This window comes from Sphaerisporangium perillae, assembly GCF_023276435.1.
GTDB lineage: Bacteria > Actinomycetota > Actinomycetes > Streptosporangiales > Streptosporangiaceae > Sphaerisporangium > Sphaerisporangium perillae.
Genome location: NZ_JALLPO010000003.1, coordinates 57,672 through 115,342, shown reverse-complemented (window position 1 = coordinate 115,342; position 57,671 = coordinate 57,672). Strand labels below are relative to the sequence as shown.

The window sequence follows — 57,671 nt, the reverse complement described above, 5'->3', positions numbered from 1 at the left end:
CTCCCGCTGATCGTCAGGGGGTAGCCGCCCGGAGCCACTCCCGCAGGGGTGGACACGGTCAGCTGCGAGCCGCCCGACCCCGGGATGCTCGGGAGCGTCCACGAAGCGGTCGCACCGGCGGGAAGACCGGCGACCGACAGCGCGACCGCGCCGGTGAAGCCGTTCATCGCTCCCACCGTGGCGGTGTAGGCGGCGCTGCCGCCCACGCGCGCGGTCCTCGACGAAGGCGTGACGGCCAGCGTGAAGTCGGGCGCGGAGGCGAGCCACTGGTAGGCGGCCAGGGCGTCCAACCTGCCGTACCCGTGGTCGTTGTCGAAACCCGGGGCGCCGAGATCCACCGCGCTGTTCTGCAGCGCGGCCGCCTGCCGGTCGGCGTCCAGGTCAGGGTAGGCGCTGAGGAGCAGCGCGAGTGCGCCCGCCGCGTGCGGTGCGGACAGCGAGGTGCCGGAGGCGACCGTGTAGAGCCCGTAAAGGTCCGTGGTCGTGATGTTGACGCCGGGCGCGGTCAGCCGCGGGGCGGCCGCCCCCGCGCAGGGAGAGGGCCCGCGGCCGCTCGACGGGTCGAGCACGCCGGCGTTGTCGGTGGCGCCCACGGCGAACGCCTCCGCGTTGTTGGCGGGAGCGTATACCGATCCCGCCGTCGGCCCGGAGTTCCCCGCGGCGAACACCGGCAGGATCCCCGCCGCGCGCAGGTTCCTCAGGTCGAGCTGGAAGTCGAGGGCGCACCCGCCCGCGGAGCCGGTCCAAGAGTTGTTCACGACGTCGGGCGCGTCCGCGGTGTCAGGGTTGCCGTCCGGGTCCATCAGCCACTGTATGGCGAGGTGGATGCCGCCGGCGGTGGCGGTCCCCCTATCGTTGAAGATCTTCGCAGCGATCCACTTCGCGTCCGGAGCGATGCCGATGGCGGTGCCGCCCGCGTCGCCGCCGACCATGACCCCCATGGTCGCGGTGCCGTGGCCGCTCACGTCGATGGGAGTGCTCGGGTGCTCGCCGTTCGGGTCGTACCAGCTGTTGGCGCCCCCCCGGTAGCGTCCCGCGAGGTCGGGATGGGTGGCGTCGACGCCGGTGTCCAGCGTGGCCACGACCACTCCCTGGCCCCGGTGGCCGAGGTCCCACAGCGCCGGAGCGCCGAGGAGCGCCACGTTCGGCTCCGCGGGACCGGTGGATGCCAGTAGCGCGGGCGCCTGGATCTTCAGGTCGGGCCGGATCTCCCGCACCTCGGGTCGCGCGGCGAGCTCCGACAGCACCGACGGGGTCGCGGTCACCGCGATCCCGTTGAAGATCCACAGCGACCGCACGGCGGAGACCAGTCCCTGGGACCGCCGCGCCCGCAGCAGCCCGAGCAGATCCCGCTGCCCGGCATCGGCCCTCGCCCGCAGCGCCCGCTCCAGGGCGGCCCTGCGCCGGTGCCGTCCCGGCTCCTGGATCCCGCCCGGGTCCACCTGGTCCCTGAGCACCACGATGGCCTGGGTCATCGGATCCGGTACGGCTGTCGCCGTGGTGGCGGGCATCGCCGCCGCCAGGGAGATCACAGTGATCAAGATTGCGCGTTTCATCCGACACTCCACGTCATGGGCACTTCCAGACGCGCCCCCGCGCGATACACGACAACGGTCAGCCGCGCGGGACCGGACAGCTCCAGCGAACCGGTGCCGAAGTAGCGGCCGGGCTCGAGCCGCCTCAGCACGATCCCGCCCTTGGGCAGCTCGAGCGTGACGCCGTCGATCGGGGCGGGCGCCGGCCTGCGCGAGCTGGCGGCGGTCACCGTGAAGCCGTTCACGCCGGCCCGGTTGGGCGTGACCGAGAGCCCGATGACCAGGTCGGCCACGTTCGCGCTGCGACTGCGCGCCACCGCCGGCCCCACGGCCGCCGGGCGGGCCGGGCTCGTCTCGGCGAGCACCCCCGCGGCGAGGAGCAGTACGGCTCCCGCCCCCGCCTCGGCCACCAGCAGCCGGCCCGATGGGCGGGAGCGGAGGGCGTTGGCCAGCCCCAAGGCGGCGACCACGGCCACGATCCCGCCCTTGACCAGCAGCGTCCTGCCGTACGGCGAGGTGAGCAGAGCGTCGGCCGACCCGATCTGGCTCGCGGCGTGGAACAGGCCCGTCAGCCCGACCAGGACCGCCCCGGTCAGGGCCAGGCGGGCGAACGGGGCCCGGTAGGCGCGCACCAGCGCCAGGCCGTGTCCCGCCCGCGCCGCCAGCAGGACACCGAGCGCCGCCACCGAGCCCAGCCAAAGACATGCGGTGAGGATGTGCACCGCGTCGGCGGCGATCGTCAGGCCGCCGAGGGCCGCGGCATGACCACCCCACGCCTCGGCCGACACCGCGACGATCACCGCCGCCACCGTCACCGGCGCGATCACCCGGCGCACGGACATCGAGCGGCGCAGGACGAGCGCGCACACCGCGAGGAGCGCGAGCGCCACCGTCCTGACGAACCAGAGCCGCCCCCACTGGGTGGCCAGCGGCTTGCCGGCGAGTTCGGCCAGATCGGCGGCCACCCCCAGCGCGGCGCAGGCCGCGGCGAGCGTGAGCAGCCGGTGCCTGGCCGCGGCCCACCAGTCAGGCGGCACCGGCGGCACGGTCCGGCGCAGGACGAGACCGGCCACCGCCAGGCCACCGACGAGCCCGGCGAGCAGGCACAGCCGCACCCACCGCAGGACCACGTCGAACGGCTCCGGGCCGGAAACGCGCGCGGGGACGGTCACAGCGGAGGGCACGGACCCGATGGTGAAGACCACGACGCCGTCGGTCGTGTGCCCGTCGTCCTCCGCGAGGACCCGCCAGGCGATGCCGTACGCGCCGACGGCGAGGCGGGGCAACTCGACGGTGAGGCGGTCTCCCCGGGCGGTGGCCCGGGCGCCCCCGAGGACGCGGCCGGAGGCGTCCACGAGCCGGGCCGAGCTGAACCGTGCCGCGATGTGCTCACTGAACGTCAGGACGGCCGCCCGCGGCGCCCCGGCGAGGGCCGATCCGTTCACCGGATCGGACTCGAGGAGCACGGCGTGCGCCGCGGCCGGCGGGGCCCACAGGACCACGGCGACGAGGGCGAGCAGGCCGCAGATGATCCTAGGAGACCTGGACATGTTCCACCTGCGCGTCGCCCAGCAGCACCGTTACCTCGCTTCCCCGGCGCACCCAGTTGCCGGGATTCTCGAAGACCAGGTAGTAGGTGACGGCGGGCTTGTACGTGCCGGTGTGCGCGTGGCCCATGTACAGGTCCTTGACGACCACTCCGGATGCCTCGTCGATGAGGACCGGCGGGGTGGCGGCCTCGTGGACGGCCTGGGCCTTGTCCGGGTCCAGCACCTGGTAACGCAGGTCGACCAGGCCCCCGGCGCCGCTCACCGAGACCCGGACGAGCCGGATCCCCGCCCGGTTGGGGAGCTCGTCCGCGGCGACCACCGGGCGGTCGAGGACCGGCTTCGCCTGGGCGGGGGCCGTGGACGCCGGGCCGGACGGTGACCAGAGGAGGCTCCCGACCAGCCCCACGGCCAGGAGGACGGCGAGCAGCCCCAGCCTGCGGGCACGCCGGGTCGCCCACGCCAGTACCTCGCCGGCACCGGGTTCGCTCACGGGACCTCGATGAAGGTCAGCATGGTCTTGTGGAGTTGGCGGTTGTAGACGGGGAACCTGGTGCCCGTGGCGGGGATGGTCACCAAGGCGTCCTCCGTCCCCCCGGCGGGGATGGTTTCGGCGGTGGCGTCGAACGGGTTCGCCAGAGGGTGGGCGTCCCGGGCGAGTACCCGCTCGTACGCGCCGAGCAGCCGCATCGAGGTGTTGTCGAAGCCCGCGTTCAGGTAGCGCAGCAGCACCTTGGTCCCCGGCGCCACCCCGTGGACGAGATCGGTGTCCGGGTAGGCCTTGCCGTTGATCAGCCAGAACTTCGGCGCGTAGTGGTAGAGATCGGCGGTGGCCGGTGAGGCGTTGAACGCCGGGTCGATCGCGGAGAGCACCAGCAGCGCCTCACGGTCGTAGGCGGTGGTGGCCGAGCCGTACGCCTGCCCCGCCGTGGGAGGGCGCACGATGAGCGCGCCGTAGAGCCCCATCGGGACCTGCCGCTCGGTCCCCTGGTAGAGGTAGGTGCCGGGCGCGGAGGCGGTGAACGTCGCGGTCGCGGCGCCGCCCGCCGGAGCGCTGATTCCCGCGCCCTGGCCGAGGGAGAGCCCGGGCACCTCCAGCGAGACCGGGGTGGTCAGGGTGTTGTGCACCGCGATGGAGACGGTGTCGCCCTGGTCCACCGACAGCACGGGTCCCGGCACGGACGGCGTCACGCCCGCGCACGAGCCGCCGGAGCCGGCCAGGGCGAACCCCCAGATGTTCGCGGTGACCGGGCCGGGGAGCGTGAGCGTGCCCGCTGAGGCGCACAGGTCGATCGAGACGTCCGCCGCGCTCGCGGGCGAGGCCGGAAGGGTCAGGCCCACCGCGATCAGGATCAGCACCATGGTTCTGCGCATTGTCGTCCTCACGGCGCGTCGTAGGTCAGCTTGAGCAGGTTGCCCTGCGTGACGAAGTTGGTGGTCGTGCCGGTCGTCAGCACGCGCACGCGCACCTTGCCCGCGTTGGCGCCCGTCCCGATGTAGTCGGACTGCGGTGACGGAGGCGTCCGGGTCGACGTGACGTCCGAGGTGCCGACGCCGGTCGCGGCGCCCATCTGAACCCACGTGCTGGTCGACCACTTCCAGATCCACAGCGTGGTGGGCAGGGCTGCGATCGAGTTGCGGCCGGTGTAGGTGACGGCGAGGCCCGTCGAACCGCGGGGCACCCCGGTGAAGCCGCCGTACCAGTCGGCCGTCCTGGTACCGGAGACCGTGGAGTTGACCTTGTAGTAGGCCGTGTCGGCCGCGGCCAGGGCGGTGGCGGTTCCCGAGTTGAGCGTGCCGGCCAGGATCGAGGCGGTGCCGGCGACGGCCGTGCAGCCACCGGGCGGGTCCACCCGCAGGAGGGTCGCCATGCCGCCGAAGCCCGCGTCGTAGTTGGTGAACTCGTTGAGCGCGTGGCTGTGCCAGGGGAAGTACCACTCGCCGCAGATGTTCTGCGAGACGGTGCCTACGGGCAGGGTGCCCTTCGACCCGAGGTAGGCGCTGCCGCTGGACCAGGTGTTGCCGTCCTTGAAGGTCAGGTTCCGGTAGTCCGGCGAGGCCACCGAAGCGGGGAACGGATTGCTCCCGGGGTTCCACGAATCCTGGTCGGTCCAGGAGAACAGGTAGTCCTGCGTCTGGCCCGAGCCGATCGTCTCGGCGAAATGCTCGCTCGAGGCGTCGCCGCCGCCCGGGGTGCGGAGCGGTCTGCCGTCCTGGGCGACCTCCTTGATGTGGTTCCCGTGCGGATGGAAGGGGTGGTTGACCGTCCCCACGTTCGCCATGCGGATGAGCGCGGGCAGCGGGTTGCCGGTGGCGTTGTACGGCTTGACGCGGATGAGCGACCCGTACGGCTGCGCGGGCAGCCACGACACCCCGTTGTCCTGGAGGGTGTCGGGGAACTGGCGCCCGTTGATCGCGAAGTAGCGGTTGCGCAGCTGGTCGAAGTGGTAGGGGGCGCCCGTCTCCACGGCGTGGTGGAGGTCCGGGTCGATGTCGCTGAGCAGGACGAGGTACTCCCGCTGCGGGTCGAAACGGGTCGCCGCGTCGTACGCGTAGTCCGGGTGCCCGGCCGGCCGCACGATCAGCGCTCCGTAGAGGCCCATCTCGACTTGCTTTTCGGGGTCGGTTCCGCTCTCGTACACGTACGTCCCTGGTTGCGACGCCGTGAAGGTGTAAGTGGCGTCACCGCCCGCGGGTGCCTCCTTGGCGAGCAGCCCGGAGCTTCCCGAGCCGCCGACTCCCGTCTGGCCGGGGAAGACGATCGAGACGGGCTCGGTGAGGTCGTTGTGCAGGTGGACCGTCACGCTGTCACCCTCGTTGACGCAGAGCACCGGGCCCGGGCTCTGGAATTCCCCGCCGGCCAGGGCGTAGCTCCACATCAGGACGCTGTTGCCGTCCGGGGTCTCGATGTACCCCGGCGTCGCGGTCAGGTCGAAGGTCGTGCCGTTGGTGCAGACGATTCCCTGGCGGGGGACCGCCGGCGCCTGTGCCCGCGCACTCGGCGCGAAGGCGACCAGCAGCGCGGCCGCCGCGAGGAGTGCCTTACGCATAGGTTTCCCCCACGGAGGTCTGGGCCGGTAGCGGCGAACCCTGGTACACCCTGACCTCCGTCGCCATGCCGCCGAGTCCCGGCGAGCCGCGGTTGGACAGGCGCCGGAAGTCCCGGTTCTTGAACAGGTAGGTGTTGTACGAGCCGCGCGCGTCGGTCGTCACCGGCGCGGAGGGGTTGAACGGCGGCGCGGTGAACAGGACGTCGCGCGCCTCGCCGGGGCCGATGTAGAGCGTGTTGGTGACGTACGGGAAGCTGTGCGGCGTGGCGTCCTCCCCGACGACCTTCATCGGGATGCCCGGCAGCTGCATCGCGTGCTGGAGGTATCCGAGGTTGGCCAGCCGCAGCAGCACCCGGTCACCCGGGTTCGCCTGGATCAGCGACGACACCGGCTGGTAGGGCAGCGAGGGGTCATTATTGGGCAGGATCGTCTGCGGGTAGACCCGGCCGTTCAGCGTGAAGTACTGCGGGTCGTAGTCGGTGAAGATGAACTCCTGGATCTGCTCGTCCGCGTCGTGCTCCCGTTCCTCGATCTCGTTGAGCAGGATCGCGAAGTGCCGGTCGTAGGCGGTGGAGCCGTCCCCGTCGTTGTAGGCGTAGGTCGTGGTCCGGTGCAGCGGGTCCAGCGCCGAGCCGCCGTCCTGGGCGGGACGCACGAAGACGATGCTCGTCATGCCCATCTGCACGTGCTCGACGTCCTCGAAGTGGCAGTGGTACATGTACGTGCCCGGGTTGTGCGGCCGGAAGAAGTAGGTGAACTGGCGCTCGATCGGCACGCCGATCGAGGCCTCGGGCACGCCGTCGAACAGCGCGGACGGCGTCCGGAAGCCGTGCCAGTGGATGGTGTGGGCGTCGACGAGGTCCGGCCGGCCGACCAGCCCGAGATTGGTCAGCGTGATGTACACGTCGTTGTCCTGCTTGACGTCGAGGATCGGCGCCACGTGCTGCGCCTTGCCCTTGTAGTTCGCGACCAGGTCACCGACGGACGCCGCCAGGGGGACCGTGGCGAACCCGAAGATGTAGAGCGGGCCCCTGCCGGGAAGGGTGATGTGCCCGTCGGTGCCGGCGAGGCCGATCCTGGCCTCGGGGTTGGCGGCGGCCTCCGCCGAGCCCTGCAGGGCCCGCCCTCCGATCAGCAGGCCGCCGGCCAGGGCTCCCGCTTTGAGGAGGTCCCTCCGTTTCATGCTCATTGCACCTCGTCCGCACCGAGATCGAAGGGAAGGGGGATGGGCAGGATCGGGCGCGTCTGGCCGTCGAAGTCGACGGTGGGCGCCGGGATGCTGCTCGGGGTCTGGAGGGCCGGGTAGTTGGAGTACGTGGGTCCCTTGTTGATGGCGGGCGAACCGGCCGCGAGGTGGTAGTTCCCGCTGAGTCCGACCGGCGGGACCTCCCCGGTGATCGTCACGCTCGCCATCTGCGGGTCCAGCCGCGAGCCCGCGACCGCCAGTTCCAGCGTGTAGGGCAGTATGAACTGCGGGTCCTGGCCGATGATGTTGCCCTGACCGCCCGGAAGCGGGTGATCGGCCCCGTCCGAGCCGCGGATGCTCGCGGCCGTCAGCAGCGTGTAGCGCGGCGTGAAGGTGTCGGCTCCGCTCGTGGTGCCGTGTACCTCGAAGTCCAGGTAGCCATGCGAGACGAGCGCCGCGCCGGGTCCTTGGTGGCTGAGGGTGTACGCCTGGTTCTGCCAGAAGATGTTGTCGAACAGCGCCGCCGGGTTGGAGAACTTCGCCGACCCCGCGGGCAGGGTCGCCTGGAAGAGCGGGTCGTTCGCCTCGGCGGCGAGGCCCGCGGCGTGCGGCGTCGTGTCGCAGGTCTCGCAGGAGGCCGTCGTCACGTTGTTGGCGACCGTGTTGCCGACGACCGCCACGTTGGCGGAGTCGTCCAGCATGAGGCCACCGCCGAGGTCGGCCGCCCCGTTGTCCACGATCATGTTGTTGCGGACGTTGACGCGTGCGGTGTGGGCGTTCTCGACGAAGAGGCCGCCGCCGTCGTCACCGGAGTAGTTGGACTGGATCAGGTTGCGGTCGATGTCGACGTTGCCCGAGCCGTCGCCGAGCGGGGTGCTCCCGTCGGGCAGTGGCCGGGGGAGCTCCTGGGCGATGCTGATGGCGGCCCCCGAGGTGACCGAGTCGTTGTAGTAGATCTGGTTGTCGTGGATGGAGCCGCCGGGTGACAGGCCCCAGTGGGAGATGCCGGCGCCGTACTCGAACGAGAAGTTCCCGCAGATGACGCTGGAGGCCACCTCGTAGTTGTTCGAGCCGCGGAAGATGCCGACACCGCCCGAGCGGGTCCGGCCGCCGCTGCCCATGATCCGGTCGTTCGCGATCCGCACGCCGGTGTTGTGGCCGTCGAGGTACGGCTGGCCGACCGCGATGGCGCCGGCGAACTCACCGCCGTCGCTCTCCAGGATGTCGTTGGTGATCTGCAGGTTGGCGGCGTAGGCGTGGAGCTGGATGCCTCCGGCGCCCTGGCCGTGGCCGTTGGTGATGCCGATGCCGTCGATGCGGGCCGCTCCGAGCCCGCTGGGGAAGGCGGTGGTGGTCTTGGCGGCCACCGTGATGACCGCTCCTTGCAGGAGCGGGTGCGTGGCGTCCACCCCGGCCAGCGAACCGGCAGCGGTGAGCGCGGCGGTCCAGGCCGCCTGGTTGTCGCGGAAGAAGCGGCCGTCGATGGTCGTGCCCTGGACGTTGAACCTGGGATCGTCGACCGCGCGTTGCTGCGCCTCGCTGGAGCCGACCAGGCCGCCCGGGCCGAGGCCCTGGAGGACGAGCGGCTTCCACAGCAGGACGTTCTCGTGGTAGACGCCCTTCTGCAGGACGAGCAGGCTTCCGGCGGCGGCCGCGTTCACGGCGTTCTGGATGGCGTTCGGGGTGGTCGGCGCCGCGACGTTCACGATGGCCGGCTGGTAGTTCACGCCGCCCGAGTTGCCCCGCACGTGCAGGGTCAGGCCGTTGGGCGTGGAGACACCGGCCGAGGTGCGGATGGTCAGCTGTTTGGGCCCCGGCCTGATCTGGGTGGACAGGATCCCGACCACCGGGACCCTGATCACGATCTGGCGGTCGCCCCAGCTGACGATGCCGCCGTTGGAGGTCGTCAGGATGCGCGTCTGGCCCGCCGCCGGATCACCGAGGACGACGGAGCCCGCGGCGGCGCCGAAGAAGTCGCCGTCGATGGTGATCTGCCGCGCCGTCGCGGAGTCGCCCGCGGTGACGTACGGCTTGGAGACCTGCAGCAGCTCAGGGGTGTTGACCGGCAGTTCGCAGCCCGTCCCGGCGATCGGGATCACCGGCGTGTCGAGCTGGTTGGTCTGTCCCGGCCATACGTCCCAGGCGAAGCGCTCGGTGAGGTAGTGGGGGTTGTAGGTGGGGTTCGGGTGGGCCTTGTCACCGGGATCGTTGATCACTACGACGTACATGCCGGGACAGGGTCCCTGGGGGATCGGGCAGTTGAACGTCTCGGTCGAGGGCAGCAGCGCCTCGTAGCCGCCGTACTCGCTCGTGAGGACCGTGGTGATCAGGCGCCCGGTGTAGTCGCGGATCCCGATCGGGATCTTGCCGAGGACGCGCGGCTCGCCGTACCAGAGGGACTTGGGGTCGCGGTCGAAGTAGACGTCGTCGGGGACCAGCCCGACGATGCGCCCCGGCTCCGCGACGTCCGGTCCGTTCTTGAAGTTGGTCATCATGAAGAAGTCGGCGTTGGCGTTCTGCTTGTTCTGCAGCACGACCAGGCGCTTGTCGCACAGCGGCTTCGACGGGCTCGGGCTGACCCCGAAGTAGGGGCTGCGCGAGGTCAGCGTCGACTGGTCGATGACGTGCGCGTCGCCGGTGCACGCGGGCGGCGGGAGCGCGGGGTTGTACTGGGCGCCGAGGTCGACGTTGACGTCCTCCTCGCGCACAGGACGGTACAGGCAGCCGTTGCCACCGGGTCCGCTCACGTATTTCTGCCCGGCGGGGTTGCACGGACGGGAGTCGTCCTGGGCGGTGGGCATGACCACATGCGTGATGTACGTGCCGGCCACCAGCGGAACGGGGGCGCTTCCGTTGCCGCAGACCGTGTCGCCGCCGGCGTCGAAGTGGCCGAAGCCCCCGGCCGACGCCGGGCACTGGTCGGCGAAGGCGTAGCCGCCGTCGAAGGCGGCGTCCTTCGTCTCGTTGCCGGTCGCGGGCACCTCGACGCACTTGGGGCCGATCAGCGGATGGAGCTGGGCGCTGATGTCGTCGCCGTTCTGGTCGAGGACGTCGCAGTCGGCGGAAGGCTCCCAGTGATCGGTGACGTACTCGTTGAGCACGACGTCGTCCGCGGTGTTGGGCAGCCCGTCGGCGCCGAGCCCCTCCAGCCGGACGGTCACGCCGGGGATTCCAGGCTCGTAGTTCTCGTGGAACTGCATGCGCGCGTCGAACTCGTTGCGCGTCGTGGCGTAGTAGGCGACGCCGACGATCTGGCCCGGCTCGTTGTTGGCGTAGGGGTACTTGCCCCAGTCGACCTCGCTGCGGTGCCCCTCGATGACGAGTTGGTTGGTGAGGAGCCCGCCGCCGGCGTCGGTGGGCACGCGCGTCACCTGCGTGTGGTCGTACTCGCTGTGGACGGACGCTCCTGTGGTGCCGAATCTGGCGAAGCCGGTCTCGCCGATGAACCACTTGCCGAGCATGCCGCCCTCCGAGGTCGGGTACTCGTACCGTCCCTGCGCGTCGGTGAAGGTCGCCTCCTTGATCGAGCCGTCGCGCCAGCGCTGGTCGAGGTCGGTGTTGGGGATGGTGGGCTCGCACGTGGCCTCGTCGTTGACGTCGGCGCAGTCCCGGATGCCGTTCGCCTTGCTGCCCGCGGGCAGGGCCGTGCCGTTCTGCGCGACGCCGGTGTCCTGGTAGACGTGCCCGGACAGCCAGCCGAACCAGCGGGAGACGCCCACATCGCCGAGACCCACGCTCTGCCCGGCGGCCACGTCGACGGGCAGGAAGCGGATGATGTAGCTGAGCTGCTCATCCCAGATCGACATCATGTACGAACCGGCCGGCACGTCGGGAATGCTGAAGCCGCCCTCGGCGTCGCCCTGGCCGACGTAGACGGTGTTGTCGTTGGCGCTGCTGGTCAGGGCCACGTAGGGGTTCTCGACCGGCTCGGCCGTGGAGAGCACATCGAACGGCGGCCACGCCTTCCAGTTCTTGGCGGTGCCGCTGATCGACCCGGTGCCCGGAGTGGCGAAGTTCGTGGCCGTGCAGACGAACCCGAACTGGTAGCCGGTGCGACGGTCCGGCGGCACCCACAGCGCCTCGCCCGGATTGCCGGTCCCGTCGCTGCCCTCCTCCACACCGGCCTGCAGGCCCAGACCGCCGGTGATCGTCGTGGTCTGCGTCCACCTGCCCGACCCGTCCGGGCCACAGGTGTCCGGTGGCGTGACATAGACCCAGTAGGTGGCGGGGGAGAGGTCGTCGACCTGGACGAAACCGTCGGAGGCCGTCCGGCAGTCCCCGCCGCACAGCGGCTCGTTGTGGTAGTCGACCGAGACCTGCGAGCCGGTCTGCTCCTTCAGGGTGACCTGGAAGCCCTCGAGCCCGGCCTCGCCGGCGTCCGGCGCGCCGTTGGCCCACTGGTCGTCGTTGAAGACGAAGACGCGGATCTTGCCGAGCGGCAGCGGATGGGCCGCGCTGGCCTCGGACAGGTCGATGCGGACCGTTCCCGCGTCGCGCGGCAGCGTGACGTGCTTGCCCCACATCTTGTGGTCGGCGGACCTGATCGAGATCAGGTAGCGCCCGTCCGGGAGGGTGAGCGTCGGCCTGGTCTGGTCGCCCTCGGCGACGATGGGACTGTTGCTCTCGGTGGCCGCGAGCCCGGTGCGCAGAGCCGGATCGGGGTTGTCGGGCAACCGCGTGTTGTCCACGTTGACCAGGTACTGGAACGCCGGCAGCGTGGCGCCGGTGGCGAGGTCGTGCGCCTCGATGGTGATCGAGGCGGCCTGCGCCGCGGCGGGCTGCACGCTGAGCGCTGGGAGCATCCCTGCGACGACGGCGGCGACCGCGGCCCACACGGCCGGACCTGACCTACGGCGACGCGTCCTTCGATCTCCACTCATGCCCGGATCATGGGACCGTTCCGACCAGGGCGGCCACGCTTCATGACGAGACTGTCATCTGGCTGTCATGCGCGCCGGTTCCCGCACCGGAGCCGAGCGCGACGTCAGGGTGGCAGCGGCCGTGCAGAAGAGGTCTTGCCCGCCGTCATGGATGGGATGGCCGGGTGGTCCTGGACGTTCAGGCGGTCATGGACCTGGCCGAGATCGAGCGACCGCCCATCTGATCACGGGAGGTGATCGGGATCCGGAGCGACACGGTGGTTCCCACGCCGATCCGGCTCGTCACCAGCAGGTCGCCGTCCCATGCCTCGACCACCGCGCGGGCGATCGCCAGCCCGAGGCCGGTGCCGGTCGCGGTGTGGCGTAGCGGCTCCGTCGCCGAGGTGAGGGCGGCGGCCTGCTCGTCGGTCATGCCGATCCCGGTGTCGGTCACCTCGACCACCCAGGAGTCAGGCCAGGTGAATCCGGACACGGTGATGTGATCTCCCGGCCGGGTGAACTTGATCGCGTTCTCCAGCAGGCAGTCGAGCGCCGCCTCCAGCCGCTCCTCGTTGATCGGCATCAGGCCCACGGTGGACGTCACCGACCACACCCGGTTCGCGCTCGGCTCCCAGCGGCGGAGGATGCGGACCAGCTCGGCGTCCACGTCCCTGACGTGCCTGCGGTAGGCCACGTCCGCCTGCATCAGCTTGACCAGCCGCTCGCTGATTCGGGTGAGCTTGTCCAGTTCCTCCAGAACGATCGTCAGATCGGCCGTGGCCGACTCGTCCGAGACGTTCCTGACCATCTCCACGTAGCCTCGCGCGACCGTGATCGGCGTGCGCAGCTCGTGCGAAGCCAGCCTGACGAACAGCTGCTGCCGCTCGGCCCTGCGCCGCTCCGCCGCCGCGAGCCTCGCCACCTCGGCGAGCGCGACCTGCCTGCGACGCACGTGCCAGATCATGACCCCGAAGAGCGCCGACATGAGCGGGACCTCCGAAGTCTCCGCCCATCCGGTCTCGCCCAGCATCGCGTGATGTGCGAAGACGTATCCCGTGCTCACCGTTACGGCGACCAGCGTGACGATCATGCTCCACGCCCGCCAGACGGTGAAGCCGTAGATCAGCGCGAGGCCGATCCACACCAGGTGGAAGGGGATCGTCTCCCCACCCGGCAGCGCGTACATCAGCGCGATGTTGACCACCGCGCTCGCCGCCCAGCCCCCGATGAGGAGCTTGCTAGTCCTCAGCGAATCGATAGCCGACATGACGCACCGTTTCCACTCGATTAGGACGGTCGAGTTTGGATCGGAGCCGCCGTACGCAAACGTCGACGACGTTGCTGCCAGGGTCGAAGATCATTCCCCATACGTCCGCGAGCAGTTCGGCCCGGCTGCACGCCTGGCCGGCCCGGCGCATGAGGTGCTGCAGGAGGAGGAACTCCCGGAACGAGAGCTCGATCTGACGCCCGTCGACCAAGGCCCGATGGAACCGGAGGTCGAGCCGGACTGTTCCCGACCCGAGCCATCGCTTGGCCGCGCCGGGGGCCTGCCCCCGCAATCGCGTGTGGACCCTGGCGACCAGTTCGGCGACGGCGAACGGCTTCCCCAGGAAGTCCGCCGCGCCCGCCTCCAGGCACGCCACCCGCACACCTACCTCGGACATGGCCGACAACACGAGCACCCGCTGCTCCGGCCGGGCATCGACGAGCCTTTCGAGCAGCTCGGTACCGTCGATCCCCGGCAGCATGAGATCCAGCACCACGAGATCGAAGTCCCGGGAGAGCGCCGCGCCGAGCCCTTCGTCCCCGGTGGCCGCCGTGTCGACGGCGTGGCCGTGGTCACGCAGGGCGCGCGCGACCAGCCGAGCGATTCCCTCGTCATCCTCGACGACCAACACCCGTCCCACCAGGACCCCCTTTGCTGGAGCAAGAGCATCACAAAGGAAATGGCTATGCAACACGGGGCGCATGACCTGCACGATCGCAAAAATGACGAATTCGTCATGTCACAACTGAATCACTAGTCACTGTGTCCTTCCCGCACGTCGGTAGCCTCCTGACGCTATTTAGCCCCCATTTTGAACTAATGAGAGTTTGCGGCAGGTGGGGCCGCGACTCGGAGGACGTCGATGAGCTTGCGCCGCCGCTTCGCCGGCATCACCCCTGTGTCAAAAGCCGGCAGAAGACTGTTTGTCACTGCTGTGGTCGCGATAACGGTCACCGCGGGGCTCTCCCCGACCAGCGTGGCCACCGCGGCCATACCGACCGTCCCGATCAGCGCGGCTCTGGAGGCCAAGGCCGCGCAGGCCCCCGTCCGGGTGATCGTGGCGATCAAGAAGAACAGGCAGCAGGCGGTTCTGCGCGCGGCCGACAAACCCGCTGCGGCCACGGTGGACCATCTCGCCTCGATCAAGGTGCCGATGCCGCTCCTGGACTTGTCGGTCAACAAGGCGGCGCTGGACGCCCTGAAAAGGTCGCCGGACGTTAAGTGGATCATCGAGGACCGGCGGAACAAGCCGTCCCTCGCGTCGAGCACCAAGGTGATCGGCGCCGACAAGGCACACGCCGCCGGGCGGACCGGCGCGGGACAGGCTGTGGCCATCCTGGACACCGGTGTGGACACCGACCATCCGTTCCTCAAGGACCGGATCGTGGCGCAGGCGTGTTTCTCCACCCCGCTTTCCATCCTGGACGAGCAGCCCCTCTGCCCCAACGACCTCCCGGTGCAGACCGGTCCCGGCGCCGCGGACGTCGTGAACGACAACTGCGTCGTCGGCGGCCAGAACCTCTGCGCGCACGGCACCCACGTGGCCGGCATCGCGGCGGGCAAGAACGTGGCCGGCGCCCCCGGCGACGGGGTGGCCCCGGACGCCGCCATCGTCGCCGTGCAGGTGTTCACCCGCGGCAACACCCCCGACTTCTGCGGTGGTCAGCCCGGCTCCTGCGTCTACGCCTACGACTGGGACATCCTGACCGGTCTCAGCTACGTGCAGAGCCTCGCCACCGCCCAGCACCTGCCGATCGCCGCCGCCAACCTGAGCCTCGGCATTCCCGGCACCTTCATCGACACGCCGTGCGACCAGATCCTGGACGAGAACGGCGATCCCATGGTGAGCCCGTACAAGACCGTCATCGACGGCCTCCGCACGGCGGGCGTCGCCACCGTGGTCGCCGCGGGGAACGACGGCTCCGAGAGCGGCGTCAACTGGCCCGGCTGCACCTCGTCGGCGGTCACCGTCGGCGCCACCGCCGACGACGACACCGTGGCCGGCTTCTCCAACCGCGGCAAGCTGCTCGACCTGTTCGCGCCGGGCGTCGACATCGACTCCTCGGTGCCGGACGACGCCTACGCCGCCTTCAGCGGCACCTCGATGGCCACCCCGCACGTCGCGGGCGCCTTCGCGGTCCTCAAGGCGGCCTATCCCGGCGCGTCGGTCGCCACCCTGGAGAGCAAGCTCAAGAGCACCGGCAAGAAGATCACCTATCCGAGCGACGGCGCCGAGGTGACGACGCCGCGGATCGATCTCTTCGCGGCACTTCCTCCCGCTCCCACTCCCACCCCGTCTGCCACCCCGTCTGCCACGCCGTCGTCCTCGCCCTCCACCACGGCGTCCCCGGCCCCGACTCCCAAGGTCACGCAGGCTCCCATCCGGACGTACGTGCCCACGCCCAGCCCGAACTGGGGGAACGCCCCGACCTACACCGCCCCGTCCTGCGGGCGCGGCCATGCGACGATCGCCTACACCGTCGGCCAGTGGGCCGCGGAACTCAAGGCGGGCAAGGGCAGGCTCTCCGACGCCAGACTCGCCTGCTATCTCGAGATCGCCGCGGACGGCAGCAGGGTCTTCAACGAGAAGGTGGACATCTCCACGATCAAGAAGGCCTACGCGCTGCTCGCCGGCAAGCACTCCGACCTCGACAAGCAGCTCCTGGCGGCGTGGCTGAACTACGCCAACGGCGCCTACAACGCCGCCGGCAAGGTCACCAAGAAGATCACCTTCGCGACGGCGATCAAGATCGTAGAGAACGACCGGCTCCGCGGCGGTGTCCCCTCGGCGAAGCTCGCCAAGGACGCCTCCTTCCTCAAGCGGTACGTCAACAACGGCAAGCGGAGAGGCAGCGGCGACAAGCGGTAGTGGTCGTACAGGCGGCGGGTGGGCGCGCGGGGAACCGGTCGCCCGCCGCCGCACCGCCGCCGCCGCACCGCCGCCGCCGCCCGGCGGAGCGATCGACGTGCTACCAGGCCCGGGGCGAAGGCGCCCGCGACCTCGACGGATGGTGCGCTACGCCTGCCCGTGGTCGGGGGTGCTGGATTTCCGGCCTCCGGCGACGAGGCGGTCGCTCTTGACGGCGGAGGTGGAGGGGGCGTCGGCCAGGGTCTCCTCGGCGCCCTCGACCGGCTTGGTGGTACGGCGGGGCCGGGCCTTGCGCGGCGCGGTGACCTCCGTGGCGTCGCCGGAACCCGCTCGCTTCTCGGGGAAGGTCACCGGCCCCTTGGCCGTGCCGCCGCCGGTGCCCGCGCCGCCGGAGTCCTGTGGCGCGGGGGTCTCCGCGGGAGCGGTCGAGCCCGTGGTCTCGCGCCAGGAGGAGATCACGTCGTCGGCTTCGGCGTCGGCGGCCATGTCGTCGGCCGCCTCCGCCTCGCGACGGCGGATCACGACGAGGTGGTCGATGGACAGGCGCCCGGCTCCGACGACCGCCAGGAGCACCGACGCGGCCCCGAGGGCGACGATGAGGTTGATGTCGCCCCCGGTCAGCGGGAGGCCGGTGTCCCCGCTCACCAGCACGAACACGGCGAGCGCCTCGGCGAAGAGGATGAGCCCGCAGGCGGGGACGGCCAGGCCGGCGACCAGGAGCGCCCCTCCGATGAGCTCGATGAGCATCGTCGAGGCGGCCCAGATGCCGGGCGCGGGAGCGTCCATCTTGGCGAACTGCTCACTGGTGGCCGTCAGCCCGAACTCCAGCTTGTGCCAGCCGTTGGCGAAGAAGATGCCGCCGACGCCAAGCCGGGCGGCCAGCGAAGCGAGATCCTGGAAGGTTCGTCTCACAGTGCCATTCTCCCGGGGTCGGTCCGTGTTGCACAGACAATTGCCCTATATCGCTCCCGCCATGCGCGAGCAGGCAGGGGGTAGACAACTGTCGCATCGTTGATCAGTGAATCTCGGCTTTCCTTGGGTGCGTCATGATCGCATGAAGCTGCCCGAGTGGGCGGTGGGCGATGGTGTGTGCTACCGGGACCGCGTGAGGGTGGGCGGTTGCGGGCGGTATGTCGGTCCCGGTCGTCCAGACGTCGTCCGGTAGGTGGCTCGTCGCCGTGCCCGGGGTACCCAGGGCTGGGCTTCGTCGTCGATGAGCTGCCGGCGTTGAGTCCTGTGGCTTGGTCATCGACCGGGACCGCAACGCCGCGATCAACCTCGCACAGCTGGTCAAGCGGCACGTCGCCGGGAGTGGCCCGGAGACGTGAAACGGACGCCGAGCCGACCATAAGACCCCGCCCAGCGGGGCGGGTGGCTGTGAAACGTCTACCCTGCATCACCCCACCAGGGGCGTATAAGACAGGGACCTTCCCCCGCAACGGGCGAATCACCGAAACCCACTGACGTCTCGGTGAACGGAGACGCGTTCGCGTTCGGGCACGCGGTCCCTGGCGGGGCGGCGGCGGGGTAGCAGGGTGAGGGCGGCGAGCGCGGTGAGGCCGAGGAGCGTGACGCTCACCAGCACCGTGGAGTGCAGGGCCGTGATGAACGCGGCCCGCGCGGCGTACATGAGCGAGGCGCCCGCCGGCCCGCCGACCTCCCGGGCGACGTGCGCGGCCGAGGCCAGCGACTCCCTCGCCTGGCCCATGGCCGGGGGCGCGACTCCGGGCACGGCGGCCACGGACGGGGCGTACACGATCGTGGTGATGGTGCCGAGGACGGCCACCCCGAGACCGGCGCCCAGCTCGTAGGCCGTCTCCTCGATCGCCGCGGCCCCGCCGGCGCGCGACTCGGGCGCGGAGGCCATGATCGTGTCGGAGGCCGCCAGCAGCGCGACCTCCACGCCGAAGCCGATGCCGGCGAAGCACAGGCAGAGCATCAGGGGATGCTGCTCGGTGCCCCAGGCGAGGGTCGGCGCCAGGGACAGCCCCGCCAGGGCGAGCCCGCCGGCCATGGTGGCGCGCAGGCCGAAACGCCGCAGCAGGTGTGCCGCGCAGAGGCCGCCCGCGATGGCCGCGATCATGAGGGGCAGCATGCGGGCCCCGGCGCGCAGGGGGCTGTCGCCGAGCACGAGCTGGAGGTACTGCGCCAGCATCAGCTCCAGGCCGACCAGCGCGAAGACCGAGAGCAGCACGCACAGGACGCCGACGGCGAAGCCGCGCTGGGCGAACAGGCCGATGTCGAGGAACGGGCGGGGGAGCCTGCGCTGGCGCGCGGTGAACCACACCAGCAGCCCGGCGCCCGCCAGCATGAACGCCAGCGCGGGGCGGTGGCCCACCGTCGCGCCGTGCCCGGCCTCCTTCAGGCCGAAGGCGAGGAACAGGATGCCGAGCGTGGACAGCACGGCGCTGAGCGCGTCCCACCGGTGGCCGCGGTCGCCGTGCGACTCCGGCAGGAGGCGTACGGCCAGCGGCAACGCCACGACGAGCAGCGGGACGTTGATCAGGAAGACCGCGCCCCACCAGAAGTGCTCGACGAGGACGCCGCCGACCAGCGGGCCGACGGCGGCGCCTCCGGCGGCGACCGCGCTCCAGACGCCGAGGGCGATGGCGCGCTCGCGGCGGTCGGTGAACACCTGGCGGATGATCGAGAGGGTGGCGGGCATGATCATGGCGCCACCGACGCCCAGCAGCGCCCGCGAGAGGATCAGGGCGAGGGGAGAGCCCGCGAAGGCCGCGGACAGCGAGGCGATCCCGAAGACGACGTAGCCCGCGAGGACGAACCGCCGCCTGCCGTACCTGTCGCCCAGGGTGCCGAAGGTGATCAGCAGCGGCGCGACGACCAGCGAGTAGCTGTCGATGATCCACAGCAGCTGGACCGCGGAGGGTTCCAGGGCGGCGGTGAGCGCGGGCACGGCGATGTGCAGGACCGTGGCGTCCACCGCGATCAGCAGCAGGCTGAAGCAGAGCAGCGCGAGCACCGACCATCGGTTGGCCGGATGGTCTATGGTCGTGCCTCGGATGCGGCCGCTTGGCCGGGTGCCCAAAACGGTCATTGGCTACCCAAAGGGATTACGCCCGCTGAACATGCGTGGCAGCTTAGGCCATCTCCGATGATTGTTCAGCAGGTTGGGACAACCGTCGCGACTCGTCCGATTCGACCGGTGCTGTGCGGGTGCGCGCGCCCGCGTGCGGCGGGCCGGTCCGCGATCTCCAGGGGCCGATGGGGTTGATGATCAACCTGGGGCGGCCCCGACCTCTCTAGAGAGCTATAGGTATATGTCCGACATCTAGGCAACCGGTGATCCGCAACGGACCATGACGGCGTGGGGAACGCCAGCGAGTCCGATCCCTCTCCGGTGCCATCCCCGCGAGACCGCTCCGATCCTCGCGCCTGGTGTGTGGTCGCCGTGGCCCGGCTGGCGCGCGATCTCCCCGAGGGAGCGCTGGAGGCCGCCGGCGAGGCGGTCGCGCGCGACCCGGATGGCGAATGGGGGCATCGGCTGGCGAGTCTCGCCCTCGAACGCCTCGGCCGCGACTCCGAGGCGGTCGTCGCGGCTCAGGACGCCGTCCGGCTCGCACCCGGCTCCTGGGCCGCGCGGCTCAGGCTCGGCTCCATGCTCCGCCGGCTTCCCGGGCGGTGGCGGGACGCCTGGAACGAGGCGCGGCAGGCCGTGCGATTCGCTCCCGAGCAACCCGACCCGCACGTCCTCATCGGCGACCTCGCCCTGGTGCGCGGCGATCACCGCCAGGCCGCGAGCGCCTACCGGGCCGCGCTGCGCAGGGACGAGGAGCACCCCGGCGCGCGCATCAACCTCGGCCTCGCCTACCTGCGCTGGCAGCGGCCCCGCGACCACCACGATCCGGCGTGGACGGTGGACCCGCGCGAGACCGGCCGCGCCCGCCGCGCCCTCACGGTGTGGTCCCGGCAGGTGCGGATGCTCCTGGCGGTCGCCCTCGTGGCCGTCGCCGTGCTGGCCTTCTGGTACGGCCTGCGCGACGAGGCGCGGATCGGCGGCGCCGCCGTGCTCGTCCTGGTCGCGGCGGTCACCGTACGGCAGTGCCGCAGGATCGCGGTGTGGAAGTACGTGCCCGGCATGCTCGCCCGGGACCTGTGGCTCAGCGTGGCCGTGTCGGTGGCCCTGCTCGTGGTCGCGGCGTACGCGGCGGCGCTGCTCACCCTGCCGGCCTGGTCGCTCGCCGACGAGGTCGTCCCCCTGGTGTCCGCGGGCGCCGCGCCCGCGCTGGTCCGCTGGGACGACATCCTCGGCGGGTTCTGGGCAGGGCTGCTCGGGCTGGTGTTGTTCAACGGCGTGGCCGTGGGCATCCTGCGCGCCTTCGCCGAGGCGTGGCAGGGCAGGCCCGTACGGGCACTGGCCGAGTTCACCGCCGTCGCGCCCGAGCGCGTCGGGCGGCGCGACACCGACGTCACCCTGTGGATCGTGGCCGCCCGCCTGTGGTTCCTGACGGCGGCGCTCGTCGTGCTCCCCCTGGTGGCGGCCGAGCCGCGCGCCGCGCTGGCGGGCGTGTGCGTCCCGGTCGCGATGCTGTACGTGTGGTGGCGGGGCGGTCTGCGGTCGCGGCTGGGGGAGATCTTGCGCGGAGACTGGGGGCTGGCGGTGGCGCTCGCCGCCCTCATGCTGTCCTCGGCCGCCCTGGTGGTGACGGGAGCCGTGCCCACGCTGGGCCTTTCGCCGCGGATCGGCGAGCGGGCGTGGTGGACGGTCGCCGGCACGCTCGCCGTCGTGCTCCTGGCGTTCGCGGTACGGGGGGCCAGGGCGTGGTGGCGGGGATCGGCCGGGCCCTGGCGGGCCTCGCTGGTGCTGTGCGAGGGCTGCGGCCCCCGGCTGCCGGGAGAGGTCGGCCCCTCGGTCGGGCTCGGCGCCGAGGTGCGGCGGGCGTTCACCTACTCCAGGGGCGTCGTGCTGTCCTACACCGACGCGGGCGGCCCCCGCACGCTCGCCGTCGGCGCCGTCACCTCCGTCAGCCGGTCGGGGGAACTGCGCCTGAACGCCGCCGAGGAGGCGTGGGCCGCGGCCGAGCGCGACCCGCGGGTGGCGGTCTTCGTGGCCGACCCGCTCGAGCGGCGCTTCTGGGCCGAGATCCGGGGCATCGCCCTCGCCGACCCGGTGGAGAACGTGCTCCGGGTGACGCCCAAGCACGTCCTCGTCGGGGAGTATCCCGGCCGCCATGAGGCCAGGGCCTCCCCCCGCAGGCCCTGACCTGTACGGCGGGTGGCCAGGACGCCGCGAGGTTTCCCGGGAAGGCCCGGGGGTACGGTCCCGGCTGAACCGCAATGTGGACATAACGCGATATATGGGACATAAGCCCCATCGCACTTTCGGGGGGTACCGATGACCACACCGGGAACCAAGAGGGCCGCGGACGTCATGCACCCGGGCGCCGAGTGCATAGGCGAGCATGACAGCCTGCGCAAAGCCGCGCAGATGATGCGCGACCTCTCGGTGGGCGCCCTGCCCATCTGTGGAGAGGACGACCGGCTCAAGGGCATCATCACCGACCGGGACATCGTCGTGAAGTGCGTCGCCGAAGGCAAGGACCTGGACCGGACGACGGCCGGCGAGCTGGCCCACGGGCTGGTGTGGGTGTCCGCCGACAGCAGCGTCGAAGAAGCGCTGGCGAAGATGGAGGAGCACCAGATCAAGCGCCTGCCCGTGATCGAGAATCATCGCATCGTCGGCATGATCAGCGAGGCCGACCTCGCCAAGGAACTGCCCGACAACAAGCTCGCCGAGTTCGTCCACCGCATCTACGCGGGAGCCTGATCGCCGCACGCACCCCGGCGGGCCTCGACGGCCGCGCCACGTGCCCGGACACCGTCACGCGCCTCCGCCGGCGCGTCGTGGGACACGACCGCGACGCGCCCCCGGGGGCGCGTCGTCATGCGACCGGCGTGTCCCCGCGGCGCGCTGGGAAGGGCACGAGGCCGGGGACGCGCGCTCGGGGCCCCGGTGCGGTATAACCGGGAGGCGACCGGGGAGGCAAAATGCGGGACTCCGACAGGGCCCGGCCGGCGGGGCGCGCCGCGGCCCGTGATGCGTTCGAGCACGTCCGGCTACGTTACTTCCAGCTTTCCCGTGCCACCAGACGGGTCATGTTCGCCGCCGTCCTCATCGGCGCCCTCGTGCTCGCCGTCGTCCTCGGCTGGTCGCTCTTCTCGACGTTCGTCACCACTCTGTTACTCCTGGGCTACGCCGAGCTGACGCTCCGCTACCCCCGCGCCGCCGCGACCGTGCTGGTCGTGGTGGCGTGGTGTTCCCTGCTGGTCGTCGCGGTCGAATACCTGCGGCCGCACTCCATGCTGCCCACCCTGCTCGTCGTGCTCGGTGTCGTGACCGGCGTGGCGGCCCACCTGATCAGGTGGGTGACGCCGTGGGTCACCACCATGGCCGCCCTCGGCTCGGCCGCCATGGTGGCGCTGGCCGTGGCCACGTTCTCCGCGGACGTCGCCGCCTGGGGGGCGTACGGCGTCGCGGCAGCCGTGCTCGTCTACCGTCTCGTCCAGGCCGGGCAGGTACGCCGGCGGCTCGCGGCCGCGCAGGCGCAGGCGCCCGTCCAGGCGCGGCAGCGGGTCAGGGACGGGGCGGGAGAGCGTGACGGCCTGCCTGAGCGGTCCGCGCCGCCGCCGATCTCCGTCGACGACGCCCTCGGCGAGCTCGAGAGCATGATCGGGCTGGAGCCGGTCAAGGAGCAGGTGCGCTCCATCGCGGCGTCCATCGAGGCCTCCCGGCTGCGCGCCGAGGCCGGCTACTCCACCGAGCAGCCGATGCGCCACTTCGTGTTCGTCGGGCCGCCCGGCACCGGCAAGACCTCCGTGGCCCGCACGGTCGCCAAGATCTTCTACGCGTTCGGCCTGCTGGAGACGCCCTACGTCGTCGAGGCGCAGCGGGCCGACCTGGTCGGCGAGTACCTCGGCGCCACCGCGATCAAGACCAACGAGCTGATCGACCAGGCGCTCGGCGGCGTGCTGTTCATCGACGAGGCCTACAGCCTGGTCAACTCCGGCGAGGGGCAGCCCGACAGGTTCGGCGCCGAGGCCGTGCAGACCCTGCTGAAGCGGGCCGAGGACGACCGCGAGCGGCTCGTCATCATCCTGGCCGGCTACGAGAAGGAGATGGCGGCCTTCCTCGCCTCCAACCCCGGCCTGTCGTCCCGCTTCGCCACCAGGATCAAGTTCCCCACCTACTCGCCGGGGGAGCTGGTCAGCATCACCGAGCTGCTGCGGACCCGGCGCGGAGAGCGGCTGTCGGCCGACGCCCCGGCGGCGCTGTTCGGCCTGTTCGAGGACGTGCACCGGCGCGGGCTGATCGACGAGCTGGGCAACGCGCGGTTCGCCCGCAGCCTGGTCGAGGCGGCGGCCCAGGCCCGCGACGTGCGCGTGGTCGGCGCGGGCGGCTCTCCCAGCCGCGAGGACCTCCTCACCACCACCACGGCCGACCTCGCCAAGGCGTTCAACGAGATCACCGCCAGGTTCCGCGGCTACCAGGCGACGCCGAGCCTGGAGGAGGCCCTCGCCGACCTCGACCGCATGGCCGGCCTGGAGCCGGTCAAACGCCAGGTGCGGGCCATCGCCGCCCAGCTGCGCGTCGCCCGGATGCGCCAGGAGCAAGGGCTTCCCGCCCCGCCCCAGATGCGCCACTTCGTGTTCGTCGGGCCGCCCGGCACCGGCAAGACCACCGTGGCCCGCGTCCTCGGCCGCATCTTCGCGGCGCTCGGGCTGCTGTCACGCCCCGACGTGGTGGAGGCGTCGCGGGCCGACCTCGTCGGCCAGCACCTCGGCGCCACCGCGATCAAGACCAATGAGCTGGTCGACCGGGCGCTCGGCGGGGTGCTGTTCGTCGACGAGGCCTACAGCCTGGTCAACAGCGGCTACCAGGGCGGCGACGCCTTCGGCGCGGAGGCCGTGCAGACCCTGCTCAAGCGCGCCGAGGACGACCGCGACCGCCTCGTCATCATCCTCGCCGGGTACGCCTCCGAGATGGAGCGCTTCCTGGCCACCAACCCCGGCCTCGGCAGCCGGTTCAACCAGCACGTCTCGTTCCCCTCCTACAGCCCCGCCGAGCTGACCGAGATCGCGGGGCTGCTCGCCGAGCAGTCCGGCGACCGGTTCGACGAGTCCGCCAGGCGTGACCTCGCCGACGTGTTCTCCTGGGTCTGCGCCGAGGGGCTGATCGACGACCTCGGCAACGGGCGCTTCGCCCGGTCGCTGTTCGAGCGGGCCGCGCTCGGGCGCGACGTGCGGCTCGCCGCGCGCGGGATCACCGCGAGCGCCGAGGATCTCACCACCATCACCAGCGAGGATGTGCGCACCGCGGTCGACGAGCTCGCCGACCGCTGACCCCGCCTCCCCGCCCCTCACCGCGGCCCCGCCCGGCCGACACCTGGTGCGATTGACGACTTTCCTGTCACCGGATGGTTACAGCATGTAGCAGGATGGGCACGGAGGGATGCGGACCGGCCCTCGCGGTGCTCGATCCGGCACGACAAGGACGTCGGCGGAAGGGGGGCGATGGCAGGATTCCTGCTCCGCCGGTTGGTGAACTACGCGGTGCTGATCGCCGTGGCCGCGAGCCTGGCGTACATGCTGGCCGCAACGGCGCTGGATCCCCGGTCCAACTACGAGGGCCGCAACCCGCGCCCGCCCGCCGCGGTGATCGACGCCCAGCTCGCGATGTACAACCTCGACGACCGCACCCCGCTGTTCGAGCGCTACCTCACCTGGGCCGGGGGAGTGGTGCGCGGCGACCTCGGCAGGACGTGGAACGGCGACCTGGTCGCCGACCGGCTGGGCCGGCGCCTCGGCGTCACGCTCCGGCTGATCGTGCTCGGCGTGGTGCTCGGCAGCGTCGCCGGAGTCCTCGTCGGCGCCTGCGCGGGGGTCAGGCAGTACGGCTGGTTCGACCGGCTGTCCACCGTGGCGGCCTTCGTCGTGCTCGCCATCCCGACCGTCGTGCTCGCCAACATGCTGATCATTTGCGCGATCTGGGTGAACGACCATCTCGGCGCCCAGATCTTCCTGGTCAGCGGCGAGGCCACCCCGGGCCTGGAAGGAGGCGCGGGCGAGGGGCTGCTCGACCGCGTCAAGCACCTCGCCCTGCCGACGCTCTCGCTGGCGGCCGGGCAGATCGCCGTCTACAGCCGCTACCAGCGCAACATGATGCTCGACGTGCTGGAGGCCGACTTCATCCGCACGGCGATGGCCAAGGGGCTGCGCAGGCGCACGGCGCTCCTCAAGCACGCCCTGCGCACGGCGCTCATCCCGGCCGTGACCTACTTCGCGTTCACCTTCGGCTCGCTGCTGGTCGGCGCCACGATCACCGAGTCGGTCTTCGGCTGGCACGGCATGGGAGAGGAGCTCGTGGCCTCCATCCGCACGAACGACGTCAACTCGGTCGCGGCGATCAGCTGCTTCGCCGCGCTCGCCGTGCTGCTCGCCTCCCTCGCCTCCGACGTGCTGCACGCCGTCCTCGACCCGAGGGTGCGGGTGGGCTAGATGATGACGCTGCCGGAGGAGGAGTTCGCCGAGGTCCAGGCCGAGGCCGAGCACGTCCGCGTGCCCTCCAGGGCGCGGACGGTGGCCGGGCGGTTCTTCCGCACCAGGCAGGGCAGGCTCGGCTTCGCGCTGCTGGCGTCGCTGTTCCTGCTCGCCTTCCTCGGCCCGCTGGCCTCCCCGTGGGCGGTCACCGACATGGACTTCTCGGCGTTCATGCAGCCCCCCTCGGCCGGCCACTGGTTCGGCACGCTGCAGACCGGCACGGACGTGTACGCCGTGACGCTGCGCGGCGCCCAGAAGTCGCTGCTCGTCGGGCTGCTCGTCGCCGTGCTCTCGACGGGGGTCGCGGCGGTGGCGGGCTCGTTCGCCGGCTACTTCCTCGGCTGGACCGACCGCACGATCATGTGGGTCGCCGACCTGCTCCTCGTCCTCCCCGCGTTCCTGATCCTGGCGATCATGTCCCCGCTGTTCACGAGCGGGCGCTGGCTGCTGTTCGTCGTCATGCTGGCGCTGTTCCTGTGGATGGTCACCTCGAAGATCGTCCGGGGCATGACCAGGTCGATCAAGGAACGGGAGTACATCAAGGCGGCGCGGTTCATGGGGGTGCCGTCCTGGATCATCATCTTCCGCCACGTCATCCCCAACCTGGCGTCCCTGCTGATCGTGGACGCGACGCTGAACGTGAGCGCCGCCATCCTCACCGAGACGAGCCTGTCGTACTTCGGGTTCGGCATCCAGCCGCCCGACGTCTCCCTCGGCGGCCTGATCGCCGACGGGTCCAAGACCGCGCTTTATGCCCCCTGGACGTTCTGGTTCGCCGCGGGCGGGCTGATCATCACCGTCCTGTCGGTCAACCTGGTCGGCGACTCCCTGCGCGACGCGTTCGATCCCGGCGCCGGAGGGCGCGCATGAGCGGCCCGGTGCTGGAGGCGTGCGAGACCGAGGCCGGCGCGACCGGTCCCGTCCTCGACGTACGCGACCTCGAGGTGAGCTTCGGCGGCGTCCGGGCGGTACGCGGCCTCGGATACCACGTCCAGGCCGGCGAGGTGCTCGGCATCGTGGGGGAGTCCGGCGCCGGCAAGTCGGCCGCCTCGCTGGCCGTCATGGGCCTGCTGCCCAGGCACGCCAAGGTGTCCGGCTCGGTGCTCCTGCACGGCAGGCAGCTCCTGGGCGCCCCCGAGAAGGAGCTGGCCGCCTTCCGCGGCCGGACGATCTCGATGGTCTTCCAGGACCCGCTGTCGGCGATGACGCCGGTCTACCGCGTGGGAGACCAGATCGCCGAGGCGGTACGCGTCCACCAGCGGGTGGACCGGCGGCGGGCGGTCGAGCGGGCGGTCGAGCTGCTCGACCTGGTCGGCATCCCCAACCCCAGCCAGCGGGCCAGGGCGTTCCCCCACGAGTTCTCCGGCGGCATGCGGCAGCGCGCGATGATCGCGATGGCCATCGCCAACGACCCCGACGTGATCATCTGCGACGAGCCGACCACGGCCCTCGACGTCACCATCCAGGCCCAGGTGCTGGAGGTGCTCAAGAAGGCCCAGCGCGAGACCGGCGCCGCCATCGTCCTGATCACCCACGATCTCGGGGTGGTGGCCGGCTTCGCCGACCGGGTGCTGGTCATGTACGCCGGGCGGGAGGCCGAGTCCGGCAGCGTCCGCGACGTGTACCGCCACTCCCGCATGCCCTACACCATCGGCCTGCTCGGCTCGGTGCCCCGCCTCGACATGGGCAGGCGCCTGCCGCTCACGCCGATCGAGGGCGCTCCTCCCCGGCCGTCCCGGCTGCCGCCCGGCTGCCCGTTCGAGCCTCGCTGCCCGATGGCCGTCCCCGCGTGCTCCCTGAGCGAGCCGCCCGCGGTCGAGGTCGGTCCCGGCCACCGGGCGGCCTGTCTCCGGGCCCGCGAGATCGGCCAGGCAGGGGTGACCATGCCCGGCATCCTCGCGAAGCCCGAGGCGAGGGCGGTCCCGCCCGCGGGGCCCGTGGAGTCCGGCGCGGGGACGGCCGGCCCCGGCGCGGTCGCGGAGCGCGAGACGGGGACGGACGGGCCGGGCGCCGTCGTGGAGCGCGAGACGGGGACGGCCGTGCCGGGCGGTCCCGTGCCGGCCGAGGCGGTGGCCGGTCCGGGCGCCGCCGCTCGGTCCCCCGAGTCGCCGCGCGAGTCGCGGGCCGTGGTCCTCGAAGTCAGTGACCTGGTGAAACACCACCCCCTGATGAAGGGGGCCGTCTTCAGGCGGCGGGTCGGCACCGTCCGCGCCGTCGACGGCATCGGGTTCGACCTCCGCGAGGGCGAGACGCTCGGCCTGGTCGGGGAGTCCGGCTGCGGCAAGACGACCGCGCTCATGGAGATCCTCGAGCTGGGCCGGCCCGAGCGGGGACGCGTCGCCGTGTTCGGCCGCGACACGGCTACGCTGAGCCCGCGCGAGCGCCTGGCCGTCCGCCGGCACCTGCAGGTGGTCTTCCAGGACCCGCTCGCCTCGCTGGACCCGCGGATGACCGTCCACGACATCGTGGCCGAGCCCCTTCTCGCCCACGGGCACCGGGACATGGGTGCCCGGGTGCGCCGGCTGCTCGCGCTCGTCGGCCTCGACGCGGCGGACGCGGCGCGCTACCCGCAGGACTTCTCCGGCGGGCAGCGGCAGCGCGTCGCCATCGCCCGGGCGCTGGCCCTGGAACCCCGGCTCCTCGTGCTCGACGAGCCGGTGTCCGCGCTCGACGTGTCGATCCAGGCGGGGGTGCTCAACCTCCTTGAGGACCTGCGCCGGCGCCTCGGGCTCTCCTACCTCTTCGTGGCCCACGACCTCGCGGTCGTCCGGCACATCGCCGACCGGGTGGCGGTGATGTACCTCGGCAGGATCGCCGAGATCGGCCAGGTGGAGCAGGTGTACGCGAGCCCGGCGCACCCTTACACGCAGGCGCTGCTGTCGGCCGTGCCCATCCCCGACCCCGACAAGGAGCGGGCACGCCGGCGCATCCTGCTCGAGGGCGACCTCCCCAGCCCCGCGAACCCTCCCTCCGGCTGCCGGTTCCGCACCCGCTGCCCGAAGTTCGCGGCACTCACCGGCGCGCTGCGGGCGCGCTGCGCGGAGGAGGAGCCCGAGATCCGCCCGATGGGCGGCGACCACGGGGCCGCCTGCCACTACGCGGAGAAGCTCGGCGTCGTCTAGGACGACGGCGCCGGAAGAAAGACAAAGAACGGGAGGAAACGTGACCACAGTCCGCAGGCGTGCCCTGGCCGCCGTCGCCCTGGCCGTCGCCGCGTCGCTCGCGGCCACGGCCTGCGGCGGCGGCCGGAGCGGCTCGGGGTCCGGCACCGGCGTAGGGCCGTCGCCGGTGAAGGCCTTCGACATCAACCCGGTGCCCCGCGACCGGGTCAAAGAGGGCGGCACGCTGCGCTGGGGCCTCACCGAGCTTCCCACCCAGTGGAACCTCAACCACGTCGACGGCAACCTCGCGGAGGTCAAGAAGGTCATCGACGCGCTGATGCCCGCCGCCTTCCGCACCGACGAGAAGGCCACATCGGCGCCGAACACCGACTACGTCACCGACGCCCGGGTCACCGCCACCAACCCCCGCCAGGTCGTCACCTACACGCTGAACCCCAAGGCGCGGTGGTCGGACGGCAAGCCGATCACCTGGCAGGACTACGAGGCCCAGTGGAAGGCGATGAACGGCCACAACCCCGATTTCCACGTCGCCGCTACCACCGGATACCAGGACATCGCGAGCGTCGTGCGCGGGCGGGACGACCACGAGGTGCTGGTGACCTTCCAGAGCCCGTTCTCCGAGTGGCAGTCGCTCTTCTGGCCGCTCTATCCGAAGTCGACGAACGCGACGCCCGACGCCTTCAACACCGGCTGGCTGAACCGCATCCCGGTGACCGCCGGGCCCTTCAAATTCGCCTCCTTCGACCAGACGGCCAAGACCACGACGATCGTCCGCGACGACAGGTGGTGGGGCGACAGGGCCAGGCTCGACAAGATCATCTATCGCTCGCTGGCGAGCGACTCCCTCGTCGGGGCGTTCACGAACGGCGAGCTGGACGTCTTCGACATCGGGCCCTCCGCGCCCGACTACGCGAGGGCCAAGAACGCCAAGGGCGCGGTCATCCGGCAGGCCGCGGGCCCGGACTTCCGGCACTTCACGTTCAACGCCGAAAGCCCCGCGCTTTCCGACCTGCGGGTCCGCCAGGCGATCGTCCTCGGGCTCGATCGCGCCGCGATCACCCGATCCGACCTGCAGGGGCTCGGCTGGAACAGCGTGCCGCTGGACAACCACCTGCTCATGAACACCCAGGTGGGCTACCAGGACAACGCCGGCGAGCTGCGCAAGTACGACCCGGCGAAGGCCGAGCGCCTGCTGGACGCGGCGGGCTGGCGCAGGGCGAGCCCCACCCGCCAGAAGGGCGGCAAGGAGCTCACCATCCGCTTCGTCATCCCCTCCGGGCTGCAGCTCAGCAAGTCCGAGGCCGAGCTGGCGCAGGCCATGCTGCGGCGCATCGGCGTCACGGTGACCATCCAGTCCGTCCCGAGTGACGACTTCTTCTCCAAGTACGTCGTCCCCGGCAACTTCGACATCGCGCCCTTCTCCTACATCGGCACGCCGTTCCCGGTCTCGAGCAGCTACGGCACCTACGCCGACAAGGTCAAGGGATCCGGCGGAAAGGTGCAGTGGAACGCGAACTTCGGCCGGTCGGGCAGCCCCGCGATCGACGCGGCGATGAAGAAGGCGTCGTCCGACCTCAACCCCGTACGGGCGCGCGACGACGCCAACGAGGCCGACAAGCTGATCTGGCAGGAGGTCAACGTCCTGCCGCTCTACCAGCGGCCGCAGAACTGGGGGGTGAAGGCCGCCCTGGCCAACATCGGCGCCCCCGGCTTCTACACCCTGAGATACGCCGACATCGGCTTCACCCGCTAGGAGATCAGACGGGGGGTTCGTCCGGGATGTCGGCGATGTCATCCAGGGCGGCGGCCAGCTCGTCGGGGTGGTCGCCGATGCGCTCGGCGATCTCCATGAGGACGTGCAGCACGTCGTGCCGGTCGTGGCCGAGGTCGAGCAGACGCTGGGCGGCCTCCCACATCTGCTCGGGCTCGCCGTCCCACAGCCGCTTGGCGATCTCCTCGTGCCAGGCCAGGTGCTCGGCGAAGTTGGGCCGTCCCCGCTCGGACGCGTGGTCGAGCTCCAGCAGGATGCGGCGGTCGGCGTCCTCGGACGGGCGCAGGGCCGACAGGTCGATGTCGCCGTGCGTTCCCTCCAGCAACGGGAACGCGAAGGCCCGGCGGGCGAGGGCCGACAGGTCGCCGTCGGGCAGGAGGCGCTCGACGAGGGAGCGGTCCAGGCCGAAGGTCGTCGGGTCGCGGTAGGCCTCCGTGAAGCGCCCCGTGGCCTCCCAGACGGCGTCCAGGGTCGCGCGCAGCCCCTCCTCGGGCAGGCCGGTCTTCGGGGCCGCGAACCGCACCCACGACAGCAGCACGTGGGGCATGGCCTCCTGCTCGGCGGGGTCGAGGAGGACCTTGCGCGGCAGCCAGTCGAGCAGGAAGGTCTCGCACTTGGTCGGGCTCACCCGGAGCGGGCGGTTGAAGTCCTGGTCGCATCCGTAGTCGATGATGTGGTCGGTGCACCGGGAGGCCGCCGAAGGGTCGGAGAGGTGCTCGGCGGCGTCGGAGGCCAGGAACTCCGCCGCGAGCATCGCGCGGCGGTCACGGCTGTAGGGCGCCTCGCTGAACAACGGGGCGGGCCGCTTGCGGCCGGGAGGCAGCGCCTTGATCCTCGCCCTCGCGAAGGCGTGGAAGGCGCTGTAGCCGTCGCTGACCAGGCTCGGCGACTTGCGGCGGCCGAGCGACTCGGCCGTCGCCTTCATGGCGAACTCCAGCAGCGCCCTCGCCTGCTGCGGCTCGATCTCCTCGAAGCGCAGCATGGGGTTGCCCGCGGCCTCCTTGCCGGCCTTCTCCAGCAGCTGGTCGACCTGGGAGGAGACCCAGGCGTCCCGCGCCATGCCGCGCATGTTGTAGTCGACGATCACCACCAGGGCGTGCGCGTCCTCGGGCTGGTCCGGGGGACCGGCACGGCCGGGAGCCGCCGTGTCCTGCTCCGAGGTCCGCGCCGGGGGCGCGGAGGCCGCCCGATCCTGGCCCGGCGCCTGAGCCGAGGCCGTCCTGTCCTGTGCCGAGACCTGAGCCGAGGCCGCCCGGTCCTGGCCTGAGGCGTGCGCGGAGGCGAAGGGCGCGGAAGCGGCCTTGTCCTGCCCGGACGGGGCGGAGACGCCTCTGCGGTAGCCGAAGGTGCACACCACGGTGTCCTGGTCGCCGTAGGCGTCCCTGGAGACGTAACAGCCCTGCGGTTTGACCGCTCCAACCCGCTCCGCCCAGCGCGGCCGGGCCACGTCGGACTCCATCAGGGCCAGCGCGGCGCCCTCGGCCTTGGCGGCCTGCCTGGCCGTGCCCAGGTAGGCGACGGCCATCAGCAGGGTGAGGGCGGCGGGCGTGCCGGCCTTGGCGGCGTAGTCGACCAGCCCCTCGCCGAGGAACTCCTCCACGTCGCCCCGGCGCAGCCTGCGGCCCCACCAGGCGCCCAGCATGTCCGAGACCATCAGCTCGGCGTCCAGCGGGGTGCGCACGGCGAGCAGCTCGCGGGCCGCCAGAAGCATTTCCGCGAACACGTCGTCCGGCGGCTGGGTCCCCCTGGGGTCTCGTCGTCGTCGGCGGCTCACGCCCCTAACCTTCTCGCATTCCGCGCCCGAACGGTGCACGGAACGCCGCCCGGTGACCCCGCTGTTACCGGGAAGACCCGACTGTTACCTGGCGGAGCCTTACGAGTGTCACCGGCAGGGCCCATGTCTGTCACCTCTGAGCGGATCGACGTTCGTCACCTCCGAGTGTGATCGACGTTCGCCGTCTCCGCGCGGAGACGCGCTCGTCATCTCTGGGCGGCCCGGTGTGTCTCGCTCCTGCGCGGGCCCGCCTGCGCGCGGTCCACGAGGGGCGCGGAGCTGGACAGCGCTAGAAGGTGCTCGCGGGCGATGCGCTCGACGACGGCCGTGGTGAGCTCGAGGCCCAGGTGGGCGGCGCACGCCCGGACGTCCTCCACGCACCGGTCCACGATCTCGACGGGCACGCCGAGGAACTCGTCGCGTAGGCGGGCGCTGGCGAGCCTTCCGCTCCCGGACGCCCGCGACCGGGCCTCGTGCGATCCGGTCGCTCCTGGGGCGGTCGTGGCCCGGCCGGCGGTCCCCTCGGTGAAACGCGGTGCTAGAGCATGCATGGGCGGTTTCGCATCCTCCGGTGAGCCGGGGGACATCCATCCCCCGGACCAGTGCTCTGAGGGAGCGTGCGTTCCCATTCCATCCTGTATCCCGGAGGTGTCAACCCCTTGCGCCGTAAGGGTTGGGCACATCCGGCACCCCAGGGCCGCTCCTGTGGGAAGCTGTTCCCGAGCGCGTCCGGCTCACGGACGGGCCGTGCCGTCGCGGCGCCGAGCGCCGCCGTTCGCGTCCGAGTGGTGGAGGGGTGAGGTTGGCCGAGGTGGCGCAGACCGAGCAGGCCACGGAGCGAGTGGTGAGAAAGTCGGCCGATCTTGCTGCACACCGCGGCGCCTTTTTGACAGGATGCGTTGACCGCATCGCGGCCGGGGCTTCCGTTCGCGCGTGCCCATCGCCGATGATGTAGTGCAGATTTCCGCGCTACCAATCACAGTTATGGAGATGTGCCTCGTGGGAGACCCTGGCACGCGACGGAGGTGCCGACCATGAGCGCCGAAACCTCCGTGCCCCGTCCCCGGGAGTCGGGTGTGGACATCTCAGACCCCGCCCTGTTCCAGGGCCTGCTCGCGGAGGCTCCGTTCGCCTTCGCGTTCTTCGACACGGTCGGCAGGTTCCAGCGGGTCAACCAGAGCTTCGCCGACGTCAGCGGGGTGGCCGCCGACGAGCATGTGGGTCATACGGCGTCCGAGATCCTCTCCGCCGACCTTTCGGCCCTCATCGACGCCGCCCTGCGCAGGGTCGTCGAAGAGCATCGCGCCGTCGTCAACGGTGATCAGCGCTACCGCAGCATGTCCGCGACGGGCGAGCTGCGCCACTGGAGCCTGTCGTTCTACCCGATCCACGGCGACAAGGGGGCGGTCGCGGGGGTCGCGCTGTTCGGCGTGGACGTCACCGAGCGCCAGCTCGCCGAGGAGGAGCTGCGCCGCAGCGAGGAGCGCTACCGCTCGCTCGTCGAGTCCCAGCAGCAGCTGGTGTGGATCACCTCTCCCACGGGCGCCGTGATCGACGACGCCCCGCAGTGGCGGGCCATCACCGGCCAGAGCCTCGAAGAATACCTGGCGTACGGCTGGCTGGAGGCCGTCCACCCCGACGACCGCTCGGCCGCCGAGGAGGCCTGGCGGGACGCGCTGCGCGGCCGCACGCTGTTCGAGTGGAGCTACCGCGTCCGCACCCGCGCGAGCGGTTACCGCCACTTCGAGGTGCGGGCGGTCCCGATCATCCGGCACGGCCGGGTCGTCGAGTGGGTCGGCGCCAACAGCGACGTCACGCCGCAGCGCGAGGCCGAGGAGATGCGGGGACGCCTCACCGACCAGCTCGGCGCCGCCGCGCTGCGCACCGCGCGGCTCCAGGGCGCCACCGCACAGCTCGCGGAGGCCCTCACGGTCGAGCAGGTCGTCCAGGTCATCATCGACGTCGGACGCACGGCCCTGGCCGCCGACAGGTCCGCCGTGGCGCTGCTCGACACCGACCGGGCCGCGCTGAAGCTCACCAACAGCGGCGGCCTCCCCGACGTGCCGGGAGCCTCCAGCGAGGAGATCCCGCTCTCGCAGTCGAGCCTGATGACCATGGCCGTCAACAGCCGCAGGCCCGTGTTCGCCGAGTCGCCCGAGAGCCTGAGGGCCCAGCTGGTGGAGGCCGGGGCCGAGGAGTCGATGATCGCGGGGTTCCTGGCCCACAGCGACGAGCGGGCGTGGGTCGGCCTTCCGCTGCTGGCCGCCGGGCGGGCGCTCGGCGCGCTCCGGTTCGCCTTCACCCGCCCGCAGAAGATCTCGCAGGAGGACGGCGTCTTCCTGGAGGCCCTGGCGGGGCAGTGCGCGCTCGCCGTGGAGCGGGCCACGCTGTTCGAGCGCGAGCACCGCACGGCCGAGACGCTCCAGCGCAGCCTGCTGCCCGACCGTCTGCCGGTGATCCCCGGCCTGGTGCTGGCCCAGCGCTTCCGCTCGGGCAGCCGGCACGTCCAGGTCGGCGGCGACTGGTACGACGCCTTCGTCCTGCAGGACGCGCGGGTCGCGGCCGTCGTCGGTGACGTCATGGGCAAGGGCGTCAAGGCGGCCGCGGGCATGGGCCGCATTCGCAACGCCATGCGTGCCCTGGCGCTCACCAACCCGCCGCCCGCGGCCGTGCTCACCGGCCTGGACCGGGTCTTCGACGCCACCGAGGAGGAAGAGCAGGTCACCACCCTGGCGTACATGGTCGTCGAGCCCGGCACCGGCGAGGGCACCCTCGCGCTGGCCGGTCACCCGCCGCCCCTGCTGGTGTCTCCGCAGGGCACCGCTGTCCTGTCCGAGGGCGAGCCCGGCACGCCGCTCGGCTGGCCGACGATCCGCAAGCAGTTCCGGTTCTGCGTCCCGCCGGGTCACACCGCGGTGCTCTACTCGGACGGGCTCGTGGAGAACCGCAAGCGCGGCCTCGACACGGGACTCGCGGAACTTTGTTCTGTAGTTGGCGAAGCGCCCCCCGAAGTACTAGGAAATCCGCATATGTTGCTTGACTTCCTGGTGGATCGCATGCTGGCGGGGTATGAGCAGGACGATGACGTCACGGTGCTCGCCGTCCACGTGCCGGCCGCCACAAAGAGTGACTGAATGAAACAGTCATAAGGGTTGCTTTCGGGTATCGGTGACCCGCTTCCGTACGCACTACTGTTCCGGTCGGCCTAGGGTGGAGGGCAACCGCTGTGAGGCGGCCGTATGGACTGCGGGGTCATGCCACAATGCTGCACAGGCACGTCGCGGTTCGCACGGCCCACCACCGAAAAGAAGCAAGCGCCCCTAGCGGGCACCTGGGTCCATTCTCACCATGCGTTCGTTCGAGAGGTGTTCGTGTCGCCTGCAAGTTCGACTCGCTCGAAGCCGTCTGAGCTGAACGAGCCCGTCATTCAGCGGCTCATCGAGCGTGGGCGCTCGCAGGGTTTCCTCGAGTCTGAGGATGTCCGCAAGGCCTTCGAGGAGGCGGACATCCCGATGTCGCACGCCGCGGGGTTCCTGCGGAACCTCAGCAAAGAGGGTGTGACCGTCGTGGTGACCGCTGCGGACTCGGCGGCGCCTAAGAAGTCTCGTGGCCCGGCCAAGCGTCGCACCGCCGCCCCCGTCAAGAAGACCAAGACCGCCACCGCGGCGGCCAAGGAGCAGCCCGATACCGTCACGGCCGTGGTGAGCGGTGCCGGGGGCGAGGCCTCGGTGACCGGCGAGAAGCCGGCCGCCAAGAAGCCCGTGGCCAAGAAGGCCGCGCCGGCGAAGAAGGCCGCCCCAGCCCCTGACGCTCCTGCCAAGGTCGCCACCCCTGCAGCCCTCGCCAAGAAGGCCAAGCCGGAGGTCGCCGTGCCCGCGTCGCCATCGCCAAAGATCGAAACCAAGCCCAAGGTCGCCTCCGAGGACGACGAGGACCTCGACATCGAGGCCGACATCGAGCTCGAGGACTTCGACATCGACGTCGAGGTGGAGGCCGAGGCCGACACCGACACGGAGGCCGAGGCTGAGCCCGAGGTCGAGCCCGAGGTGGAGGCCGAAGTCGAGGTCGAAGAGGAGCCCAAGGCCGGCGTCGAGGTCCAGAGCGACGACGAGGTGCTGATCCTCTCCGATGACGACGACGACGCGCCCGTCGCGCAGGTCGCCGCCGCCGGAGCCACCGCCGACCCGGTGAAGGACTACCTCAAGCAGATCGGCAAGGTCCCGCTGCTCAACGCCGAGCAGGAGGTCGAGCTGGCCAAGCGCATCGAGGCCGGCCTCTTCGCCGAGGAGCAGCTGGCGAACGACGGCGAGCGCCTGCCCGTCGACGTCCGCGCCGAGCTGGAGTGGATCGCCGAGGACGGCCGCCGCGCCAAGAACCACCTGCTGGAGGCCAACCTCCGTCTGGTGGTCTCCTTGGCCAAGCGTTACACCGGCCGCGGCATGCTCTTCCTGGACCTGATCCAGGAGGGCAACCTGGGCCTGATCCGCGCCGTGGAGAAGTTCGACTACACCAAGGGTTACAAGTTCTCCACCTACGCCACATGGTGGATCCGCCAGGCGATCACCCGCGCCATGGCCGATCAGGCGCGCACCATCCGCATCCCGGTCCACATGGTCGAGGTGATCAACAAGCTCGCCCGGGTCCAGCGGCAGATGCTGCAGGATCTCGGCCGTGAGCCGACCCCCGAGGAGCTGGCCCGCGAGCTGGACATGACGCCCGAGAAGGTCGTCGAGGTCCAGAAGTACGGGCGCGAGCCGATCTCCCTGCACACCCCCCTCGGCGAGGAGGGCGACAGCGAGTTCGGTGACCTCATCGAGGACTCCGAGGCCATCGTCCCGGCGGACGCGGTCAGCTTCACCCTGCTCCAGGAGCAGCTCCACTCCGTGCTGGACACGCTGTCCGAGCGCGAGGCGGGCGTGGTGTCCATGCGGTTCGGCCTCACCGACGGCCAGCCGAAGACGCTCGACGAGATCGGCAAGGTCTACGGGGTGACGCGCGAGCGCATCCGCCAGATCGAGTCCAAGACCATGTCGAAGCTCCGCCACCCGTCGCGCTCGCAGGTCCTGCGCGACTACCTGGACTGACGACGGCACGGCCCCCGCCCGCGAGGGTGGGGGCCGTTTCTCGTCGTCACAGGTTCCACGGGCGGCACGACTCTCCGGTTAACACATCCGTTACGCGGCGGTAGTCGTGGAAGTCTTGACGGCTTCTAGGCTCACCCGCCATGGGTGTGATCGAAGTGGATCGGGCGCGTGCTCGGGGGCCACGACTGATCGCAAGCCGTCCCTGGGCGGACACCGTGCTCGACGAGGCGGTGGCCGCGCTCGGACGTGGATATCTCGAACCGGCCCTTCCCGCGCTCGTCGCGACCCGGGCCGATCCCGAGGTGCGCGCGCTGCGCGTCGAGGCGCTGGCCAAGGCCGCCGTGGGTCTCACCGGCGGCATCACGGCCCTCCTGGAGCGAGATCGGGTCAATCCCGACCTGTGGCTGTGGCTGGGGCGCACGCGCGTCGAGGAGGCCTGGGAGATCAAGCCCGACGTGCGGGCGCGAGCCGTCCAGGCCGATCGGATGCGCATGTTCCACCGGGCGATGGAGTCGGCGCGGGCTCCGTTGCTCGCGGCGGCCCAGCTTCTGCCCGCCGATCCCGCGCCCTGGGTCTCCCTGCTCTGGGTGACGCTGGGCCTGGAGCGGCCGAGGGAGGAGAAGGACTCCCTCTGGGGCGAGGCGTGGAGCCGCCACCCCACGCTGTACGCCACCAGCGTCGCCCGGCTCGTCACGCTGTCGCCCGGGTGGGGCGGCACGAGCCAGGAGATGTTCGACTTCGCCCGGGCCGCCGGTGCCACCGCCCCCGACGGAGATCCATTGTCGGCCCTGCTGCCGCTCGCCTACTTCGAGCACGTCGCGGGGGAGCGGCCGGGGCGGTCGCGCTCCTGGGTGTCCTACGACGTTCAGCGGGAGATCAGCTCGGCGGCCGGCCGCTGGCACCAGAGCCGGGGCGCGCGGCCGCATCCCCGGGCCGTGGAGGCGCACAACGCCTTCGGCGCCGCCTTCTATCTGGCGGACATGCGAAGGCCCGCCAGAGGCCACCTGTCGCGCACGGGAGGCAGGTTCAGCGTCATGCCGTGGTCGCATCTGGGCGATCCGGCGAAGGAGTTCCACAAGGCGTGTTCACGGCTGAATGTGATCACGAACGGATAACGACGTCCAGAGTCCACGGCCTGCCCTTCGGGGGCGCGGCGCCGAGCTCGATGACATGGCCGAGGCCGGCCAGCAGCTCCGCCAGTTCCTGGGGAGTGCGCGGGTCGGACCCGGACTCGGCCAGGGAGCGCGCGACGGCGCCGCGTGTCGCCTTGGCCATGTGGCTGACGACCGACCGCGCGCCATCGGCGTCCCTCAGCACGCGGACCGTGACCGCCCGGGAGCCGGGCTGCCACGCCTGCGCGTAGGTCGAGGACCGCAGATCGACGATCAGCCCCCTTCCGCCGTCGAGGACCTCACCCAGGCAAGGGCGCCAGTAAGCCGCCAGGCCGCCCAGAGACGGCAGCCGCACGCCCATGGAGAGGCGATAGGGCGGCACGCGGTCCGAGAGCCTCAGCGCGCCCCACAGCCCCGAGAACACGATCATCTGCCTCCGCGCCCGGCGGCGGGCCGCGGCGTCCAGGGAGGCGAGCCCGAGGGTGTCGTACAGCACGCCGGTGTAGAGCCGCTCCACGGGCAGGGCGGGGGCGGTGCGCAACTCCCGGTCGCGGGCCAGCTCGCCGGCCTGGCCCGGTGACAGGCAGAGCACGGACAGGGCCTCTTCCTCGGGCCCCTGGACCAGGGCGGCGAGGGCGTCCAGGACCTTCTCACGCGGCGAGGTGAGCTCGGGAAAGGACAGGGCGTCGAGCTCCAGAGGGCGCCCTCGACCGCGGGCGGCCTTTCCCTCGGACGGCGGCAGCAGGATGAGCACGACCCCCGATCCTAGCCTCTCGCAGGTCAGCCAGGGTGAACGGGCGGCTGATCGCGGTCTGGGACCGTCGGCTAAAGTCTGCGCCGGTGAGCGGAGAAATCGTGGACTTCGAGACCCTTGTCCATCACGCCTGGCCGGCGCCGCACCAGGAGGCGCTCGGGGGCTGGACCCTGCGCTACGCGGACGGGGTGACCAAACGCGCCAATTCCATCCTTCCCTGGGGTGAACCGGAAGACCTGGACAAGGCGATCGACGCGGCCGAGAGGTTCTACGCCGACCGCGGGGTGCCGTGCGTCTTCTCGGTCGGCCTGCGCGCACCGTCCGGCCTCGACGGCTTCCTGGCCGGGCGCGGATATCGCCTGGTCGACGACACGATGTTCATGGCCGCCGCGCTGGACGGGCCGGCGTCCCCGGTGGCGCACCGCGTGACCATCGCGGAGGAGCCCTCCGAGGACTGGCTGGCCACCTGGTGGGCCGTGGACGGGCGGTTCGGCCAAGGGCTGGCCACCGCCGAGCGCATCGTCCGCGGGGTGCCCGCCGGCTATGCCGCCGTCGAAGAGGAGGGCAGGCCCGTCGCGGTGGGACGTTCGGTGCTCCAGGGCGGCATGCTCGGGATCTACTGCATGGCCACGGTGCCGGAGGCCCGGCGGCGCGGGCTGGGGCGCAGCGTCCTGCGGGCCCTGCTGGCCGGCGGCCGGGCGCGGGGGGCGACCGGCGCGTACCTGTCCGTCCTGGCGCGCAACTCCGCCGCCATCTCGATGTACTCCGCCGAGGGCTTCACCGCCTCCGGCCGCTATCACTACCGCGTGAGGTGACCGCGGGTGGCCGCCCGGCGCCACCCCTGACAAAGCGAAGCGGCGAGTCCCATGGCGGTGTCCGGGGGGACGCCGCCTGAGATCGCCGCGTTCGCTACTGACTCTATGAGGTTGTGCTCGGTTATCTGGGTCAGAGCGACGGGCGCATGCTCATCGCTCGGTGGTGTTGGATGTAGGGGTTTCGCTCAGGCGCGCCGACTCGTCCTGGATGTCGGCGCCCTTGTCGCGCAGAGCCGCAACGTGCCGACGCCCGTGATGGGCGCAGAACAGTAGCTCCCCGCCCACGGGGAGGGATGCGCGGATGTACGCCTGGGCGCCGCACCGGTCGCAACGGTCCACGGCGGTAAGCGGCTTGGTGGGGGCGAGAGCTCCAGTCACGTATCGCCTTTCGGGTCACCCCACTGACGTGGGGATTTGGCGTCAGTCACTTGGCTCAACATCTAACCCGACGCAGACGTTCCCAATCGCGTTACGGATACGCCCAGAGCAGAATGTGTCGTTAAGTGACGTGAATCGACCACTGGATGACGCAGGTACCCCTGTTGATGGCACGCTTAGGCGCGCCAGAACATCAAGAAACGGTAGGCTACGCACACATGTTCGATGCTCGGTGGGAGTGGGAGTGACCGCAGTCAGCACGGAGACGGGCTACACGGCCCGTCATCTGTCGGTGCTGGAGGGCCTGGAGGCCGTCCGTAAGCGCCCCGGAATGTACATCGGGTCCACTGACAGCCGCGGTCTCATGCACTGCCTCTGGGAGATCGTGGACAACGCCGTCGATGAGGCTCTGGCCGGCTTCTGCAAGCGCATCGAGGTCGAGCTGTTCCCCGACGGGTCCATCGAGGTCCGCGACGACGGCCGCGGCATCCCCGTCGACGTCGAGCCCAAGAGCGGCCTCGCGGGCGTCGAGCTCGTCTACACCAAGCTTCACGCCGGCGGCAAGTTCGGCGGCGGCTCCTACGGGGCCTCCGGCGGCCTGCACGGCGTCGGCGCCTCCGTGGTGAACGCCCTGTCGGCCCGCCTCGACGTCGAGGTCGACCGCGGCGGGCGGGTCCACGAGATCAGCTTCCGGCGCGGCGTCCCCGGCGTCTTCGACGGCGAGGGGCCGGGCGCCAAGTTCAAGAAGAAGTCCGGCCTGCGCGACGGCGGCGCCCTCGGGCGGAAGGCCACCGGCACGCGGGTGCGCTGGTGGGTCGACAAGCAGATCTTCCTGCCCGAGGCCGAGGTCTCGCTCGACGAGATCCACGTCCGCGCCCGGCAGACCGCCTTCCTGGTCCCCGGGCTCACGATCTCGGTCCGCGACAGCCGGGACGAGGAGCCCGCGGAGGAGGAGTTCCGCTTCGACGGCGGCATCTCCGAGTTCACCGAGTTCCTGGCCCGCGACGAGGCCGTCTGCGACGTCATGCGGCTGCAGGGCGTCGGCCACTTCCACGAGACCGTGCCCGTGCTCGACGAGCAGGGCCACATGACCTCCACCGACGTCGAGCGCGAGCTCACCGTGGACGTCGCGGTCCGCTGGGGCAAGGGCTACGAGACGACCGTGCGTTCCTTCGTGAACGTCATCGCCACGCCCAAGGGCGGCACCCACGTCAGCGGCTTCGAGCGCGCCCTGCACCGCACGATCAACGAGCAGCTCAGGGAGACCCGCCTGCTCAAGAACGGCGACGACCCGGTGACCAAGGAGGACATCCTCGAGGGCCTCACCGCCGTCGTCACCGTGCGGGTGCCCGAGCCGCAGTTCGAGGGGCAGACCAAGGAGGTCCTCGGCACCTCCGCCGCGAGCCGCATCGTCTCCCACGTGGTCACGCGCGAGCTGAAGGAGCTGTTCGCCAGCACCAAGCGCGCCCACAAGCTCCAGCTCCGCGCCGCCCTTGAGAAGATCGTCGCGGCGGCCAAGGCCCGCATCGCGGCTCGCGAGCACCGCGACAACCAGCGCCGCAAGAGCGCCCTGGAGAACTCCGCGCTGCCCGCCAAGCTGGTCGACTGCCGCAGCGACGACGTCGACCGCAGCGAGCTGTTCATCGTCGAGGGCGACTCGGCCCTCGGCACGGCCCGCGCGGCTCGTGACTCGGAGTTCCAGGCCCTGCTGCCGATCCGCGGCAAGATCCTGAACGTGCAGAAGGCCTCGGTCGCCGACATGCTCAAGAACGCCGAGTGCGCCGCGATCATCCAGGTGATCGGCGCCGGTTCGGGCCGGGGCTTCGACATCGACGCCGCGCGTTACGGCAAGGTCATCTTGATGGCCGACGCCGACGTCGACGGCGCGCACATCCGCTGCCTGCTGCTGACGCTGTTCCACCGCTACATGAAGCCGATGGTCGAGGCGGGGCGCGTGTTCGCGGCCGTGCCTCCCTTGCACCGCATCGAGGTCATCAACCCGGGCAAGGGCAAGGAGAAGTACATCTACACCTACTCCGACGCCGAGCTGCACCGGGTCCTGCGCGACCTGGAGCGCCGGGGGAAGCGCTGGAAGGACCCGATCCAGCGCTACAAGGGTCTCGGTGAGATGGACGCCGATCAGCTCGCGGAGACGACCATGGAGCCGCGCCACCGCACGCTGCGCCGGGTCCGCATCGAGGACGTCGAAGAGGCCGAGCAGATCTTCGCGCTCCTCATGGGCAGCGACGTGGCCCCGCGCCGCGAGTTCATCGTCGGCAGCGCCGCCGAGGTCGACCGCGACCACATCGACGCCTGATCCCGCCGGCGGCCCCGCCGCACCCACGGGCCGGAACCGACCGGCTGGGCGGGAGACCGGAAAGGCCGGGAGCAGGAAGCCCCGGCCCTCCGGGTCGTAGGAGACGTCAGAGCTCGACGGGCATCAGCTTGCCGGTGTGCACGTCGTAGACCGCCCCGCCTACCGCGAGACGTTCCGGCAGGTAGGGGTAGGTGCGGATGCGGATCATGTCGCGCCGGAGCGCGGCGTCTTGGTCGGGGACGGTGTGGAACTCCAGGCTGCGCGTGTCCACGCCGTACTGGCGGCTGATCAGCTCGTGGACGTCCTCGTCGGTTGATTTGGCCATTCGGCAGTCGGTGTGCGGCATCACCAGGACGCGGTCGACGTCGAGAAGGTACACCGCGAGGACGAGCGTCCGCAGGACGTCGTCGGTCACGCGCGCACCCGCGTTACGCAGGATCTTGGCGTCGCCGGCCTTGAGGCCTAGGAGGTTGAGGGGGTCGATCCGCGAGTCCATGCACGTGACCACGGCGAGGCCGCGCCTCGCGCGGCCGCTGAGGCTGGAGTGCTGGAAGGATCGGGCGAAGTCCTCGTTGGCGGTCAGCAGATCGTCGAAGGCTTCCGTCATGATGCCAATATTCCCGGATGCCGGTTTCGCGAATACCCCGGGGGGTGTCCTCGAAGAGGCTTCGCAAAGATCCCACGATCACGCGTCACTTTAGGTGATGATGTTTCCACTCTAAGTGAAAGATCGTGGAGAGGCTTCGTGGTGGGGACGACCGATTCGCTCGCCGGCTATCTACGCGCGCGGGCCAGGTGGAGGCTCGACCGGGTCCAGCGCCGAGACGGCGGCTGGAACGCGCGCTGCGCGCTCGCGCTCCTGGACGCCGCCGCCTACGTGGCGACCCTCCCGGACGACGACCCGCTGATCATCGCCCTGGAGGAGGCCGGCTGCTTCGGGCCCTACGGGTACGGCGACTTCGAGCCGGGGAAGGGCGTCGCCAAGCTCATCGACTTCTGGCATGACGGCGAGCCCTGGGAGTTGCTGACCGCCATTCCGTCGGCCGCGCGAGGCGACACGGTGCCCTCCGCGGGCCACACTCGCTGACCCCTCCCGCCCTGTCCTGTGCCCGTGGAGCGGGTCTAGTCGGTGCCCGGCTTCCATTTGATGCCGCACCCCAGGCTGGGGTTCTGCGGTCCCGGCACCGGCCGCCCGGTGAGCACGGCGTCGATCGCGCGGCGCAGCGAGGAGCCGGTCACCGGCACCTGATTCGACGGGCGGGCGTCGTCGAACTCGCCTCGGTAGGCCAGGCGCCGGTCGGCGTCGTAGAGGAAGAAGTCGGGCGTGCAGGCCGCGTTGTAGGCGCGGGCCACGTCCTGCGACTCGTCGATGAGGTAGGGGAACTCGAAGCCCGCGCGCTCGGCCTGGCGGGCCAGGTGGGCGGCGCCGTCATCGGGGTAGTTCACGACGTCGTTGCTGCAGATGGCGACGGTGGCCATCCGGTCGCTGTGGTCGGCGGCCAGCGCGCCGATGCCCTGCTCGATGCGGCGCACATACGGGCAGTGGTTGGACAGGAAGATCACCAGGGTCGCCGGCGTGCTCTCGAGGTCGGCGAGCGACACACGGCGCCCGTCGACGGACGGGAGATCGAAGTCGGGAGCGAGGGTGCCGAGCGGCACCATGAACGAGGTGACGGCCATGGTGCCATTGTCCCCCGGGGAGCCGGCCGGTTTGGAGCGCCCCGCTCGGGTAGGCGGCGGAGAGGCCGTGCTTCACGGAGCCGGCCGGTTCGTACACGGCGGATTCCGGGCCGGCGGCACCACTGTAAGGTTCTCGGTGGTGTTGCCGCACGGATGTGAGCAGAGGAGTGACAATGGGCGAGATCGCGCGGATGCGGGCCGTCGTGCTCGACTGTCCCGACCCCAAGGCCCTGGCCGGGTTCTACTCTTCCATCGTCGGCTGGGAGGTCCTCTACGAGGACGACGGCTGGGTGAGCATCGGCGACGGCGGCCCGATGCGGCTGTCTTTCCAGCAGGCGGACGACTACCAGCCGCCCGAGTGGCCCACCTCCGAGCGTCCGCAGCAGTTCCACCTCGACCTGACGGTGGACGACCGCGCCAAGGCCGAGGCCCAGGTGCTGGCGCTGGGCGCCGTCAAGCACCCCTACCAGCCGGGCGAGAAGGAGGGCGGCTTCACCGTCTTCCTCGACCCGGCGGGCCACCCCTTCTGCCTCTGCGACGCCGACTAGAGCAGCCCGCTAGATCAGGCGATAAGACCAGACCGGCGGCCGTTGAGGAGCGCGACGCCAAGGTCGGTGATGGTGTGCAGCACGGCTTGGCCGAGAGGATGGCTGTTCACCAGGCCGGCCTCGCGCAGCGTGGTGAGTTGCCGGCTGGCGGTGGAGCGCGGGATGTTCAGCCGCCGGGCGAGTTCGGTGGTGGTGCAATCGCCCTGCCCGAGGGTTTCCAGGACGTGGGCTCGGGTGGTGCCGAGCAGGCTCCTCAGCGTCGGATATCGGTCAGGAGCCGGGCCGTGTGCCCAGGCGAGGTCGTGTTCTATCGGGTAGACCAGGATCGGGGGCAGGCCGGGGTCGCGCAACGTGATGGGGGTCTGCCGGCAGAAGAACGACGGCTGCAGCACCAGGCCCCGGCCGCGCAGGTGGATGTCATGCTCGGCCGGATAGGACAGCTCGAGCGTGGGGAAGCTCCACCTGGCCGACGGGTGCAGTGCGGAGAGCACCGCCTGCCAGCCGCCCTTGGACAGCAGGCGGGCGCGGCGCGTGCGCTCCTGATCGACCTGCGCATGGATGTGCGACCAGTGCGGAGAAAGGCAGGCGTGGAAGTAGGCGTCGACTGCGGTGACGACGGCGCCCAGCGCCTCTGGGCGGCCCACCGCCAGTTGCCCGGCCCACTGGGGTAGCCGCTTGCCCGGGTGCCGCCAGGCCAGTTCGGTCATATCCATGCGCAATCGCTCGCCTGTGGTACGGCGCAGGGCCTCGATGCCCGCCGCCACCGAGCCCGACTCCGCCCGCGGAGTGAGGAAGTCGGCGGCGTAGCCTCGCGCCGGGGCCAGCGTGGTCAGCAACCGCGTGCCCGCTGGTATCCGCGCCAGCGCGGTCTTCTTCCATTCGCTGAAGACCACCGTCTGCTCCCGGCGTCGCAGCCGGTACAGGCTGAGCATCGTCTCCCACATCGCATCCGGCTCCGACGCGATCCATGTTCGCGCCAAGTCCTCACCCGTGAAATGAATTCTCAGCGCCATGGACGCCCCTTCATCGAAACGATGACTGCATGCCTGTACGACCTCAACCAGGGAGTTTGCGCTCAGACGGATGGGTTTACAACTCTGCCCATGACTTCTGTCAGGCTCTTTCGGTGAGAGAAGCCATGACGGATTCAGAAGGTCTTCCGTGCGTTTTGCGAGACGGCTTTCAGGGCCCGCTTACGCTTCCCCGGTCGTCGTTGGGCTCAGAAGAGAGAAAGGGTGTGCTGATGCGCATACCTCACCACGCTTCCGTTGCGGCGCTCGCTCCCGTCGCGGCGGCCATCACCGCCCTGTCACTGATGCAGGCACCCGCCTGCGCAGCCGTGACGAGCACGGACAACGCGGCGCAGGTGCCCGCGACCTCGCTGATCTCAGCCGGGTCGGCAGCGAGGCCCCTGGGAAACGCTCCGCGCTGCGTCGCGGTCTGGCAGAAGACGGGCAGTATCCACAAGACGGGCTATGCCCGGAACGATTGCGGTTACCGCATGAACCTCAAGATCGTCTGGGCGTTCGGGAAGGACGGCTCCTGCCGCACCGTGGCGCCAGGGCAGACCATCAAGCATCAGGTCCCCAGGGGACCTCGCAATTTTGACGGTGCGAGTAAATGCTGACCTGACCCGCTGGGCGGTGATTCACCTGAGGTGGCTGGAAGGACGCTCTCGGCCACCCCAGATCAGGCCTCCCCGGCCTCATCGTCGGTGGCCGGGGGGTCGCCGGCGGGCTCCGAGGAATCACCGGCGCTGCCGAGTGCCCCGCCCACCGCGGCGACGGGAGCGTCCAGACGGACGCCCGAGCCGTCGCGGCGGCCGAGTTCGGCGGGCAATTCGACGGGCTTGCCGGTCGAGGACACGGCCTTGATCGGGGCCGGGCCCGCCCAGGCGAGGATCAGCAGGTCCTCACCCTTGAGGAAGCGCTGCGCCCGCACGCCGCCCGTCGCCCGGCCCTTGGGCGGGTACTCGGCGTAGTCGGACACCTTGGCGCCGCCCGCCTCGGTGCCCGGTAGCGCGGTGGCCGACCCGGCGATGGTCACGACCCGCGCCTCGCAGGCCGGGTCGACGGCGCCGAACCAGATCACCTTCGCGCCGCCGTCGAGCCGGATGCCCGACATGCCGCCGGCCGGGCGCCCCTGCGGCCGTACGGACGAGGCGGAGTAGCGCAGGAGTTGCGCGTCGGAGGCGATGAACACCAGGTCATGGTCCTCCGACGACAGCTCCACGGCGCCGACCACGCTGTCGCCGGGCTTGAGGCCGATGACCTCGAAGTCGTTGCGGTTCGCCGGGTACTCGGGCACGACCCGCTTCACCATGCCCTGAGCGGTGCCGAGGGCGAGCCCCGGCCCTTCGGGGTCGAGGGAGCCGAGGCCGACGACGGACTCCCCGGCGTTCAGCGTGACGTACTCGCTGACCGGGTGACCTCCCGACAGGGACGGCGGGCTGGCCGAGGGCGGCAACGTCGGCAGGTCGACGACCGAGACCCTGATCAGGCGGCCGGCGGAGGTCACCACCCCGACCTCGCCCCGTACGGTCGACCGTACGACCGAGACCAGCACGTCGTGGGCCGAGCGCTCGTCGCCCGCCCCCAGCGGCGAGGCGTCGCCCGTGCGGGCCAGCAGGCCGGTCGAGGAGAGCAGCACCAGGCAGGGGTCGTCGGCGACCTCCAGCGGGATCGCCCCCGGAGTCGTGACCACGCCGCCCTCCAGCAGGACGGTGCGGCGCGGCGTGCCGTAGGTCTTGGAGACCTCGGCGAGCTCGGCGGAGACGACCCGGCGCAGCCGGTCCTCCGATGCCAGGATCGCGCTCAGCTCGGCGATCTCGTCCTGCAGGGTCTGCCGCTCGCGGTCGAGCTCCAGCTTGTCGTACCTGGTCAGGCGGCGCAGCGGCGTGTCCAGGATGTAGTTGGCCTGGATCTCCGACAGCTCGAAGATCTGCATGAGCCGCGTGCGGGCCTCGGCGGAGTCCTCCGAGGAGCGGATGACCTGGATGACCTCGTCGATGTTGAGCAGGGCGACGATGAGGCCGTCGACCAGGTGCAGGCGGTCTTCGCGCTTGCGCCGCCGGTAGGTGGAGCGGCGGCGCACCACCTCGATGCGGTGGTCGACGTAGACCTGGAGGAGCTCCTTCAGCCCGAGAGTGCGGGGCTGACCGTCGACCAGCGCCACGTTGTTGATGCCGAAGGTCTCCTCCATCGGCGTCAGGCGATAGAGCTCGGCGAGCACGGCCTCCGGGACGAAGCCGTTCTTGATCTCGATGACCAGGCGCAGGCCCTTGTGCCGGTCGGTGAGATCCTTCAGGTCGGAGATGCCGGAGAGCCTCTTCGAGGTCACCAGCTCCTTGATCTTGGTGATGACCCGCTCGGGGCCGACGTTGAAGGGCAGCTCGGTGACGATGATGCCCTTGCGCCGGGGGGTGACCTGCTCGATGGTCGCCTTGGCGCGCATGCGGAAGGTGCCGCGGCCGGTCTCGTAGGCGTCCCTGACCCCGGACAGGCCGATGATCGAACCGCCGGTCGGCAGGTCGGGGCCCGGCACGAACCGCATCAGCTCGTCGAGAGAGGCGTTCGGGTTCTTGATCAGATGACGGGCGGCGGCGATGACCTCGACCAGGTTGTGCGGCGCCATGTTGGTCGCCATGCCGACCGCGATGCCCGCGGCGCCGTTCACCAGCAGGTTGGGGAACGCGCTCGGCAGGACGGTCGGCTCGGTCTCCTGCCCGTCGTAGTTGGGCTTGAAGTCGACGGTCTCCTCGTCGATCGACTGCACCATGAGCATGGCCGCCGGAGCCAGGCGCGCCTCGGTGTAGCGCATCGCCGCCGGCAGGTCGTCGGGCGACCCGAAGTTGCCGTGACCGTCGACCAGCGGCAGCCGCATCGAGAACGGCTGCGCCATGCGCACGAGCGCGTCGTAGATCGCGGTGTCGCCGTGTGGGTGGAGCTTGCCCATCACGTCGCCGACGACGCGTGAGGACTTCACGTGCCCCCGGTCGGGCCGCAGGCCCATCTCGCTCATCGAGTAGAGGATGCGGCGCTGGACCGGCTTCAGTCCGTCGCGCGCGTCAGGGAGGGCGCGCTGGTAGATCACGGAGTAGGCGTACTCCAGGAAGCTGGTGCGCATCTCGGTCGAAACGTCGACGTCGACGATCCGCTCCTCGAAGTCCTCGTCTTGCGGGGGTGTGGTAGTCCGTCGGGCCATATCGAACATTGTGCCGAAGGTGAGAGGTGCTCCGCGACTCGAAGGGCTTTTGCCCCGCATGCGGCGGGCATCTCGCCTTCGGCCGCGCAGGGGCGAGGGGCCTACGGCTGCGCCGGAAGGGCGCTTCGCGGGATCCCGGAGCTGTGGACGGTCGCTCGTCGTCCACAGCATGGCCGCTGACGGCCGAAAACGTCACCGGGACCTGGTACCAAGGATGCATGGTTGACGAGAGCGGTCTGCGGGCCGAAGCCGAGGGCAAATTGCGAGCCCTGGCGGGTGAGCAAGCCAGGCTCCGGGACGACCAGTGGTCCGCCATCCGGGCGCTGGTCGTCGACCGGCGGCGCGCGCTGGTCGTCCAGCGCACCGGCTGGGGCAAGTCGGCGGTCTACTTCATCGCCACCGCCCTGCTGCGCGCGCGGGGCGCGGGCCCCACCGTCATCGTCTCGCCGCTGCTGGCACTCATGCGCAACCAGATCGCCGCGGCCGAGCGCGCGGGCGTCCACGCCGCCACGATCAACTCCGCCAACGTCGACGAGTGGGACCTCATCCACACCGAGGTCGAGCACGGCGAGGTCGACGTGCTGCTGGTCAGCCCCGAGCGGCTCAACAACCCCGACTTCCGCGACCTGGTCCTGCCGAAGCTCGCGGCCGGCGCGGGCCTCGTCGTCGTGGACGAGGCCCACTGCATCTCCGACTGGGGGCACGACTTCCGCCCCGACTACCGGCGGCTGCGCACCCTGCTGGCCGACCTGCCGCCGGGCGTGCCCGTGCTCGCCACCACGGCCACCGCCAACGCCAGGGTCACCCGCGACATCGCCGAGCAACTGGGGGCCGGAGCCCCCGGCGCCGTCGAGCACGCCGGTGCCGGCGACATCGCGTCCTCCGCCCTGGAAGGGGGCGGGCCTGGCGACGCCGCGCCCTCCTCTCCGCAGGGAGCAGCCGTTGCCGGTGAGACGGCGTCGTCCGCCGCCGAGGGGGCCGGGGCCACGCTGGTGCTGCGTGGCCCGCTCGAGAGGGACAGCCTTCACCTCGGCGTCGTCCGGCTGGGGACGGCCGAGCAGCGGCTCGGCTGGCTCGCCCAGACGCTGCGCGAGCTGCCGGGCTCCGGCATCATCTACACGCTCACCGTCGCCGCCACCCAGGAGATCGCCGCCTACCTTCGTGACCAGGGGCACGAGGTCGCCGCGTACTCCGGGCAGACCGACCCCGCCGACCGGCTCGCCGCCGAGCAGGCCCTCCTCGCCAACCGGCTGAAAGCCCTCGTCGCCACGTCGGCCCTCGGCATGGGGTTCGACAAGCCCGACCTCGGCTTCGTCATCCACGTCGGAGCCCCCGCGTCGCCGGTGGCGTACTACCAGCAGGTCGGCCGGGCGGGCCGTGGAGTCGAGCGTGCGGAGGTGATCCTGCTCCCCGGGCCGGAAGATCGCGATATCTGGGCCTATTTCGCCTCGCTCGCGTTCCCGCCCGAGCCGATCGTGCGCGCCACGCTCGACACCCTGGCCGAGGAGGGCACGATGTCCACGGCGGCGCTGGAGACGCGGGTCGATCTGAGCCGCAACCGGCTCGAGACGATGCTCAAGGTCCTCGACGTGGACGGTGCCGCCAAGCGGGTCAAGGGCGGCTGGCAGGCCACCGGGCGGCCATGGGCGTACGACACCGAGAGGTACGCGCGGGTCGCCGCTGAGCGCGCGGCCGAGCAGCGGGCCATGCTCGGCTACATCGCCACCACCGAATGCCGTGAGGAGTTCCTCAGGCGGCACCTCGACGACGACACCGCCCGTCCCTGCGGGCGCTGCGACAACTGCACGGGGGCGCACCGCTCCGTGGAGATCGCGGCCGGCGCCGTCCAGAGCGCCCGGGAACGGCTCCATCGGCCCGGAGTCGACGTCGAGCCTCGGCGGCAGTGGCCCACGGGCCTTAAGGAGCTGGGCCTGTCCGGCCGCATCCGCCCCGAGGTGGCGGCGGAGCCGGGGCGTGCCCTCGGCCGGCTCACCGACATCGGCTGGGGGAACACCCTGCGGCGGCTGCTGGCCGAGGATGCCCCCGACGGTCCGGTGCCCGACGAGGTGTTCGACGCGGTGGTCAAGGTGCTGAGCTCATGGCGCTGGGCCGAGCGTCCGGTGTCGGTGGTCACAATGCCCTCCGCGACCCGGCCGGTGCTGATCTCGACGCTGGGGGAGCGGCTGGCCGCCATCGGCAGGCTGGCCCATCTCGGTTCCCTGGGCTACCTGCACGGCCCTCCCGGCCGCCAGTACAACAGCGCCCAGCGGGTGCGCGCCCTGCGGGCCACCCTGGCGCCGCCCGCCGCCGACGTCTCCGCGGGGCCGGTGCTGCTGGTGGACGACCGCATCGACACCGGCTGGACCATGACCATGGCCGCGTCCCTGCTCCGCCAGGCCGGCGCCCCCGCCGTCCTCCCCCTAGCCCTCGCCACCACGAACTGACGACCCGCCGCCCCCTGAGCACATGCAGAGCCCCGGGGCCAGATGACGAGGTGCTGGCTGTCGCGCGCACATTGGTGGTCGGCCCCGGCCGGCATCCGTATACGGGCAGGGCTGGAGGTCCCGATGAACGTCCGGGCGGCGCGGCTAGAGGCTCCGTGGCGCGTGTATGTGCGGCGGGGTCAGAGGCGGGGGCGGGCGCCCAGGTTGCTGATGGCCTTGGCGGCCAGGGCGTTGCCCGCGGCGAGCGCGTCGGCCGGCTGCTTGCCCTCCAGCCACGGCTGCAGGAAGCCCGCCGTGAAGGCGTCACCCGCGCCGGTGCCGTCGACGCTCCGCTCGATGTGGTCGGCCGGGGCGCGGACGGGCTCGGGCCGGTTGTTGGTGTACCACAGGGCCCCTTCGGCGCCCAGCTTGATCACGACCTGCGGGAACCAGGCCGTGAGCACCTTGGCGGCGGAGGCCGGGTCGTCACGCCCGGTGAGCACCTTGGCCTGCGCGTCGTTGGCGAACAGCAGCTTGGCGCTGCCGGTCCACTCGAGGAACGGCTCGGCGCCGGTGCGCTCCAGCGGCGCCGCCGAGGCGCAGTCGACCGAGATGGACATGCCGGCGCGGCGCGCGTGATCGATCGCGGCCAGCCCGGCGTCACGCGAGCCCTCGTTGAGCAGGGTGTATCCGGAGACGTGCAGGTGCCCGCCCTGGGAGAACAGGTCGCGCGGCAGGTCTTCGGGGGAGAGGGCGGCGTTGGCTCCCGGGTCGGAGAGCAGAGTGCGCTCGCCCTTGTGGGTCACCAGGACCACACAGGTGCCCGTAGGTCGCTCGGGATCCATGACCAGGCGGGCGTCCACGCCGTATCCCATGAGCTCCATGTCACGGTTACGACCTGTGATGTCGGCGCCTCGGCGGCCGACGAAGGCCACCTCCGCACCCTCGACGGCAAGCCAGGAAGCGATGTTCGCCCCGGAGCCGCCACCATGCATGGTGACGACGGCCGGAGTGTCGCTCGCCCTGGCGAGAGGGTAGCGGGCGCGTGCGACCGCATCGGTCATCAGATCGCCCACCACGACAACCCGCGTCATGATGTCACCACCTTGCTGGCACTACAGGAGGCTGCTGACAGAAAACCTAACAGCTTCAAGCCGGGGCGTGGGGCATAGAGCGGACACCCGTGCACAGTCGATGCACAAGCGTTGCCCAACGAATCAGACAGAAAGCCGCTTACCCTCATCAATGTGGAACTTCACTACCCCGCCCATTGGGAGGCCGACGTCGTCCTCGCCGACGGGGGCACCGCGCACCTGCGCCCCATCCGGCCGGAGGACGCCGACATCCTCCGCGGCTTCTACTCCCGGCTGTCCGACCAGTCGATCTACTTCCGCTTCTTCGGCCCGCGTCCCCGACTGTCGGACCGCGAGGTGGCCCGGTTCACCACGGTCGACTACGTGAACCGGGTGGCGCTGATCGCGACGCTCGGCACCGAGATGCTGGCGGTCGTCCGCTTCGACCGCCTGGAGCAGCAGGACAGCGCCGAGGTGGCGTTTCTCGTCGAGGACGCGCACCAGGGCCGGGGTGTGGCATCGGTGCTCATGGAGCATCTGCGCGCGGCGGCGCGGGAACGCGGGATCAAGCGCTTCATCGCCGACGTGCTGCCGTCCAACACCCGCATGATGGCGTTCTTCCGCAACGCCGGGTACACCGCGCAGAGCCAGTTCGAGGACGGCGTCGTACGGATGACCTTGGACCTCGCGACCACCGAGACCTCGCGCGAGGTCACGATGGCGCGCGAGCACCGGGCCGAGGCGCGTTCGATCGAAAGGCTCCTCACCCCGGCCTCGGTGGTCGTGGTCGGCGCGGGACGCGAGGCGGGCGGCATCGGCCAGACCGTGCTGCGCAACCTCCTCGGAGCCGACTTCAACGGGCCGGTGTACCCGGTCCACCGCGAGGTGCGCGCGGTCGCCGGCGTCCGCGCGTACAAGAGCGTCTCGGCCATCGACGGGGACGTGGACCTGGCCGTGGTCGCCGTGCCGGCCGACGCCGTGCTCGACGTGGTCAAGGAGTGCGCGGAGAAGGGTGTCAAGGGCCTGGTGGTCGTCTCGTCCGGTTTCGGGGAGACCGGGCTCGAAGGGCGGGCCCGCCAGGACGAACTGGTGCGCATCGCCCGCGCGTACGGGCTGCGGGTGGTCGGGCCCAACTGCCTCGGCATCGCCAACACCGACCCGGCGGTCCGCCTGAACGCCACCCTGGCCGCCCGGCTGCCCGGACGGGGACGGGTGGGGTTCTTCAGCCAGTCCGGCGCGCTCGGCACCGCGCTGCTCCAGCGGGTCGCACAGCGGGGCATGGGCATCTCGACGTTCGTGTCCGCCGGCAACCGGGCCGACGTGTCCGGCAACGACCTCCTGCAGTACTGGGAGGAGGACCCGGCGACCGACGTGATCCTGCTCTATCTCGAGTCGCTCGGAAACCCGCGCAAGTTCGCCCGGCTGGCCCGGCGCACCTCCCGCAAGAAGCCCATCGTCGTCGTCAAGAGCGGCGGCGCCACCCAGGGGGTGCCCGTCGGGCACGCCGCACCGGTGCTCGGACTGCCGGACACCGCGCTCACCGCGCTGTTCGAGCAGGCCGGGGTGATCCGTGTGGACGACCTCGCCCAGCTCTTCGACGTGGCCCAGCTGCTGGCCTACCAGCCGCTCCCCGCCGGGCCGAGGGTCGGCGTCGTCAGCAACTCCGACGCCATGGCGCTGCTCGCGGTGGACGCCTGCGTGGCGGCGGGGCTGGAGCCGTGCCCGCCCGCCAACCTCGGCGCCCGCGCCGGAGCCCGGGAGTACCGCGAGGCGCTGGCGGCCATGGACTGCGAGGTGGACGCCGTCGTCGCGATCTACATGCCGCCGGTGCCGGGCAACGCCGCCGAGGTCGCGGCCGAGCTCGTGCGGGTGGCGCGGGAGACCGGCAAGCCCGTCCTCGCCACCTTCGAGGGACACCTCGGCATGCCGCCGGAGCTGCGCGTCCCCGGCCAGGGCGGCGATCCCGGCAAGGGGGCGATCCCCTCCTACGCGGCCGCGGAGGAGGCCGTACGGGCCCTCGCCCACGTGGTACGGCACGCTCGCTGGCGCCGGACCCCGCACGGCACGCCGCCGGAGATCGAGGGTGTGGACACCACGGCGGCGAGGGCCGTCGTGGAAAGGATGCTCGCGTCCGCGGAGGCGGGGCGGCACCCGGTGGAGCCGGTGGAACCGGGTCCCGCGGAGACCGGCTCGGCCGCCGGAGAGGAGCGGGACACCTGGGAGGTGCCGCCGTCTGGCGGGGAGATCGAGGTGGACGCCACCGAACTGCTCGCGTGTTACGGGCTCGAGGTGTGGGCGTCGGAGCCGGTGGCCTCGCCTGACGAGGCCGTCGCCGCCGCCGAGAAGCTCGGCCGGCCCGCGGTCGTGCGGGCGGCCGACCCTGAGGTGTCCCACCGGGCGGGCACGGTGCGGCTCGGCCTGTCCGACCCCGACGGCGTGCGCCGCGCCTACGAGGACCTGGCGGCGCGGCTCGGACCGGAGGTGACGCTGTCGGTGCAGCGGATGGCTCCGCAGCCGGCGGTGCCGACGGTGGTCCGGTTCGTGGACGACCCCGACTTCGGCGCCGTGGTGTCGTTCGGGCTCGGGGAGATCACCGCCCGGCTGCTCGGCGACGAGGCCTTCCGCCTCGCGCCGCTGACCGCCGAGGATGCCGCCGCGCTGGTGCGCTCCGTCCGTACCGCGCCCCTGCTGTTCGGCGAGTACGGGTACCCGCCCGTGGCGGTGGAGGCGCTGGAGGATCTGCTCATCCGGGTGGGACGGCTGGCCGACGAGCTTTCCGGGGTGGCGCGGCTGGACCTCGACCCGATCCTGGTCGGAGAGTCCGGGGTCAGCGTCCTCGGGGCGAGGGCCCTGATCCGCGACACCGTCGGCCCCCGCCCCGACAGAGGCCCGAGGCGCCTGCGCTGAGGGCCCGCCCCCTTGCCGGGAGCCCGCCCCCTTGCCGGGAGCCCGCCCCCTTGCCGGGAGCCCGCCCCCTTGCCGGGAGGCCGGGCGGCGGAGTCCCGAGGTGCTTCAGGCGGACATCTCATCCCTGGACGATCAGGAGCGTGCTCGCCAGAAGCGTAAAAACACCTGGGGTGGGTGCGACCGCAGGCATCCCGAGTGGTCCCAGGGACGGATCGTCCGGCGTGCCGCGCCCTTCGTCCCCTCCCTCCCGCGCGCGTGCGCCCAAGGCGGGCGGCTATGAGGTGAAACAGCGTGCCGAGACAGGGCAGGATGGACCCATGAGGGAAACCCGAGTCTCGGCCGCTGGTTTGCGCGAGGCTATCGAACGCAGCGGCTACTACCCCGATCTCGTGGCCGACGCGGCGGAATCCGCGCTGGGCAAGGAGCAGGTGACGGCGTACGTCGTCCACCATGAGGCCACTTTCGACCCGGCGATGGAGGTGCGCAGGCACGTCACCGTGGTGGTCCTCTCACCCACCAGGCTGCTGGTTTGCCACACCGACGAGCACCCGCCCGCCGACGGCATGCCCACCTCACACGCGTCCACGACCACCGAGGCGGTGCGCCTGAGCCGCGTCCAGTCCGTCGCGGTCACCCGGGTGGTCCCCGACCCCGCGGCGTACGTGCCCGGGGTTCCGCCGACCGAAGTGACGCTCACCATCGGCTGGGGCGCCATCTCTCACGTCGACCTCGAGCCCGCCACGTGCGGAGACGAGAACTGCGAAGCCGACCACGGCTACACCGGCGCGATCACCGCCGACGATCTGTCGCTGCGCGTCAGCGAGGCCGCCGACGGGCCCGAAGCCGTGAGCAACGTCCTCGCCTTCGCCAAGGCCCTCTCCGAGGCGACCGCCCGCTCGGCGAGCTGACCCGTCGCGAACCGGCCGGGCGCCGCGCCGGCCGGCCCGACCGTTGGGGGAGCGCGCCTCGCTGAGGGCCTCTCCAACGGGCGGATCAGGGACGGAGCCGCGCGGCGGCACCATCCGGCGTCGCGGGCGCCCGGCCATAGGGGTGCCATAGACAACACGCGCATCAACTGGTGTCCGTGGCGCGGAGCGTGGTTGACTCCGGCAGGCGAACACTGGCCACTATTCGAAGACGAAGGAGGGAAGGGGCTGCCTCCCAAGGCGGAGAGCGCAGGGCGTCCGCCCCGGAATTCCGATGAGCCCGTTGATCAATCCCGGTGACCTTGGCGACGCCACGATCCTCGATGTCCGTTGGCGGCGGATGGCAGCCGACCCCGAGTCCTACCGGGAGGGTCATCTCCCCGGTGCGGTGTTCTGCGACCTGGACCGCGACCTCGCCGCACCGCCCGGAGAGGGAGGCCGGCATCCGCTGCCCGACGCCGGCGCGTTCCAGGAAGCGATGCGCCGGCTCGGCGTGTCCGGATCCCGGCCGGTCGTGGTCTACGACGAGGCCGACTCCACGGCCGCCGCCCGTGCCTGGTGGACGCTGCGCTACTTCGGGCATCCGGACGTGCGCGTGCTCGACGGCGGCTACCGCAGGTGGGCCGACGAAGGGCACCCGGTGTCCAAGGAGGAGCCGGTCACCGAGCCGGGCGACTTCACCGCCCGCCCGGGCGGGATGCCGGTCCTGGACGCCGCGCAGGCGGGCGCCCTCGCCCAGGAAGGCGTGCTGCTCGACGCGCGGGGCGCCGAGCGTTACCGGGGCGAGGTCGAGCCGATCGACCCGGTGGCCGGGCACATTCCCGGAGCCGTCAGCGCGCCCACGATGGAGAACGTCGACCCCGCCGGGCGTTTCCACCCGGCCGAGTTCCTCAGGGAGCGGTTCATCTCCTTCGGC

40 protein-coding genes (2 of these 40 cut by a window edge) are annotated in these 57,671 nt (G+C 71.2%); 20 read left to right on the top strand and 20 right to left on the bottom strand.

What is annotated here, in order from left to right; all coding sequences use genetic code 11:
- From MYF83_RS04125 to MYF83_RS04085, 9 genes are all read right to left on the bottom strand, one after another.
- On the bottom strand, positions 1–1,556 hold the 5' portion of the coding sequence (locus tag MYF83_RS04125; RefSeq protein ID WP_248958802.1) for a S8 family serine peptidase. Its footprint begins 349 nt before the window's first position; 1,556 of the gene's 1,905 nt are visible here — the first part of the coding sequence; it begins with the start codon at positions 1,554–1,556; its stop codon lies off the left edge, out of view.
- A complete protein-coding gene (locus MYF83_RS04120) occupies positions 1,553–3,085 on the bottom strand; it encodes a copper resistance CopC/CopD family protein (protein WP_248958801.1) in 1,533 nt (510 codons plus the stop codon). The genes MYF83_RS04125 and MYF83_RS04120 overlap by 4 nt, the downstream gene beginning before the upstream one ends.
- A complete protein-coding gene (locus MYF83_RS04115) occupies positions 3,069–3,575 on the bottom strand; it encodes a hypothetical protein (protein WP_248958800.1) in 507 nt (168 codons plus the stop codon). The genes MYF83_RS04120 and MYF83_RS04115 overlap by 17 nt, the downstream gene beginning before the upstream one ends.
- On the bottom strand, positions 3,572–4,456 hold the full coding sequence (locus tag MYF83_RS04110; protein WP_248958799.1) for a multicopper oxidase domain-containing protein: 885 nt from the start codon (positions 4,454–4,456) through the stop codon (positions 3,572–3,574). The genes MYF83_RS04115 and MYF83_RS04110 overlap by 4 nt, the downstream gene beginning before the upstream one ends.
- 8 nt (positions 4,457–4,464) lie before the next feature.
- Entirely contained in the window at positions 4,465–6,132 is a 1,668-nt protein-coding gene (locus MYF83_RS04105; RefSeq protein ID WP_248958798.1) for a multicopper oxidase domain-containing protein, read from the bottom strand.
- The gene (locus tag MYF83_RS04100) at positions 6,125–7,315 is read right to left on the bottom strand and encodes a multicopper oxidase domain-containing protein (RefSeq protein ID WP_248958797.1); all 1,191 of its coding nucleotides are present in this window, start codon (positions 7,313–7,315) and stop codon (positions 6,125–6,127) included. The genes MYF83_RS04105 and MYF83_RS04100 overlap by 8 nt, the downstream gene beginning before the upstream one ends.
- 2 nt (positions 7,316–7,317) lie before the next feature.
- Positions 7,318–12,153 carry a hypothetical protein gene (locus MYF83_RS04095; protein ID WP_248958796.1) on the bottom strand — a complete coding sequence of 1,612 codons (4,836 nt, stop codon included), beginning with the start codon at positions 12,151–12,153 and terminating at the stop codon, positions 7,318–7,320.
- 223 nt (positions 12,154–12,376) lie between these two features.
- Positions 12,377–13,444 (bottom strand): sensor histidine kinase, encoded by a 1,068-nt coding sequence (locus tag MYF83_RS04090; protein WP_248958795.1) that lies wholly within the window; start codon positions 13,442–13,444, stop codon positions 12,377–12,379.
- A complete protein-coding gene (locus MYF83_RS04085) occupies positions 13,416–14,084 on the bottom strand; it encodes a response regulator transcription factor (protein WP_248958794.1) in 669 nt (222 codons plus the stop codon). Before MYF83_RS04085 ends, MYF83_RS04090 begins: the two co-directional genes overlap by 29 nt.
- Positions 14,085–14,378: 294 nt before the next feature.
- Here MYF83_RS04085 and MYF83_RS04080 point away from each other — a divergent pair, with 294 nt between their 5' ends.
- Positions 14,379–16,313 (top strand): S8 family peptidase, encoded by a 1,935-nt coding sequence (locus MYF83_RS04080; RefSeq protein ID WP_248958793.1) that lies wholly within the window; start codon positions 14,379–14,381, stop codon positions 16,311–16,313.
- A gap of 147 nt (positions 16,314–16,460) precedes the next feature.
- On the opposite strand, the gene MYF83_RS04075 is transcribed toward MYF83_RS04080, so the two are convergent.
- Together MYF83_RS04075 and MYF83_RS04070 are read right to left on the bottom strand one after the other, a co-directional pair.
- Complete coding sequence (locus MYF83_RS04075) at positions 16,461–17,225, bottom strand: DoxX family protein (RefSeq protein ID WP_248958792.1); 765 nt, start codon at positions 17,223–17,225, stop codon at positions 16,461–16,463.
- 535 nt (positions 17,226–17,760) lie between these two features.
- Positions 17,761–19,368, bottom strand: a complete 1,608-nt coding sequence (locus MYF83_RS04070; RefSeq protein WP_248958791.1) for an MFS transporter — start codon at positions 19,366–19,368, stop codon at positions 17,761–17,763.
- A gap of 354 nt (positions 19,369–19,722) precedes the next feature.
- Between MYF83_RS04070 and MYF83_RS04065 the strand changes: the two genes are divergently transcribed.
- The 7 genes from MYF83_RS04065 to MYF83_RS04035 all read left to right on the top strand — a co-directional run bounded on the left by MYF83_RS04065 (position 19,723) and on the right by MYF83_RS04035 (position 30,743).
- Positions 19,723–21,534, top strand: a complete 1,812-nt coding sequence (locus MYF83_RS04065; RefSeq protein WP_248958790.1) for a tetratricopeptide repeat protein — start codon at positions 19,723–19,725, stop codon at positions 21,532–21,534.
- A gap of 132 nt (positions 21,535–21,666) precedes the next feature.
- A complete protein-coding gene (locus tag MYF83_RS04060) occupies positions 21,667–22,098 on the top strand; it encodes a CBS domain-containing protein (protein WP_248958789.1) in 432 nt (143 codons plus the stop codon).
- 221 nt (positions 22,099–22,319) lie between these two features.
- Positions 22,320–24,671 (top strand): AAA family ATPase, encoded by a 2,352-nt coding sequence (locus MYF83_RS04055; protein ID WP_248958788.1) that lies wholly within the window; start codon positions 22,320–22,322, stop codon positions 24,669–24,671.
- Between the two features lie 171 nt (positions 24,672–24,842).
- Positions 24,843–25,826, top strand: coding sequence for an ABC transporter permease (locus MYF83_RS04050; protein WP_248958787.1), 984 nt, complete (start codon positions 24,843–24,845; stop codon positions 25,824–25,826).
- Between the two features lie 3 nt (positions 25,827–25,829).
- A complete protein-coding gene (locus tag MYF83_RS04045) occupies positions 25,830–26,738 on the top strand; it encodes an ABC transporter permease (RefSeq protein WP_248958931.1) in 909 nt (302 codons plus the stop codon).
- Positions 26,735–28,990: a dipeptide ABC transporter ATP-binding protein gene (locus MYF83_RS04040; RefSeq protein ID WP_248958786.1), complete on the top strand. Its 2,256-nt coding sequence runs from the start codon at positions 26,735–26,737 to the stop codon at positions 28,988–28,990. Before MYF83_RS04045 ends, MYF83_RS04040 begins: the two co-directional genes overlap by 4 nt.
- 40 nt (positions 28,991–29,030) lie before the next feature.
- Positions 29,031–30,743: an ABC transporter family substrate-binding protein gene (locus MYF83_RS04035; RefSeq protein ID WP_248958785.1), complete on the top strand. Its 1,713-nt coding sequence runs from the start codon at positions 29,031–29,033 to the stop codon at positions 30,741–30,743.
- 4 nt (positions 30,744–30,747) lie between these two features.
- Here MYF83_RS04035 and MYF83_RS04030 read toward each other — a convergent pair whose 3' ends face one another.
- Together MYF83_RS04030 and MYF83_RS04025 are read right to left on the bottom strand one after the other, a co-directional pair.
- A complete protein-coding gene (locus MYF83_RS04030) occupies positions 30,748–32,472 on the bottom strand; it encodes a hypothetical protein (RefSeq protein ID WP_248958930.1) in 1,725 nt (574 codons plus the stop codon).
- A gap of 269 nt (positions 32,473–32,741) precedes the next feature.
- Positions 32,742–33,086 (bottom strand): hypothetical protein, encoded by a 345-nt coding sequence (locus tag MYF83_RS04025; protein ID WP_248958784.1) that lies wholly within the window; start codon positions 33,084–33,086, stop codon positions 32,742–32,744.
- A gap of 483 nt (positions 33,087–33,569) precedes the next feature.
- Between MYF83_RS04025 and MYF83_RS04020 the strand changes: the two genes are divergently transcribed.
- The 3 genes from MYF83_RS04020 (at position 33,570) to MYF83_RS04010 (ending at position 38,734) form a co-directional block, all read left to right on the top strand.
- Positions 33,570–35,669, top strand: coding sequence for a SpoIIE family protein phosphatase (locus tag MYF83_RS04020; protein WP_248958783.1), 2,100 nt, complete (start codon positions 33,570–33,572; stop codon positions 35,667–35,669).
- 237 nt (positions 35,670–35,906) lie between these two features.
- The gene (locus MYF83_RS04015) at positions 35,907–37,619 is read left to right on the top strand and encodes an RNA polymerase sigma factor (RefSeq protein WP_248958782.1); all 1,713 of its coding nucleotides are present in this window, start codon (positions 35,907–35,909) and stop codon (positions 37,617–37,619) included.
- Positions 37,620–37,759: 140 nt separating this feature from the next.
- Positions 37,760–38,734 (top strand): hypothetical protein, encoded by a 975-nt coding sequence (locus MYF83_RS04010; RefSeq protein ID WP_248958781.1) that lies wholly within the window; start codon positions 37,760–37,762, stop codon positions 38,732–38,734.
- Here the strand turns inward: MYF83_RS04010 and yaaA are convergent.
- Positions 38,721–39,485, bottom strand: coding sequence for a peroxide stress protein YaaA (gene yaaA / locus MYF83_RS04005; RefSeq protein WP_248958780.1), 765 nt, complete (start codon positions 39,483–39,485; stop codon positions 38,721–38,723). The genes MYF83_RS04010 and yaaA overlap by 14 nt on opposite strands.
- Before the next feature lie 101 nt (positions 39,486–39,586).
- Between yaaA and MYF83_RS04000 the strand changes: the two genes are divergently transcribed.
- On the top strand, positions 39,587–40,300 hold the full coding sequence (locus tag MYF83_RS04000) for a GNAT family N-acetyltransferase (protein ID WP_248958779.1): 714 nt from the start codon (positions 39,587–39,589) through the stop codon (positions 40,298–40,300).
- A gap of 150 nt (positions 40,301–40,450) precedes the next feature.
- Here the strand turns inward: MYF83_RS04000 and MYF83_RS03995 are convergent, their stop codons facing one another.
- Positions 40,451–40,678, bottom strand: coding sequence for a DUF7455 domain-containing protein (locus MYF83_RS03995; RefSeq protein WP_248958778.1), 228 nt, complete (start codon positions 40,676–40,678; stop codon positions 40,451–40,453).
- A 244-nt stretch (positions 40,679–40,922) separates the two neighbouring features.
- On the opposite strand from MYF83_RS03995, the gene MYF83_RS03990 reads away from it, so the two are divergent.
- Positions 40,923–42,995: a DNA gyrase/topoisomerase IV subunit B gene (locus MYF83_RS03990; protein WP_248958777.1), complete on the top strand. Its 2,073-nt coding sequence runs from the start codon at positions 40,923–40,925 to the stop codon at positions 42,993–42,995.
- Positions 42,996–43,101: 106 nt separating this feature from the next.
- Here MYF83_RS03990 and MYF83_RS03985 read toward each other — a convergent pair whose 3' ends face one another.
- Positions 43,102–43,602 (bottom strand): beta-class carbonic anhydrase, encoded by a 501-nt coding sequence (locus MYF83_RS03985; RefSeq protein WP_248958776.1) that lies wholly within the window; start codon positions 43,600–43,602, stop codon positions 43,102–43,104.
- Positions 43,603–43,743: 141 nt separating this feature from the next.
- Between MYF83_RS03985 and MYF83_RS03980 the strand changes: the two genes are divergently transcribed.
- Positions 43,744–44,082: a hypothetical protein gene (locus MYF83_RS03980; protein WP_248958775.1), complete on the top strand. Its 339-nt coding sequence runs from the start codon at positions 43,744–43,746 to the stop codon at positions 44,080–44,082.
- A 35-nt stretch (positions 44,083–44,117) separates the two neighbouring features.
- Here MYF83_RS03980 and MYF83_RS03975 read toward each other — a convergent pair whose 3' ends face one another.
- Entirely contained in the window at positions 44,118–44,675 is a 558-nt protein-coding gene (locus tag MYF83_RS03975) for a thioredoxin family protein (protein ID WP_248958774.1), read from the bottom strand.
- Positions 44,676–44,848: 173 nt separating this feature from the next.
- On the opposite strand from MYF83_RS03975, the gene MYF83_RS03970 reads away from it, so the two are divergent.
- Positions 44,849–45,223 (top strand): VOC family protein, encoded by a 375-nt coding sequence (locus MYF83_RS03970; protein ID WP_248958773.1) that lies wholly within the window; start codon positions 44,849–44,851, stop codon positions 45,221–45,223.
- Positions 45,224–45,237: 14 nt separating this feature from the next.
- Here MYF83_RS03970 and MYF83_RS03965 read toward each other — a convergent pair whose 3' ends face one another.
- Complete coding sequence (locus MYF83_RS03965) at positions 45,238–46,203, bottom strand: ArsR/SmtB family transcription factor (RefSeq protein WP_248958772.1); 966 nt, start codon at positions 46,201–46,203, stop codon at positions 45,238–45,240.
- A 263-nt stretch (positions 46,204–46,466) separates the two neighbouring features.
- Between MYF83_RS03965 and MYF83_RS03960 the strand changes: the two genes are divergently transcribed.
- Positions 46,467–46,850, top strand: coding sequence for an alpha-amylase inhibitor (locus MYF83_RS03960; RefSeq protein WP_248958771.1), 384 nt, complete (start codon positions 46,467–46,469; stop codon positions 46,848–46,850).
- Positions 46,851–46,912: 62 nt separating this feature from the next.
- Here the strand turns inward: MYF83_RS03960 and MYF83_RS03955 are convergent, their stop codons facing one another.
- Positions 46,913–49,426, bottom strand: a complete 2,514-nt coding sequence (locus MYF83_RS03955) for a DNA gyrase/topoisomerase IV subunit A (RefSeq protein ID WP_248958770.1) — start codon at positions 49,424–49,426, stop codon at positions 46,913–46,915.
- Positions 49,427–49,644: 218 nt separating this feature from the next.
- Between MYF83_RS03955 and MYF83_RS03950 the strand changes: the two genes are divergently transcribed.
- On the top strand, positions 49,645–51,870 hold the full coding sequence (locus MYF83_RS03950) for a RecQ family ATP-dependent DNA helicase (RefSeq protein ID WP_248958769.1): 2,226 nt from the start codon (positions 49,645–49,647) through the stop codon (positions 51,868–51,870).
- Between the two features lie 179 nt (positions 51,871–52,049).
- Here MYF83_RS03950 and MYF83_RS03945 read toward each other — a convergent pair whose 3' ends face one another.
- Positions 52,050–52,943 carry a carbohydrate kinase family protein gene (locus MYF83_RS03945; protein ID WP_248958768.1) on the bottom strand — a complete coding sequence of 298 codons (894 nt, stop codon included), beginning with the start codon at positions 52,941–52,943 and terminating at the stop codon, positions 52,050–52,052.
- Positions 52,944–53,096: 153 nt separating this feature from the next.
- Here MYF83_RS03945 and MYF83_RS03940 point away from each other — a divergent pair, with 153 nt between their 5' ends.
- The 3 genes from MYF83_RS03940 to MYF83_RS03930 all read left to right on the top strand — a co-directional run.
- Positions 53,097–55,829 (top strand): bifunctional acetate--CoA ligase family protein/GNAT family N-acetyltransferase, encoded by a 2,733-nt coding sequence (locus tag MYF83_RS03940; RefSeq protein ID WP_248958767.1) that lies wholly within the window; start codon positions 53,097–53,099, stop codon positions 55,827–55,829.
- A gap of 317 nt (positions 55,830–56,146) precedes the next feature.
- On the top strand, positions 56,147–56,737 hold the full coding sequence (locus MYF83_RS03935; protein WP_248958766.1) for a DUF5998 family protein: 591 nt from the start codon (positions 56,147–56,149) through the stop codon (positions 56,735–56,737).
- Between the two features lie 292 nt (positions 56,738–57,029).
- On the top strand, positions 57,030–57,671 hold the 5' portion of the coding sequence (locus MYF83_RS03930) for a sulfurtransferase (RefSeq protein ID WP_248958765.1). 159 nt of this gene lie beyond the right edge of the window; only the first 642 of its 801 coding nucleotides appear in the window; its start codon is at positions 57,030–57,032; the stop codon falls past the right edge of the window.

What these genes read in the sequence shown, in the direction of transcription:
- MYF83_RS04120 (WP_248958801.1), bottom strand. Translation starts at nt 3,085, where the DNA reads ATGTCCAGGTCTCCTAGGATCATCTGCGGCCTGCTCGCCCTCGTCGCC.
- MYF83_RS04110 (WP_248958799.1), bottom strand. Translation starts at nt 4,456, where the DNA reads ATGCGCAGAACCATGGTGCTGATCCTGATCGCGGTGGGCCTGACCCTT.
- MYF83_RS04105 (WP_248958798.1), bottom strand. Translation starts at nt 6,132, where the DNA reads ATGCGTAAGGCACTCCTCGCGGCGGCCGCGCTGCTGGTCGCCTTCGCG.
- MYF83_RS04100 (WP_248958797.1), bottom strand. Translation starts at nt 7,315, where the DNA reads ATGAAACGGAGGGACCTCCTCAAAGCGGGAGCCCTGGCCGGCGGCCTG.
- MYF83_RS04090 (WP_248958795.1), bottom strand. Translation starts at nt 13,444, where the DNA reads ATGTCGGCTATCGATTCGCTGAGGACTAGCAAGCTCCTCATCGGGGGC.
- MYF83_RS04070 (WP_248958791.1), bottom strand. Translation starts at nt 19,368, where the DNA reads ATGACCGTTTTGGGCACCCGGCCAAGCGGCCGCATCCGAGGCACGACC.
- MYF83_RS04060 (WP_248958789.1), top strand. Translation starts at nt 21,667, where the DNA reads ATGACCACACCGGGAACCAAGAGGGCCGCGGACGTCATGCACCCGGGC.
- MYF83_RS04055 (WP_248958788.1), top strand. Translation starts at nt 22,320, where the DNA reads ATGCGGGACTCCGACAGGGCCCGGCCGGCGGGGCGCGCCGCGGCCCGT.
- MYF83_RS04050 (WP_248958787.1), top strand. Translation starts at nt 24,843, where the DNA reads ATGGCAGGATTCCTGCTCCGCCGGTTGGTGAACTACGCGGTGCTGATC.
- MYF83_RS04045 (WP_248958931.1), top strand. Translation starts at nt 25,830, where the DNA reads ATGACGCTGCCGGAGGAGGAGTTCGCCGAGGTCCAGGCCGAGGCCGAG.
- MYF83_RS04040 (WP_248958786.1), top strand. Translation starts at nt 26,735, where the DNA reads ATGAGCGGCCCGGTGCTGGAGGCGTGCGAGACCGAGGCCGGCGCGACC.
- MYF83_RS04030 (WP_248958930.1), bottom strand. Translation starts at nt 32,472, where the DNA reads ATGCTTCTGGCGGCCCGCGAGCTGCTCGCCGTGCGCACCCCGCTGGAC.
- MYF83_RS04025 (WP_248958784.1), bottom strand. Translation starts at nt 33,086, where the DNA reads ATGCATGCTCTAGCACCGCGTTTCACCGAGGGGACCGCCGGCCGGGCC.
- MYF83_RS04020 (WP_248958783.1), top strand. Translation starts at nt 33,570, where the DNA reads ATGAGCGCCGAAACCTCCGTGCCCCGTCCCCGGGAGTCGGGTGTGGAC.
- MYF83_RS04010 (WP_248958781.1), top strand. Translation starts at nt 37,760, where the DNA reads ATGGGTGTGATCGAAGTGGATCGGGCGCGTGCTCGGGGGCCACGACTG.
- MYF83_RS03985 (WP_248958776.1), bottom strand. Translation starts at nt 43,602, where the DNA reads ATGACGGAAGCCTTCGACGATCTGCTGACCGCCAACGAGGACTTCGCC.
- MYF83_RS03975 (WP_248958774.1), bottom strand. Translation starts at nt 44,675, where the DNA reads ATGGCCGTCACCTCGTTCATGGTGCCGCTCGGCACCCTCGCTCCCGAC.
- MYF83_RS03970 (WP_248958773.1), top strand. Translation starts at nt 44,849, where the DNA reads ATGGGCGAGATCGCGCGGATGCGGGCCGTCGTGCTCGACTGTCCCGAC.
- MYF83_RS03960 (WP_248958771.1), top strand. Translation starts at nt 46,467, where the DNA reads ATGCGCATACCTCACCACGCTTCCGTTGCGGCGCTCGCTCCCGTCGCG.
- MYF83_RS03955 (WP_248958770.1), bottom strand. Translation starts at nt 49,426, where the DNA reads ATGGCCCGACGGACTACCACACCCCCGCAAGACGAGGACTTCGAGGAG.
- MYF83_RS03950 (WP_248958769.1), top strand. Translation starts at nt 49,645, where the DNA reads ATGGTTGACGAGAGCGGTCTGCGGGCCGAAGCCGAGGGCAAATTGCGA.
- MYF83_RS03945 (WP_248958768.1), bottom strand. Translation starts at nt 52,943, where the DNA reads ATGACGCGGGTTGTCGTGGTGGGCGATCTGATGACCGATGCGGTCGCA.
- MYF83_RS03935 (WP_248958766.1), top strand. Translation starts at nt 56,147, where the DNA reads ATGAGGGAAACCCGAGTCTCGGCCGCTGGTTTGCGCGAGGCTATCGAA.